This window comes from Micromonospora sp. NPDC005220 (genome assembly GCF_040607895.1).
Lineage (GTDB): Bacteria > Actinomycetota > Actinomycetes > Mycobacteriales > Micromonosporaceae > Micromonospora.
The window spans coordinates 1-56,464 of the sequence record NZ_JBEXHP010000015.1; the positions used below are offsets into that span (position 1 = coordinate 1).

At 71.7% G+C, this 56,464-nt stretch carries 51 protein-coding genes, 5 pseudogenes and 2 riboswitches (1 of these 58 cut by a window edge); of the genes and pseudogenes, 29 read left to right on the forward strand and 27 right to left on the reverse strand.

Annotated features, from left to right (window positions below):
• Positions 1-127: 127 nt before the first annotated feature.
• On the forward strand, positions 128-1,798 hold the full coding sequence (locus ABZU52_RS09670) for a CDP-glycerol glycerophosphotransferase family protein (RefSeq protein WP_354970631.1): 1,671 nt from the start codon (positions 128-130) through the stop codon (positions 1,796-1,798).
• A gap of 5 nt (positions 1,799-1,803) precedes the next feature.
• On the opposite strand, the gene ABZU52_RS09675 is transcribed toward ABZU52_RS09670, so the two are convergent.
• The 5 genes from ABZU52_RS09675 to ABZU52_RS09695 form a co-directional block, all read right to left on the reverse strand.
• A complete protein-coding gene (locus tag ABZU52_RS09675; protein ID WP_354970632.1) occupies positions 1,804-2,550 on the reverse strand; it encodes an alpha/beta fold hydrolase in 747 nt (248 codons plus the stop codon).
• Between the two features lie 136 nt (positions 2,551-2,686).
• Positions 2,687-3,529, reverse strand: a complete 843-nt coding sequence (locus ABZU52_RS09680; RefSeq protein ID WP_354970633.1) for a C39 family peptidase — start codon at positions 3,527-3,529, stop codon at positions 2,687-2,689.
• A gap of 233 nt (positions 3,530-3,762) precedes the next feature.
• A riboswitch (cyclic di-AMP (ydaO/yuaA leader) is annotated at positions 3,763-3,904 on the reverse strand.
• A 284-nt stretch (positions 3,905-4,188) separates the two neighbouring features.
• Positions 4,189-4,959 carry a hypothetical protein gene (locus ABZU52_RS09685; RefSeq protein WP_354970634.1) on the reverse strand — a complete coding sequence of 257 codons (771 nt, stop codon included), beginning with the start codon at positions 4,957-4,959 and terminating at the stop codon, positions 4,189-4,191.
• Positions 4,960-5,091: 132 nt separating this feature from the next.
• Positions 5,092-5,511, reverse strand: coding sequence for a hypothetical protein (locus ABZU52_RS09690; RefSeq protein ID WP_354970635.1), 420 nt, complete (start codon positions 5,509-5,511; stop codon positions 5,092-5,094).
• 92 nt (positions 5,512-5,603) lie between these two features.
• Positions 5,604-6,857: an acyltransferase gene (locus ABZU52_RS09695; protein ID WP_354970636.1), complete on the reverse strand. Its 1,254-nt coding sequence runs from the start codon at positions 6,855-6,857 to the stop codon at positions 5,604-5,606.
• Between the two features lie 299 nt (positions 6,858-7,156).
• Here ABZU52_RS09695 and ABZU52_RS09700 point away from each other — a divergent pair, with 299 nt between their 5' ends.
• On the forward strand, positions 7,157-8,320 hold the full coding sequence (locus ABZU52_RS09700; protein WP_354970637.1) for a glycosyltransferase: 1,164 nt from the start codon (positions 7,157-7,159) through the stop codon (positions 8,318-8,320).
• Positions 8,321-8,448: 128 nt separating this feature from the next.
• Entirely contained in the window at positions 8,449-9,501 is a 1,053-nt protein-coding gene (pseI, locus tag ABZU52_RS09705; RefSeq protein WP_354970638.1) for a pseudaminic acid synthase, read from the forward strand.
• A gap of 190 nt (positions 9,502-9,691) precedes the next feature.
• Here pseI and ABZU52_RS09710 read toward each other — a convergent pair whose 3' ends face one another.
• The 4 genes from ABZU52_RS09710 to ABZU52_RS09725 all read right to left on the reverse strand — a co-directional run bounded on the left by ABZU52_RS09710 (position 9,692) and on the right by ABZU52_RS09725 (position 12,461).
• The gene (locus tag ABZU52_RS09710; RefSeq protein ID WP_354970639.1) at positions 9,692-10,141 is read right to left on the reverse strand and encodes a hypothetical protein; all 450 of its coding nucleotides are present in this window, start codon (positions 10,139-10,141) and stop codon (positions 9,692-9,694) included.
• Positions 10,142-10,202: 61 nt separating this feature from the next.
• Positions 10,203-10,958: an SDR family NAD(P)-dependent oxidoreductase gene (locus ABZU52_RS09715; protein WP_354970640.1), complete on the reverse strand. Its 756-nt coding sequence runs from the start codon at positions 10,956-10,958 to the stop codon at positions 10,203-10,205.
• Positions 10,951-12,213 (reverse strand): AMP-binding protein, encoded by a 1,263-nt coding sequence (locus ABZU52_RS09720; protein ID WP_354970641.1) that lies wholly within the window; start codon positions 12,211-12,213, stop codon positions 10,951-10,953. The genes ABZU52_RS09715 and ABZU52_RS09720 overlap by 8 nt, the downstream gene beginning before the upstream one ends.
• Positions 12,210-12,461, reverse strand: a complete 252-nt coding sequence (locus ABZU52_RS09725; protein ID WP_354970642.1) for an acyl carrier protein — start codon at positions 12,459-12,461, stop codon at positions 12,210-12,212. The genes ABZU52_RS09720 and ABZU52_RS09725 overlap by 4 nt, the downstream gene beginning before the upstream one ends.
• 73 nt (positions 12,462-12,534) lie before the next feature.
• Between ABZU52_RS09725 and ABZU52_RS09730 the strand changes: the two genes are divergently transcribed.
• Positions 12,535-13,071 (forward strand): GNAT family N-acetyltransferase, encoded by a 537-nt coding sequence (locus ABZU52_RS09730; RefSeq protein WP_354970643.1) that lies wholly within the window; start codon positions 12,535-12,537, stop codon positions 13,069-13,071.
• A gap of 102 nt (positions 13,072-13,173) precedes the next feature.
• Here ABZU52_RS09730 and ABZU52_RS09735 read toward each other — a convergent pair whose 3' ends face one another.
• A complete protein-coding gene (locus ABZU52_RS09735) occupies positions 13,174-14,910 on the reverse strand; it encodes a hypothetical protein (RefSeq protein ID WP_354970644.1) in 1,737 nt (578 codons plus the stop codon).
• Between the two features lie 365 nt (positions 14,911-15,275).
• Between ABZU52_RS09735 and pseB the strand changes: the two genes are divergently transcribed.
• Genes pseB through ABZU52_RS09770 form a run of 7 tightly spaced genes read left to right on the forward strand, consistent with a single transcriptional unit; the run spans position 15,276 to position 22,627 of the window.
• On the forward strand, positions 15,276-16,259 hold the full coding sequence (gene pseB, locus ABZU52_RS09740) for a UDP-N-acetylglucosamine 4,6-dehydratase (inverting) (protein WP_354970645.1): 984 nt from the start codon (positions 15,276-15,278) through the stop codon (positions 16,257-16,259).
• On the forward strand, positions 16,256-17,413 hold the full coding sequence (locus ABZU52_RS09745; RefSeq protein ID WP_354970646.1) for an aminotransferase class I/II-fold pyridoxal phosphate-dependent enzyme: 1,158 nt from the start codon (positions 16,256-16,258) through the stop codon (positions 17,411-17,413). Before pseB ends, ABZU52_RS09745 begins: the two co-directional genes overlap by 4 nt.
• Positions 17,414-17,423: 10 nt before the next feature.
• Positions 17,424-18,272, forward strand: a complete 849-nt coding sequence (locus ABZU52_RS09750) for a hypothetical protein (protein WP_354970647.1) — start codon at positions 17,424-17,426, stop codon at positions 18,270-18,272.
• On the forward strand, positions 18,262-20,088 hold the full coding sequence (locus ABZU52_RS09755) for a class I SAM-dependent methyltransferase (protein WP_354970648.1): 1,827 nt from the start codon (positions 18,262-18,264) through the stop codon (positions 20,086-20,088). The genes ABZU52_RS09750 and ABZU52_RS09755 overlap by 11 nt, the downstream gene beginning before the upstream one ends.
• Before the next feature lie 11 nt (positions 20,089-20,099).
• Positions 20,100-20,858, forward strand: a complete 759-nt coding sequence (locus ABZU52_RS09760; protein ID WP_354970705.1) for a glycosyltransferase family protein — start codon at positions 20,100-20,102, stop codon at positions 20,856-20,858.
• Positions 20,855-21,937: a spore coat protein gene (locus ABZU52_RS09765; RefSeq protein WP_354970706.1), complete on the forward strand. Its 1,083-nt coding sequence runs from the start codon at positions 20,855-20,857 to the stop codon at positions 21,935-21,937. Before ABZU52_RS09760 ends, ABZU52_RS09765 begins: the two co-directional genes overlap by 4 nt.
• A 54-nt stretch (positions 21,938-21,991) precedes the next feature.
• Positions 21,992-22,627 (forward strand): alpha-ketoglutarate-dependent dioxygenase AlkB, encoded by a 636-nt coding sequence (locus ABZU52_RS09770; protein WP_354970649.1) that lies wholly within the window; start codon positions 21,992-21,994, stop codon positions 22,625-22,627.
• 242 nt (positions 22,628-22,869) lie between these two features.
• On the opposite strand, the gene ABZU52_RS09775 is transcribed toward ABZU52_RS09770, so the two are convergent.
• The 6 genes and pseudogenes from ABZU52_RS09775 to ABZU52_RS09800 all read right to left on the reverse strand — a co-directional run.
• Entirely contained in the window at positions 22,870-25,554 is a 2,685-nt protein-coding gene (locus ABZU52_RS09775) for a DNA topoisomerase (ATP-hydrolyzing) (RefSeq protein ID WP_354970707.1), read from the reverse strand.
• A 48-nt stretch (positions 25,555-25,602) separates the two neighbouring features.
• Positions 25,603-26,430 (reverse strand): annotated as a pseudogene (locus tag ABZU52_RS09780) (LAGLIDADG family homing endonuclease); the annotation flags it as partial.
• Positions 26,404-26,658, reverse strand: a pseudogene (locus tag ABZU52_RS09785) (DNA gyrase subunit A); the annotation flags it as partial. The pseudogenes ABZU52_RS09780 and ABZU52_RS09785, both read right to left, overlap by 27 nt.
• Before the next feature lie 32 nt (positions 26,659-26,690).
• A pseudogene (locus ABZU52_RS09790) lies at positions 26,691-27,329 on the reverse strand (toprim domain-containing protein); the annotation flags it as partial.
• A gap of 6 nt (positions 27,330-27,335) precedes the next feature.
• Positions 27,336-28,808, reverse strand: a pseudogene (locus tag ABZU52_RS09795) (DNA topoisomerase); the annotation flags it as partial.
• Positions 28,785-30,297, reverse strand: a pseudogene (locus ABZU52_RS09800) (ATP-binding protein); the annotation flags it as partial. The pseudogenes ABZU52_RS09795 and ABZU52_RS09800, both read right to left, overlap by 24 nt.
• 66 nt (positions 30,298-30,363) lie before the next feature.
• Here ABZU52_RS09800 and ABZU52_RS09805 point away from each other — a divergent pair.
• The 3 genes from ABZU52_RS09805 to ABZU52_RS09815 all read left to right on the forward strand — a co-directional run bounded on the left by ABZU52_RS09805 (position 30,364) and on the right by ABZU52_RS09815 (position 33,599).
• Positions 30,364-31,176, forward strand: a complete 813-nt coding sequence (locus tag ABZU52_RS09805) for a hypothetical protein (protein ID WP_354970650.1) — start codon at positions 30,364-30,366, stop codon at positions 31,174-31,176.
• Positions 31,177-31,351: 175 nt separating this feature from the next.
• Positions 31,352-32,608: a hypothetical protein gene (locus ABZU52_RS09810; protein ID WP_354970651.1), complete on the forward strand. Its 1,257-nt coding sequence runs from the start codon at positions 31,352-31,354 to the stop codon at positions 32,606-32,608.
• Between the two features lie 127 nt (positions 32,609-32,735).
• Positions 32,736-33,599: an alpha/beta fold hydrolase gene (locus ABZU52_RS09815; RefSeq protein WP_354970652.1), complete on the forward strand. Its 864-nt coding sequence runs from the start codon at positions 32,736-32,738 to the stop codon at positions 33,597-33,599.
• 34 nt (positions 33,600-33,633) lie between these two features.
• Here ABZU52_RS09815 and ABZU52_RS09820 read toward each other — a convergent pair whose 3' ends face one another.
• Positions 33,634-33,804, reverse strand: coding sequence for a hypothetical protein (locus tag ABZU52_RS09820; RefSeq protein ID WP_354970653.1), 171 nt, complete (start codon positions 33,802-33,804; stop codon positions 33,634-33,636).
• 197 nt (positions 33,805-34,001) lie between these two features.
• Here ABZU52_RS09820 and ABZU52_RS09825 point away from each other — a divergent pair, with 197 nt between their 5' ends.
• Positions 34,002-34,631 (forward strand): hypothetical protein, encoded by a 630-nt coding sequence (locus ABZU52_RS09825; RefSeq protein WP_354970654.1) that lies wholly within the window; start codon positions 34,002-34,004, stop codon positions 34,629-34,631.
• 199 nt (positions 34,632-34,830) lie between these two features.
• Positions 34,831-35,202 carry a hypothetical protein gene (locus tag ABZU52_RS09830; protein WP_354970655.1) on the forward strand — a complete coding sequence of 124 codons (372 nt, stop codon included), beginning with the start codon at positions 34,831-34,833 and terminating at the stop codon, positions 35,200-35,202.
• A gap of 35 nt (positions 35,203-35,237) precedes the next feature.
• Here the strand turns inward: ABZU52_RS09830 and ABZU52_RS09835 are convergent, their stop codons facing one another.
• From ABZU52_RS09835 to ABZU52_RS09850, 4 genes are all read right to left on the reverse strand, one after another.
• Positions 35,238-36,143 (reverse strand): DUF72 domain-containing protein, encoded by a 906-nt coding sequence (locus ABZU52_RS09835; RefSeq protein WP_354970656.1) that lies wholly within the window; start codon positions 36,141-36,143, stop codon positions 35,238-35,240.
• Between the two features lie 50 nt (positions 36,144-36,193).
• Complete coding sequence (locus tag ABZU52_RS09840) at positions 36,194-38,257, reverse strand: glycogen debranching N-terminal domain-containing protein (protein WP_354970657.1); 2,064 nt, start codon at positions 38,255-38,257, stop codon at positions 36,194-36,196.
• Entirely contained in the window at positions 38,254-38,673 is a 420-nt protein-coding gene (locus ABZU52_RS09845; RefSeq protein WP_354970658.1) for an SCP2 sterol-binding domain-containing protein, read from the reverse strand. The genes ABZU52_RS09840 and ABZU52_RS09845 overlap by 4 nt, the downstream gene beginning before the upstream one ends.
• Positions 38,674-38,768: 95 nt before the next feature.
• The gene (locus ABZU52_RS09850; RefSeq protein WP_354970659.1) at positions 38,769-39,278 is read right to left on the reverse strand and encodes a DUF664 domain-containing protein; all 510 of its coding nucleotides are present in this window, start codon (positions 39,276-39,278) and stop codon (positions 38,769-38,771) included.
• A gap of 78 nt (positions 39,279-39,356) precedes the next feature.
• On the opposite strand from ABZU52_RS09850, the gene ABZU52_RS09855 reads away from it, so the two are divergent.
• A complete protein-coding gene (locus ABZU52_RS09855; RefSeq protein WP_354970660.1) occupies positions 39,357-39,872 on the forward strand; it encodes a 2'-5' RNA ligase family protein in 516 nt (171 codons plus the stop codon).
• A gap of 209 nt (positions 39,873-40,081) precedes the next feature.
• Positions 40,082-40,267 (forward strand): hypothetical protein, encoded by a 186-nt coding sequence (locus ABZU52_RS09860; RefSeq protein ID WP_354970661.1) that lies wholly within the window; start codon positions 40,082-40,084, stop codon positions 40,265-40,267.
• A 15-nt stretch (positions 40,268-40,282) separates the two neighbouring features.
• Here ABZU52_RS09860 and corA read toward each other — a convergent pair whose 3' ends face one another.
• Entirely contained in the window at positions 40,283-41,413 is a 1,131-nt protein-coding gene (corA, locus tag ABZU52_RS09865; protein WP_354970662.1) for a magnesium/cobalt transporter CorA, read from the reverse strand.
• A 153-nt stretch (positions 41,414-41,566) separates the two neighbouring features.
• On the opposite strand from corA, the gene ABZU52_RS09870 reads away from it, so the two are divergent.
• From ABZU52_RS09870 to ABZU52_RS09890, 5 genes are all read left to right on the forward strand, one after another.
• Positions 41,567-43,525, forward strand: coding sequence for an amino acid transporter (locus tag ABZU52_RS09870; protein ID WP_354970663.1), 1,959 nt, complete (start codon positions 41,567-41,569; stop codon positions 43,523-43,525).
• Positions 43,526-43,611: 86 nt separating this feature from the next.
• Positions 43,612-43,723: riboswitch (SAM riboswitch) on the forward strand.
• 32 nt (positions 43,724-43,755) lie between these two features.
• Positions 43,756-43,896 (forward strand): hypothetical protein, encoded by a 141-nt coding sequence (locus tag ABZU52_RS09875; protein WP_354970664.1) that lies wholly within the window; start codon positions 43,756-43,758, stop codon positions 43,894-43,896.
• A gap of 100 nt (positions 43,897-43,996) precedes the next feature.
• Positions 43,997-44,878 carry an ABC transporter substrate-binding protein gene (locus ABZU52_RS09880; RefSeq protein WP_354970665.1) on the forward strand — a complete coding sequence of 294 codons (882 nt, stop codon included), beginning with the start codon at positions 43,997-43,999 and terminating at the stop codon, positions 44,876-44,878.
• A gap of 39 nt (positions 44,879-44,917) precedes the next feature.
• A complete protein-coding gene (locus tag ABZU52_RS09885; RefSeq protein WP_354970666.1) occupies positions 44,918-45,691 on the forward strand; it encodes an amino acid ABC transporter permease in 774 nt (257 codons plus the stop codon).
• A complete protein-coding gene (locus ABZU52_RS09890; protein WP_354970667.1) occupies positions 45,688-46,434 on the forward strand; it encodes an amino acid ABC transporter ATP-binding protein in 747 nt (248 codons plus the stop codon). The genes ABZU52_RS09885 and ABZU52_RS09890 overlap by 4 nt, the downstream gene beginning before the upstream one ends.
• Before the next feature lie 20 nt (positions 46,435-46,454).
• Here the strand turns inward: ABZU52_RS09890 and ABZU52_RS09895 are convergent, their stop codons facing one another.
• Both ABZU52_RS09895 and ABZU52_RS09900 read right to left on the reverse strand, forming a co-directional pair.
• Positions 46,455-48,026, reverse strand: coding sequence for a Na+/H+ antiporter (locus ABZU52_RS09895; RefSeq protein WP_354970668.1), 1,572 nt, complete (start codon positions 48,024-48,026; stop codon positions 46,455-46,457).
• 250 nt (positions 48,027-48,276) lie between these two features.
• Complete coding sequence (locus tag ABZU52_RS09900; protein WP_210816850.1) at positions 48,277-48,495, reverse strand: winged helix-turn-helix domain-containing protein; 219 nt, start codon at positions 48,493-48,495, stop codon at positions 48,277-48,279.
• Positions 48,496-48,701: 206 nt separating this feature from the next.
• On the opposite strand from ABZU52_RS09900, the gene ABZU52_RS09905 reads away from it, so the two are divergent.
• From ABZU52_RS09905 to ABZU52_RS09915, 3 genes are all read left to right on the forward strand, one after another.
• On the forward strand, positions 48,702-48,914 hold the full coding sequence (locus ABZU52_RS09905) for a hypothetical protein (protein WP_354970669.1): 213 nt from the start codon (positions 48,702-48,704) through the stop codon (positions 48,912-48,914).
• Positions 48,915-49,351: 437 nt separating this feature from the next.
• Positions 49,352-49,570 (forward strand): hypothetical protein, encoded by a 219-nt coding sequence (locus tag ABZU52_RS09910; protein ID WP_354970670.1) that lies wholly within the window; start codon positions 49,352-49,354, stop codon positions 49,568-49,570.
• A 480-nt stretch (positions 49,571-50,050) separates the two neighbouring features.
• A complete protein-coding gene (locus ABZU52_RS09915) occupies positions 50,051-50,449 on the forward strand; it encodes a hypothetical protein (protein ID WP_354970671.1) in 399 nt (132 codons plus the stop codon).
• Positions 50,450-50,508: 59 nt separating this feature from the next.
• On the opposite strand, the gene ABZU52_RS09920 is transcribed toward ABZU52_RS09915, so the two are convergent.
• From ABZU52_RS09920 to ABZU52_RS09930, 3 genes are all read right to left on the reverse strand, one after another.
• Positions 50,509-51,276 (reverse strand): TetR/AcrR family transcriptional regulator, encoded by a 768-nt coding sequence (locus ABZU52_RS09920; RefSeq protein ID WP_354970672.1) that lies wholly within the window; start codon positions 51,274-51,276, stop codon positions 50,509-50,511.
• 76 nt (positions 51,277-51,352) lie between these two features.
• The gene (locus tag ABZU52_RS09925; protein WP_354970673.1) at positions 51,353-52,987 is read right to left on the reverse strand and encodes an MFS transporter; all 1,635 of its coding nucleotides are present in this window, start codon (positions 52,985-52,987) and stop codon (positions 51,353-51,355) included.
• A complete protein-coding gene (locus ABZU52_RS09930; protein WP_354970674.1) occupies positions 52,981-53,676 on the reverse strand; it encodes an SDR family oxidoreductase in 696 nt (231 codons plus the stop codon). Before ABZU52_RS09930 ends, ABZU52_RS09925 begins: the two co-directional genes overlap by 7 nt.
• Positions 53,677-53,838: 162 nt before the next feature.
• On the opposite strand from ABZU52_RS09930, the gene ABZU52_RS09935 reads away from it, so the two are divergent.
• From ABZU52_RS09935 to ABZU52_RS09945, 3 genes are all read left to right on the forward strand, one after another.
• Positions 53,839-55,131, forward strand: coding sequence for a sensor domain-containing protein (locus tag ABZU52_RS09935; RefSeq protein ID WP_354970675.1), 1,293 nt, complete (start codon positions 53,839-53,841; stop codon positions 55,129-55,131).
• Complete coding sequence (locus ABZU52_RS09940; protein WP_354970676.1) at positions 55,119-55,784, forward strand: response regulator transcription factor; 666 nt, start codon at positions 55,119-55,121, stop codon at positions 55,782-55,784. The genes ABZU52_RS09935 and ABZU52_RS09940 overlap by 13 nt, the downstream gene beginning before the upstream one ends.
• A gap of 94 nt (positions 55,785-55,878) precedes the next feature.
• Positions 55,879-56,464 carry the 5' portion of a Gfo/Idh/MocA family oxidoreductase gene (locus ABZU52_RS09945; protein WP_354970677.1) on the forward strand. Its footprint extends 476 nt past the window's final position, so 586 of the gene's 1,062 nt are visible here — the first part of the coding sequence; the start codon lies at positions 55,879-55,881; its stop codon lies beyond the right edge, outside the window.

Below are 56,464 nucleotides of genomic sequence, written 5' to 3' on the forward strand. Positions count from 1 at the left end.
TTCTGTCTGTACTTCAGACGGTCGCTCTTCCGAGCGCGCGCAGTCCGGGTCGGGGGGGGTCGGCGCGCCGGCCGGCGCGACGTCCACAAACTGACGCCGACGGCTGCGGAACCACGAACGGAGCGACATGCGCGGCGACCTGGTCCGAAAGCTGGCCGCCCGGTGCCTGACCACCGGGTTGGCCGTGCTGGCCTTTGTCGTGCTGGCGCTCACCGGCGCCACCGGCTGGGGGCTGGCGCTGGCCGTCGCCGCGCTGGCCGCCTCGGCAGCCGAGCAGCGGATCCGGCCCGGCGCCGACCTGGTGGCGGAGACCACGTTGATCGCCGCGGCGATCCTGGTCGGTTACTCCCGGCGGCTCGCTGACGGGCTCGACCTGGCGCTGGTCGCCACCGGGCTGGTCCTGCTGGGGCTGGTGCTGCTGGTAGGACCGCTGCGCACCGCCGGCGGTCTGGAGATCCGGGCGGCCAACCTGCCGGTACGCGCCTGGACGCCGCTGATCGCCGACCGGCTCGGCACCGCTCTGCTCGGGCTGCTCGCCGCGCTGGCGCTCGCCGCCGCACTCGCCCTGCCGGCCGGTGTGGCGCTGGCCGCCAGCCTGCTGGTCGGCGCGGGCGCCGGGGCGGTCGCCCTGGACCTGGCCCGGCGGCGGTTCCGGCCACAGGCCGGCGGCGGGTCGGTGGCCGCCGCGCTGCGCCGGCACCAGCCGGAGTTCCTGCTCTACTTCTCCGCGCCTCCCGGCTCGGAATACCAGGTCACCATGTGGCTGCCGTACCTGGAACGGATCGGCCGGCCGTTCCTGATCGTGCTGCGCGAGCCGGAGTTCCTGGCCCCGATCGCGGCGGCCACCGACGCGCCGGTGGTCTACTGCCCCACCCTGGGGGCGATGGACGAGGCGTTGGTGCCGAGCCTGCGGGCGGCGTTCTACGTCAACCACGGGGCGAAGAACAGCCACTGCATCCGCTTCACCCAGCTCACCCACGTCCAGCTGCACCACGGCGACAGCGACAAGGCGCCGAGCGCCAACCCGGTGTCCGGGATCTTCGACCGGATCTTCGTGGCCGGGCCGGCGGCGATCGACAGGTACGCCCGCGCCGGGGTGCACATCCCGGCGGAGAAGTTCGTGGTGGTGGGCCGCCCACAGGTCGAGTCGATCGAGGTACGCCCGGAGCCCGCGCGAGGGTTGGCGCACCCGACGGTGCTGTACACCCCCACCTGGACCGGGCACCACGCCGACGCCGACTACTGCTCGCTGCCGGTGGCCGAAGGGCTGCTGCGCCGCCTGCTGGAGCGCGGCGCGACGGTGATCCTGCGGGCCCACCCGTACACCGCGCAGAACCCGGCGTCGGCCCGCCAGCTGGGCCGGCTGACCGAGCTGCTCGTCGCCGACCGGGCCCGCACCGGCCGCCAGCACGTGGTCGGCGCGGCGGCTCGGCAGCTGAGCCTGACCGAGTGCGTCAACTCCGCCGACGCGCTGATCTCCGACGTGTCCGGCGTGATCTCGGACTTCCTCTACTCCGGAAAGCCGTACGCGGTGACCGACATGGGCGACGAGGGCGACCGGTTCGTGGAGCGGTTCCCGCTGGCCGGGTCGGGTTACCTGCTGCGCCGGGACATGTCCAACGTGGACGAGGTGCTGACCGCGCTACTGGACACCGACCCGCTGGCCGAGGCCCGCTGGGCCACCCGCCGCCGCTACCTGGGTGACTTCCCGGTCGAGTCGTACGCCGAGGCGTTCCTGACCGCCGCCCGCCGGGAGCTGGCACCGGCTGAGACACTTACCGCGTCCGCACCGGCATAGTCCGCTCAGCGGTACGGGTCGAGCAGCGCCAGCACCGCCGCCGGGTCCTCCACGTGCGCGTTGTGCCCGAGGCCGGGCAGCGTGGCGACAGGTACGCCGTACTCCTTCAGTTGTTCGTCGGTGACCATCGGGTCGTTCTCCCCGCGCGCCAGCACCACCGGCACGTCGGTCGCCGCCAGCAGCGCGGCCAGGTCCGGTTCGCCGACGGCGAAGGCTGTCGGGTCCATGGCGAGGCGCCACCGGCCGTCCACCTGGCGCAGCCCGGCGTTCACCACCGGGTGGTCCGGTGCAACCAGGCCGACCAGTCCGGAGACCCGCAGGTAGCGGCGAGCCGCCTCGGTGCGGCTGGCGAACCAGCTCACCGGGCGGGCGGCGACCTCGGCGGCACGGCTCAGCTCCGCGGCTGTCCACTGTGCCTTGATCCCCAGCCCGACCACCGCGTCCACCGGCATCCCGGCGTCGCGGGCGGCCAGTGCCAGGCCGACGACCCCACCCAGCGAGTGCCCGAGCACGACCAGCCGGTCGTCGGGACCGAGGGCCTGGGTGAGCCGCTGGGCGAAACCCGCGAAAGAGTACGACGGAAGGGGCGGCGCCCAGCCGTGACCGGCGAGGTCCGGTGCCAGCCAGCGCCCGGGCCAGTGCTGTTCGAGGTACGGCGCCCAGGGCAACCACACGTCCCCGGTCGCCCCCATGCCGTGCAACAGCAGCAGAACCGGCCTTCGACCAGCGTGTCCACCCGATTTCTCCACCACGGCCGCAGTCTCCCACGGTTCACGGCCGGGTACGAGAGTCGTCGATGACCGGCGCAGCCCGGCCGCCGCGTACAGAGACGCCGCGGGCGCCGGCCCCTTGTGGGGGACGGCGCCCGCGGCGGTCAGGGTGCCCGGGTCAGGCGGAGTAGCCCCGGCTGGTGATCCAGTTGGCCAGGTCGATCGTGGTGATCCAGTACGACGGGTCGGCCGGGTTCGCCGAGTCGGCGATCCGCACGGTGCGACCGTTGTCCTTGTAGCCCACGACGGCGATGTAGTGACCGCCGCCGTAGGAGTGCCAACCGCCGTCGGTGTCGGTGGCGTCCCCGACGACGTTTGCCACCACGCCCCGGCCGTCGGTGATGGCCTTCACGACGTCGGCCTGGAGGCGGTCCATCTGTGCCGGGCTGGGCGCACCGGGGAACATCCGGGTCTGGTACGGGGAGCCCTTCACCTCGGCGTTGAGCACCCGGGTGGTGTCCTCGGCCGAGTTGGTGCCCATCTCGGTGGTGCCCAGTTCGGCGCCGAGCTCCTCCTGGGTGCGGTCGATGCCGGCGGCGCTGAGCGCGTTGCGGGTGGCCGCCGGGCCGCAGTTGTAGTAGGTGTTCTGCGCCTCGTAGTCGTAGTCGAGCACCTTCGTCGCGGGCGGCTTCGGCGGCGTCGGCTTACGGGTCAGGTCCGGGTTGCTGCTGGCCTTGGCGGCGGGGGACGCGGCGCTGCTGGCTGGGGCGGCGGTGGTCGGCGCGGCGCTGGCCGAGGGGGACGCGTCCCGAACCTCGCTGCGGGCGACGTCGCTGCGCATCTCGGCGACAGTGGTCGCGGTGCGCTGGCCGGCCGGGGCGTCGTCGGCCGTGGTGAGCAGGGCGCCGGTGGTGGTGGCGATCGCGAGGGCTGCGGCGGACGCGGCAACGATCTGGTACGGGCGCTCGGTGGCGAGGCGGCGGAGCTGACGCTTCAGGGTGTGCTTCACGGGGTCCTCCACGGATCGGGGGGAGAGCGGCACACCGGGGCCGGACCGGTATCCGGGCAGGCGCCAGCACGCGGACTGTGGTCCGCGGATGGTGAACCGCTCAGGGGAACGCCCGGCGGGGCCGGGCGGGAAAGGCGATGACCCGGGGGGTCAGCTCACCGTCACTGGACGAATGAGCGGGTGCATCGCCGCGCCGTGGAGGCGAGGGAACAACCGAGGGGTGGAAAGGTGCTGCACGAGGAGTTGACTCCTTCCGACACCGCCTACCGGGTTAGCTGACGGATTCGGGCGGGAAGATCGCCCTACCGCGGGCCGTGGCTCGCGGATTCACCCCGGACTTACTGATGGGTCCCCGGTTCGTTGATCACGATTAAGCGGGTCGATGCGGCGTCGCCTCTTGCGATCGGTTACCGCATCGGACAGGACGACAGTACTGGCGGCTCCGCGCCCTGCCAAGCCAGGTTCACCTGCGTAAACCCTAATCGGCGCGACAATTTCTGCGCGTATTGCCGATGATGTGACTCGATGGGACAACCGGTTACGCCGACGCCTGCGGGCGACAACCGGACAGGCGACAAAAGACGCGACCACAATCGCGGGAACAATGAGGCTGATCGCGTCGGACGTCCGATTCCGCAAACGCGTGACCGGGCTCACATAACAGATCGGGCTCAACCCGCCCGGGCCGGGCGCCACAGCGCCACCACGGCGGGACGCAACGCCCCGGCCATCGCCCGGCGCGCGGGCACCGGGGTCGGGCGCAGCCGGGCCGCCGCCGCGTACGCCTCCTCGTCGAGGGTACGAGCCGACTCGGCGGCCAACTCCGCGTCCCGCCAGGCGGCCCGCTCACGGGCGACGGCCACCTGGTAGTCGGCCAGCCGCGCATCCCGGATCACCCGGCTGATCAGCACCTCCTGCTCGACCGGGTGGCGCCGGGGATCCCAGCCGCGCCGATGCCCGAACACGTCGCCGAGCTGCGCCATGGTCAGGTCGCCCCGCCAGTACGCCGCCATCGCCGCCCGGTGCAGATAGCGTTCCCGGGCGGCGTACTCGGCCGGGGTGTGCGGGGTGTGCGGGGTCGGCAACGCCCCGGCGCCCGCGAAGCGACGCGCGGCGGTGTCCGCCTCGTCGTACCCGGCCCAGGCCCGCTCCAACTGCTCCTGGGCGGTCAGCCAGGCGGCGCGTCGCCGCTTGGCTGTCGTCGCCGCGCCGGCGGCGGCGACGGCGACCTCCTCGGCGTAGCGGCGCCTGTCGGCGGCCTCGGCGGCGGCCGACTCCCGAGCGGTGGGCGCGGCCGGTGGCGGATCGTCGGTGGGCCGGGCCCGTTCGGGGCGGGCGGCCAGCACGGTGAGCAGGCCCAGGGTCAACAGGAACAGCGTCGACCAGATGGCGGCGGCCCGCGGCACCTCGGTCACGAACTGGTAGAAGACAACGGTCTCCATGGTCGGCACCTCGGGGAGAGAGCAGTGCGATGGGGAGCCGCGCCGACCGGCGGGCCACGGCGGGCCACGGGTCGGCGGGTGAGGACGTGGGTGGGTCGACAGGGCGCGGCGACGGGACGGCGTCCCGGTGGCTCAGCGCCGGGGTGGGGCCCGGGAGGCCCGACCGCTCGCACGGTCGACGCGGGGCAACCGGTCGGACTCGGCCGCGCGGACCGGCAGAACGACGTCGGCGATGGTGCCCTGATCGCCGGGGAGCGTCACCGGCGCGTCGACCGACCAGGTCGGAACCGAATCGTCGGCGGCCTCCGGCGGTATCGCCGGGGCCGAGCACGCCACAGCCTGCGCTTCGGCGTGCCGGCAGGATGCCGGCAGCGGCCCGACAGCGACGGAGGCCGGCACCGCGCTCGACGTTGGCACCGGGCTGGTCGGCACGGCGGCCGTGGCCGGCCCTGCGCCGAGCGCCAGGGCCGCGACGACGGCGAGGCTGGTCAGCACCCGCGTCGCCCAGCGCGCCACCCACCACAGCGGACAGGTGAACGCGACCGGAAGCACGTCCCCACGCTACCGTCGCGCCGGCCCGGGCGCACCGATCACGGGCGTGTCGAATCACGCCGCGCCGACCCCGCTGACCAGCGTGGACGATGTCAGCGCGAGTCGACGTACGTTGATCTGCCGTCGGCCTGACCGACCTCGTCCGCAGTCCCGCCGGCCTTGCCTCGGGCGCCGCTCGTAGGCTGTCCCGCCTCGTCGTCGCCGACGGCCCGCGGGCCAGCCGCGCGTTGCCGGGGAACGGGCGCCGGCCGGGCCGGACGGCGCGGCGCGAGCCGGCGCATCATCGGGGTCTCGACGAAGCGGTGCAGCAGCCCCGCGAGGATCAGGTTCGCCACCAGGAAGCCGAGCACCACGGCCGGGCCACGCCAGCCCGCGAAGCCGGTCCCCCAGGCTCCGCTCCAGCGCAGCACGCTCGTCATCACCAGCACGTGCACCAGGTAGAAGGCGAACGACACCTCACCGAGCCAGATCAACGGGCGGGACCGCCACGGCGAACGGCGACCCCGCACGTCCGCGTCCGCGGCGGCGGTGATCACCAACAGGTACGCGACGGCGAGCAGCGTGGTCCACAGCTCGGCCCGGATCCACTGCGCGGCCGCCACCCAGGTGACCAGGAAGATCCCGCTGGCCACGGTCAGACCGGGACCGCGCCAGAGCCCTCGGCGCATCAACTCGGCCGCCACCGCACCCAACCAGAACTCCAGCGACCGCACCGGCGGGAAGATCTGGGTGAACCACCAGCGACTCACCTCCGGCACCAACTCCTGCGCCGGCCAGAGCGCGAGGATCAGCAGCGGCAGTACGACGATCAGCGCCCAGAGCAGCTTCGGCCGGGCCCGGCGCAGCAGCGGCAGCGCCAGCGGTAGACAGAGGTAGAAGAAGAACTCGCAGGAGAGCGACCAGCTGACGGTGTTGATGCTGTAGAACCAGCCCGGCCGCGGGTCCCATGCCTGGAGCAGCAACAGGTTCTCCAGCGCGGCCGCCGGCAGCACCGGGTCGGCGAACCACCAGGCCACCACCAGCGTCGCCGCCCACAGCACCAGGTGGTTCGGGTAGATCTTGGCGATTCGTCGCCGCCAGAAGGTACGCCGGGAGTCGCCCGCGCGGGCCGACCAGACCAGCACGAAACCGCTGAGGATGAAGAAGAACTGCACCCCGGAGAGGCCGAGGGTGAACAGCGCGTCGACCACGGCCTTGTAGTCCGGCTCGGCGATGATCCGCATGGTGCCGGCGTGGAAGCCGAAGACCAGCAGGGCGGCGATCCAGCGCAGCCCGGTCAGCGAGGGCAGCCGGGGCGGGGCGGACGCGGGGCGGACGGCCGGCACCGCGGCGGCGCTCGCCGTCATGCCGGGATCCCGACGCTCGGCAGGGTCACCAGCACGGTCGTCTCCTCCTCGGCGCGGCGTCGGACGGCGCGACGGCGACGCCCACGACGGCCCGGCAGGGCCGCACCGAGGCACCCTACCGGGTCACTCCTGGGTGAACCGGACGCGTCCCACCCGCCCCACCAGCCCGCGGTGCCCCGGCCGGGGAATCGCCAGCCGGCCGGCGTTTACCTTCCGCTGGGCGGGAGTTCAGAGATTCCACCATCGGCGGCAACGTCAGGTTCCGGGGCCGGCCACCCGGGTCGTCGAAGGTGGCGGACGTGGTCAATGAGCCGACGCACGCACCGCTGCTGAGCATCGTCGTGCCCGTGTACGGCGTCGAGGCGTACCTGTACCAGTGCCTCGAGTCGATCCGGGCCGACATCCCGGCGGGCGAGTCGGACGCGGTCGAGCTGATCGCCGTCGACGACGCCTCCCCGGACGGCTGCGGCGACATGCTGCGCGCGTACGCGGTCGGCCGCGACGGCGTCCGCGTCGTGCACCTGGACAGCAACGTGGGTCTGGGGCTGGCCCGCAACGCCGGGCTCGACGTGGCCGCCGGCCGGTACGTCTGGTTCGTCGACAGTGACGACTGGTTGCCGCCGGGCACGATCGCGGCGGTGCTGGACCGGCTGCGCCAGCACCAGCCCGACGTGCTGATGCTCGACCACCTGCGGGTGCGCGAGGACGGCCGGCGGGAGGTCGACGCGAGCAGCCCGCTGCTGCGCGGGATTCCCGGCGTCACCCGGCTGGCCGACCGGCCGCAGCTGCTGCGGGTGCAGCACACCGCCTGGAACAAGGTGGTCCGCCGGGGCTTCATGGACGAGCTGGAGCTGCGGTTCTTCCCCGGCTGGTACGAGGACATCCCGTTCAGCCACCCCCTGCTGATCGGGGCCGAGAAGATCTCCGTGCTGGACCGGGTCTGCTACCTGTACCGCCAGGGCCGCCAGGGCGCTATCACCTCCACCCGCAGCGGCCGGCACTTCGACGCCTTCGCCCAGTACGAGCGGCTGATGGACTGGGTCGCCCGGAAGCACCCGGACGAGCGGCTGCGGGCCGAACTGTTCGAGCTGATGATCAACCACTATCTGGTGGTGGTGGGCAACGACGGCCGACTGCACCCACACCTGCGACGCGACTTCTTCCACCGGGCCGCCGCGCACTACCGTCGGTACCTGCCCACCGGCGGCTACCCGCTCCCGCCGGGCGTGACCGGGCTCAAGCACCGCCTCGTCAGCCGGGGCGACTGGTTGGCGTACTCGGCGCTGCGCCAGGCCCACCGGGTGGCTGGTCGCCTGCGTCGGCCCGGCCCGGTGGGTGACGCCGACAGCGGGTCGCTCCCCGCCGACGAGGACCCGGGGCGAGGGGCGGGCGCCGCGCCGACCCGCGACGGTGGACTCGCGCCGGAGCGGCGTGACGCGCTGGCCGCTGGCCGGCTGCCGTGATCGGCCGCACCGCACGCCGAGAGCCGGGGCGGCTCCCGGCGCCCTCGTTTTCCAGGTCGTCCGCCCGCCGGGTGGATGACGACAGCACCACCGCACGCCTGTGCGGGCGTACCTGAGCAGAGGTCGGAATGACGGCGACAATCAAGATCGGACCGCACGCGGTCGGTGCCGGGGAACGACCGTTCGTGGTCGCCGAGATGTCCGGCAACCACAACGGCGATCTGTTCCGGGCGCTGGCCATCGTCGACGCGGTGGCCGAGAGCGGAGCGCACGCGCTCAAGCTCCAGACGTACCGGCCGGACACGATCACCATCGACGTCGACACCCCGGCGTTCCGGATCTCCAGCGGGCACGAGCTGTGGGGCGGGGAAAACCTGTACCGCCTCTACGAGCGCGCGCACACCCCGTACGAGTGGCACGCCCCGATCTTCGAGCGGGCCCGCGAGCGGGGCCTGACCGTCTTCTCGTCGCCGTTCGACGCGACCGCCGTGGAGCTGCTGGAGTCGCTGGACGCGCCCGCGTACAAGATCGCCTCGTCGGAGCTGGTCGACCTGCCGCTGATCCGGCTGGTGGCCAGCACCGGCAAGCCGATGGTGATCTCCACCGGAATGGCGACGGTCGCCGAGATCGACGCCGCGGTGCGCACCGCCCGCGACGGCGGCGCGGCGGGCATCGTCCTGCTGGCCTGCACCGCGTCCTACCCGGCGCCGCCGGCCGACAGCAACCTGCGCCGGCTGCCGGTGCTGGCCGGTGCGTTCGACGTGCCGGTCGGGCTCTCCGACCACACGCCCGGCATCGGAGTGGCGGTCGCCTCGGTGGCGCTCGGCGCCTGCTTCATCGAGAAGCACGTGACGCTGGACCGGGCCGACGGCGGCGTGGACTCGGACTTCTCGCTGAACCCGGCGGAGCTGACCGCCCTGGTCGCCGAGTCCGGCCGGGCATACGCGGCTCTGGGCGGCACCGCGATCGGCCCCACCCCGGCCGAGAAGGAGGGGCTGCGGTTCCGCCGCTCGCTCTTTGTGGTCGAGGACGTCCGGGCCGGCGACCCGGTGACCGCGCGGAACGTCCGCTCGATCCGGCCGGCCGGCGGGCTGGCCCCGGTGGAGATCGACCGGGTGCTGGGCCGCACCTTCGCCACCGACGTCCCCCGCGGCACCCCCCTGACCTGGAACCAGATCTAACCGGCAGCCGGGGTCCGCGGGGCAACTTCTGCCCGCGCCCCGGCCCACCCTTGTCGATCATGCACTTGTGGTGGGCGTTTAGACCCCCAGTGTCTGCTTTGTTAGGCACCACAACTCCATGATCGACCGGTGCGGGGCGCGGAGGGCGCGGGGCGCGGAGGGCGCGGGGCGCGGAGGGGCTGGGGCGGCTCTACAGGGAACAGTCGCCGACTGCGGCGCCACGGGCGTCGGGGGCGAAGCCGACGGTGACCACCAGGTCGGCCACCGCGAGGGTCCGCCAGACCGCCGATCCGTCGGCCGGATTGCTCAGGCCGTGGCGGCGCCACCAGACCGCCACGGGCACGTCGGCCAGCTTGCAGCAGCACTCGGCGCGGGTCCACCGGGCCCAGAAGTCCCGCACGCCGAACCGGCGGGCCAGCGCCGGGGGCACCGGAGCGTTCGCGCGTTCCGCGTCGATGGCCACCCGCCAGCCGGGTGCCGGTGGGCCGTACCAGCCGACGCACCGTCCGTCGTCGAGGTGGCTGCGGGTGACCGCATCGGCCAGGTCGGCCGGTGACCCGATGCGCAGGTGCCGCTCGGCGGCGGCCAGCAACGCCGGCACCGGACGGGGTACGGCGGCGGCGCCCGCCCCCGGCGACACAGCCGCCCGGGCACCGTCTACCGGCCACGCCGGTTCCGCCGGGAGGAGACCCGGCCGCAGGTCAGATGGCGGCGGCACCGTCCACCACGATGACCTGGCCGTTGATGTTCGTGTGCTCACGCAACAGCATCCGCACCACCGGGGTGACCTCCTCCGGCTCGGTCAGGTGACCGGTCGGGGTGCGGCGCACGATCTGGTCGAGCTGCGTCGGACCGAGCACGGCGGACATCTCCGAGGCGAAGAAGCCGGGCGCGACCGAGTTGACCAGCATCCGGCCGCCCAACTCCCGGGCCAGCGAGCGGGTGGCGGCGTCCATCCCGCCCTTGGTGGCCGAGTACGCGACGAGGCCGGGGAAACCGCGCTGCCCGCAGATCGAGGTGATGTTGACGATCCGCCCGCGCAGCCCCTTGGCCAGCATCCGGCGGATCACCAGCCGGGTCAGTTGGAGCGGGGCCGTCAGGTTGGTCTCGATGATCCGGGCGATGTCGTCGGTGGCGGTGTGCGCGTGCAGGGAGTCCTGCCCCATGGCGGCGTTGTTGACGATGCCGTCGATCGGGCCGAGGCGTTGCTCCACCGCACGGACGAAGCTCTGCGCGGCGGGCAGGTCGGTGACGTCCACCGAGCCGACATGGACCCGGTCGGGGTGCTCGGCGGCGAGCTTCTCCAGCTCCGGGGTGATGGTGCGGGCGAACGCGGCCACCCGTACGCCCGCGTCGAGCAGGTCGGTGACGATGGCCAGGCCCAGGCCACGGGAACCGCCGGAGACGAGGACCACGGAACTGGGCGGAACGAGCTGGGTGTCGGCGGGCTCAGACATCGCTCTTCAGGGTCTCCTTGACAGGAATGTCGGTCAGCACGCGGATGCGGCGCGGCACCGCGTGCTCGGGAAGCCGGTCGGCGCACCAGCGGACCAGCGCGGCCTCGTCCGGCACACCGGTGTCGGGGGCGGGGGCGAGGACCACTTCGGCGACTACCATCCGTCCGAGCACCGGAGCGCGGCGGCCGGTCACCCGGGCCCAGGCCACCGCCGGGTGACCGGCCAGCACGTTGCGGACCATGCCGGCGGAGACCTTGCTGCCGCCGACGTTGATCTCGTCGGAGTCCAGTCGGCCGGTGATCAGCACCCGGCCGTCGAGCACCTGCACCCGGTCGCCGGTACGGATCGGGCCGGCGAGACCGGCGCCGTGGTACGGGGAGGTGACCACCAACTCGTCATCGCGGACGGACAGCGTCGGCCGGCCCGGAGTTCGCCGGTCCAGCCAGTCGACCGGGAACCCGGCCCGGCCGTCGTGCACCACAATGGACGCCCCCACCTCGGAGGACGCGTAGATCCAGGAGATCCGGGCGGTCGGGAAGACCTCCCGCAGCTGGTCCAGGATCGCCTGGTCCACCGGCTCGCCGCCGAGGGTGAGCTGGCGCAGCGGCACCCGAGAGAGGGCGTCGGCGTCACGGTAGAGGGTGCGTCGCCAGAAGGTCGGGGTGCCCGACGCCGCGTCGACCCCGTGGGCTGCCGCGACCGTGGGCCAGTCGTCCAACTCGTCGGGCTCGACCACCACCAGGTGCTGACCGGGCTGGGTCAGCGACAGGGTGACCACCTGCCACCAGGCGTACGTGCCCGGGGCGTACGGGCAGAGCCAGGTCCGGTCGGGTTGGTCGGCCCGTACGGTGGTCAGCGTGTCGAGGGTGTGCCCGACCCGCTTCGGTCGCCCGGTCGAGCCGGAGGTCAGCAGCCACAGCCGGCCGGGCTCGGCGGCTCGTGGCCGGGCCGGGGCACTGCGGTGCACGCCGTCGCCGTCGAGGACGCTGACGGTGAACCCGGCCTCCAGCAGCTCGGTCCGCATCGCCGTGTCGACCCGACTCGCGGTGCTGAGCAGCAGCTCGGTGCCGTGCACGGCGTGCTGCCGCGCCGCGGCGAGCGCGTGTACGGCGGAGTGGGCGAGCACCGCCGCCGAGTCGGGCAGTGTGGGCGTCGGCAGCGAACGCCAGGTCAGCGCGGCGCCACCGACGACGAGCCGGTTGTCCACACCGGCCGGTTCCGGGTGCGCGAGGTGGCGTGACGTCGCGACGGTCACTGGTGTTGCAGCTCGACGAGGAAGTCGAGGACGTCCCCGACGGTGGCGATGCGACGCAGCCCGGGGGCGTCGAAGTTGAGCTCCTCCCCCGTCTCGTCCTCCACCCGCAGGGCCAGCTCGGAGAAGTCGAGCGACCGAAAGCCGATCTCCCGCAACGGGGCCGCGTCGTCCGCGGGCAGCTCCCTGTCCTGGTTCTTCAGCACCTGAGCCATGAGGTCGCGGATCTGCGCGCGACTCAATTCGTTCATGCGCCGCAGTCTACAACCCAACGAATGGATATCTGGTTTCCCGGTAGGCCCGGGTAAGGTGCCGAGACCCGACGTGAACGGCGAGGAAAGCGAGACGCAGGTGCTGCGCGAAGCGACGGCGGACGACGTTCATCTGATGTTGTCCTGGCGTAATCAGGAAACCAATCGGCAGGTCAGCAAGACCAGTCACGAGATCACCGCCGAGGAGCACGCCCGGTGGTGGTCGGCGGTCCGCGACGACCCGTCCCGGCGGGTGCTGGTGTACGTCCACGACGACCACCCCTGCGGTGTGGTCACCTTCTTCGACCTGCGGCTGGACGGCCCTCGCAGCGGCGCGTGGGGCTTCTATCTGGACGCCGACGGGCTGGCCGGTCGGGGCGAGACACTGCCGGCCTGGCTGGGTGTCATGCGGGAGGCCGTCGAGTACGCCTTCGACGGGCTGCACCTGGATCGCCTGGACGGGGAGGTGCTCGGCCACAATACCGTCGTACGGCAGATGAACCGACGTTTCCGATTCGTCGAGGGCACCCCGCGACAGGAGCTGTCCGACGGCCGGGAAATCACCGTCATCCCGATTTCCCTGGCTCGGGCGGACCGTCGTCAGCGCTGATTGTCAGACACTTTTCCGTAATGGACCGGAACCATTAACCGACCGTGCTCCCGGTGGACATCCGCCGTTCACGAATAGCGGTGTCCGCCGGGACGTGCCGGGTCAGGCGCGCCGCCAGGCCGCCCAGTGCTGCTCCGGGTTGCCACCGAGCCGGACGAAGCCGTACGCCGTGCCGTCCCAGTCGTCGGCCTGCCCGGGCGCCCAGCGGGCGAACACGACCTGCGCCGCGGCCGGCGGCTGCTGGTCGCCGAACCACCGGACGTCGGTCCAGGTCACCTGGTGGCTGAGGTTGAACCGGAGGACGTAGTGCACGCCGGTCGAGGCCCACACCCGCTCGCCGGGGCGTACGCCGACGTCGGCCACCCGGGGCGTCGGTGTGGCGCTCGCGACGAACGGCCGCACGATCCGTTGCTCGATGACCTGCATGGTGACGAGGTTGACCACCACGAGGGCACCGAGGACCGGCAGCCGCAGGCGGGGCACCCGGACCGCGGCGACGAGCAGTACGCAGCCGGCGATGCCGACCAACGTCCCGGTCACCGGCCGCAGTTCCCGCCACCCCCCGGTCAACACCATCAACTCCGGCGCGCTGAAACCGCCGTAGCGCAGCTCGTGGCCCTGACTGGCCACGTAGGCGAGCCGGACGGCGATGACCGCGCCGCCGGCGACCAGCAGGGCCACCGCGACGGCCGCCCGGCGCAGCACCACCCGGCGGCCGGCGGTGAACAGCACCCCCAGCCCGACCAACAGCCAGAACGGCGCCAGCATCTGCACGTAGCGGCCGTAGATCGCGTCCAGCGGCTTGCCGGTGATGCCGGACAGGATCACCGACGCGCCGCCGGCCACTCCGACGGTCACCACCAGCGCCACGCCCATCGTCCAGCGGGCCGCGTCGCCGTGCCGTGGCCGCCACAGCTCGCGCACGGCGCCGGCCCAGGCCACCCCGGCCATCCCGAACGTGATCACCACGAGGTACCAGAGCTGGGTGGTGACCGCCGCGCTCACCCGGGCCACGTCCTGCGCGGAGGCGAGCGCCGCTACCGTGCTGCCGCTGGGGGTGCTACCGAGCAGGTAGACCTTGCCGCCGAGGTGGCGGATGGTGGCCTCGTTGACGAGCGCCATGGCGAGCACCGGCAGCAGCGCCGCGAGCACCGCGGGCGGGCTGATCCGGCGGCGGACGACGAGCAGCAGGACCAGCCCGGCGTGCACGGCCACGATCACCAGGCCCCGGGAGTGCAGCAGATGGAACCCGCCGACCAGCAGGCCGACGGTGGCGGCGGCGAGCGGGCCGGGTCGGGCGATCCAGCGGTGCACCGCGAGCAGCCAGGCGACCACCAGCGGCGCCATCACCGCGTCGATCATGGCGACGCCCGCGTAGAAGGCGGTGGCCGGCAGGGTCGCCGCCACGACCGCGCCGAGCAGCGCGTACGAGCGGCGCAGCTGGAACAGGCGGCGACCGAACAGGTACGCCAGTGGCAGCAGCGCCGAGTTCACCATCGCGTTGATCAGCTGGACGATCCGGTAGCTGTCGGTGAAGTCCCGGTCCCCGAGGAACGCCGGCGAGATCAGCATCGGGTAGCCGACCCGGCGCAGCAGTTGGTTCTCGCTGCTGAAGCCCCCCGGGCCGCCGGCGAGCGCGCGGGCGGTGTTCAGGTAACTGTCCTCGTCGGTGTGCGCGATCGGCAGCACGATGTGCCGGGACAACCACATCCGCCAGGCCACGCTGAGCACCCAACCGACGACCAGCAGCAGCGGCACCAGCCAACGCCTGGCGGACGGGCCGCCCGGCGTCCCGGCCGCCACCATCGGCCGTTCGATCACGTCACTACCGGGTGCCATCAACGCCTCCAGGATTGCCGGCCGGACCGGGCCCGCGCCGATCCGACGGGCCCGCCGGCCGGCGTCGGTGACGCCCGGGGTGGCCCGCTCGCACGGAGCTGGTGTGGATGTCGGGTGAACGCGGGACCCGGCGGCGCGCAGGGCCGCCGGGTCGTTCGCGCGGTCACTGTAACGGCCCGATCCGGCCAGGTCAGCCCACATCCGGGACGGTCGGAAGTGTTCGCCTACCCGGTGTCCGGCATTCACGGGAGCAGAGGTTGCGGTTCACCCGCGAGCGCCGAGGAGTTAACCCGCCATGGCTAGCGTGTGGCCCCGGTCGGCTGGCCCAGGGCCGCTCGTTCATCCACGAACACGGGAGCACCACATTGAGTGAGTTGAATGGATCGTCCATTCTGATCACCGGGGGAACTGGTTCCTTCGGCAGGACGTTCCTCCGGCACATCCTCAACGAGGCCGACCCCGCCCGAGTGGTGGTGTTCTCCCGCGACGAGCTCAAGCAGTACGAGCTTCGCCAGCAACTCGGCGACGACCCGCGGCTGCGCTGGTTCATCGGCGACATCCGGGACCGGCACCGCCTCACCCGGGCCATGCACGGCGTGGACCACGTGGTGCACGCCGCCGCGCTGAAGCAGGTGGACACCGCGGAGTACAACCCCTCGGAGTACATCGCCACCAACATCACCGGCTCGCAGCACGTCGTCGACGCGGCGATCGAGGCCGGCGTCAAGAAGGTCATCGCGCTCTCCACCGACAAGGCGTCCAGCCCGATCAACCTGTACGGCGCGACGAAGCTGGTCGGCGACAAGCTGTTCGTGTCGGCCAACCACTACGCCGCCCAGCACCCCACCCGGTTCGCGGTGGTGCGCTACGGCAACGTGGTGGGCAGCCGCGGCTCGGTCGTCCCGCTGTTCCGCCGGCTGGCCGCCGAGGGCAAGAGCCTGCCGATCACCGACAAGCGGATGACCCGCTTCTGGATCACGCTGGACCAGGCCGTGCAGTTCGTCATGGACTCGTTCGACCAGATGCAGGGTGGCGAGCTGTTCGTGCCGCGTATCCCGAGCATGCGCATCCTCGACCTGGTCGAGGCCGTGGCCCCGGACGCCACCACCCACGAGGTCGGGATCCGGCCGGGCGAAAAGCTGCACGAGGAGATGATCGCGCCCGACGACAGCCGGCGGACGCTACGCGCCGACGGCCGGTTCATCGTCCAGCCGACAATCGCCACCTGGGGCTACCAGCCGCCGGCCGACTGCGACCCGGTGCCGGACGGCTTCGCCTACCAGTCGGACACCAACGACGAGTGGCTCACCGTCGAGCAGTTGCGCGACATGCTCGGCATCAACGGATGACGGGGATGCTCCCGTACGGCCGGCAGTCGATCAGCGAGGACGACATCGCGGCCGTCGCCGACGTGCTGCGCGGCGACTGGCTCACCACCGGTCCGCAGGTCGACGCCTTCGAGGCCGACCTCGCCCGGTGGACCGGCGGGGTCGGCGTCGCCGCCGTCTCCAACGGCACCGCGGCCCTGCACGTGGCGTACGCGGCGGCCGGGGTGGGACCGGGCGACGAGGTGGTCGTCCCGCCGATGACGTTCGTGGCGACCGCGAGCAGCGCGGTCGCCCTCGGCGCGAAGATCGTGTTCGCCGACGTCGACGACGAGACGTTCTGCCTCGACCCGGCGGCGGCCGCCGCCGCGGTCACCTCCCGGACGACTGTCGTCGCCGCCGTCGACTACGCCGGCCACCCCGCCGACTACGACGCGCTGCGCAAGTCGGTCGAGGGCAGCGACGCGCTGCTGCTCGCCGACGCGGCGCACTCGATCGGCGGGACGTACCACGGTCGGCCGGTCGGTTCGCTCGCCGACCTGACCACGTTCTCGTTCTTCCCCACCAAGAACCTGACCACCGCCGAGGGCGGCGCCGTCGCGGCGCTGGACCCGGAGATCCTGAGGCGGGCCCGCCGGTTCCGTGGCGTCGGCGTGATCCGCGACCCCGACGACCTGCGGTTCCCGGACGAGGGCGGCTGGCACCAGGAGGTGCACGAGTTCGGGCTGAACTACCGCCTCCCGGACGTGCTCTGCGCCCTGGGCCGCAGCCAACTGCGTCGGCTCGGCGAGTTCACCGCCCGCCGCAGGGCCCTGGTCGCCCGCTACGACGAGGCGCTGGCCGACCTGGACGGTGTGCTGCTGCCGACCCGCAAGTCGTGGGCCGACCCGGCCTGGCACCTCTACCCGATCCGGGTGCTCGACGGTCGTCGCCGCGAGGTGTACGACCGGATGCGCGCCACCGGCATCGGGGTCCAGGTCAACTACATCCCGGTGCACTGGCACCCGGCCTTCGCCGACCTGGGATACCGGCGCGGGTCCTGCCCGGTGGCCGAGTCGTTCTACTCCCAGCAGCTGTCGCTGCCGCTCTACCCGGGGCTCAGCGACGCCGACCAGGATCGCGTCATCGACGCGCTGACCGCCGCGGTACGGGTCGGCTCGGCGCGTTCCGCCGCCTGATGGGAACCTGATGCACCACGCCAACCACTTCTACGGCCACGCGCACGTGCTGGCCCGGTACGCCGGCCTCGGCGACCGGCACCCACCACGGATCAACGGGTACGTGCAGCACGGCTGGAACATCGGCGACGGCCTCGCCCCCGGGCACCCGTACGCCGAACGCACCCCCAGCCTGCTCTGGTCCGAGCAGACCCGCCGCCGGGCCTGGTCGGTGGGGCGACGCAACGTGGTCGTCATCGGCGCGCCGTTCAGCTACCTGCTGGCCCTGCGACCCGAGGAACCGCCGGCCGACGAGCGGGAGGGCACCATCTGGTACCCGTTCCACGGCTGGGAGGGCCAGCACGTCAAGGGCGACCACCGCAAACTGATCGCCCTCATCCAGGCCACCGAGCCCGGCCCGGTCACGGTCTGCCTCTACTGGCACGAGTACCGGATGCGCAACGTGCGCCGGCTCTACGAGCGCGCCGGGTTCCGGGTGATCTGCCACGGCTACCGGGGGCACTGGTGGAAGGACACCGACCCGGAGTTCCTCGACCGGCAGCTCACCGAGCTGCGCCGGCACCGCCGGGTAGCATCCAACCGTCTGACCAGCGCGATCTTCTACGGCATCGCGGCGGGGTGCGAACCGGCGGTCTACGGCGACCCGATGATCCTGTCCAACGAGGACCCGACCTTCGGCGGCACCGCCCGGATCCGGCGGCAGTGGCCGCAGCTGCACGGCACCACTGTCGACCTGCCGACCGCGGTCGAGATCGCCCGCGCCGAGCTGGGCACCGACCACCGCTGCACGCCGGCCGAGCTGCGCGAGCTGCTCGGTTGGGCGAACCTCCAGGAGGAAGAGGAAGACCGTGACGACTGAGACGGCACCCGCCGGCCGGATCACCCTGCCGGGCGGCGAGATGCTGGCCTGGTCGGACCTGCCGCAGGAACGGCTGGCCAACGGTGGGCCGCTCGCCGCGCTGGCCGCCCGGCTGGTGCCGCCCGGCGCCCGGGTCCTGGTGGCCGGTCCACACGACCCGGCGCTGCTCGACCAGCTCACCCACGCCGAGGTGACCTGCCTGCTGCGCAGCCACCCGGACGCGGTGGCGCTGGCGCACCGGGCCGCCCGTGTGGTGGTGGGCGGTCCGGCCGGGCTGCCCGCCGACGAGACGTACGACGTGGTGATCGCGGCCGCCGGGCTGGACCCGGTGGAGTCCGTGGAGGGCACCCGGCTCGGCTGGGACGGCGTGCTGGCCCGACTCGTCGCCGCGGTGCGACCGGGTGGCGCGTTGCTGCTGCGCCTGGACAACCCGCTGGGCCTGCACCGGCTGGTCGACACCACCCCCTGGTACGCCCTGCGCGACGACTCCGCCTGGATGATCGGCGGGGTGCTGGACCGCGCCCACCCGGCCAACCGGGACCAGCTGCGCGAACGGCTCGGCGCGGTGGGGCTGCGGCCGGTCGCGTGCTGGGCCGCGTACCCCGATGTCAGCACCCCGACGGCGCTGCTGGACGCCGACCACCTCGACCGGGACGCGGGCTCCGGCCTGTTCGACGCGGTGCTGCACGGCACCTGCGCCGGGGGTTTCGCCACCGTCACAGTGCTCCAGGACCCGGCCCGGCTGGCGGTGGACGCGCTGCACGCCGGGCGTGCCGCCGACCTCGCACCGGCCTGGTTGACGCTCGCCCACCGGCCCGCCGACGCCGCCGACCCGACCCCGCCGGCCGTCGCCCGGGACCTGCCGGTGGCGCTGACGCAGACCGGTCGCCCCGGCATCGGTGTGCTGGAGGTGCTGCACGGACCCTCCGGTTGGCGCTGGGGGCTCACCCCGGCCGCCGACGAGAAGACGCCGAGCGTCGCGCCGTTCGCCAGCCGCGAGGCCGCCTACCGGGACGCGGACGCGCTGTCCGGACCGGTGCCGTCCGGCCGGCTGCTGCGTACCCTGCTGCTCGACGCGGCCCTGCGCCGCGACCTGGCCACCCTGCGCGCGCTGCTGCACGGGTACGCGGGTTGGCTCGCCGACCAGGCCGACGCGGACGGCCGGATCGCCGGCGCGGCGGCCCTGGCCGGCACCGACAACGTGGTGGTCGACGGCGAGCGGTACGCGGTGCTCGACCCGAGCTGGCGGGCCACCGCCGCGCTGCCTGGCGACGTGGTGCTGGCCCGCGGGCTGTGGCGCTTCGCCGCGGGCCTGCTCACCGGCGGGTACGCCCATCCGTGGTCGTCCACTCTCGACGTCGCGGGCCTGACCGTGGTGCTCGGCGGACTCGCCGGCCACGACCTCGACCGCGCGACCGTCAGCGAGGCGGTGGAGGCCGAGGCTGCCGTCACCGCGGCGCTGCACGGGCTGGACGCCGGCGGCACTGTCGACCTCGCCACCGAGCTGCACGCCGTCGCGCCGACCGACCCGCCGGTCGACGGGCAGAGCTACCAGCAACTGCGCGAGGCGTGGCTGCGCCAGCGCGAGGAACTCACCCGGCTGGCCGCGCTGACCGCGTGGACCGAGGAGCTGCTCACCTCGCGGGAACGGGCGCTACGCCGGGCCGAGACGACGATCGGCCTGCTCAGCGGGTCGCTCAGCTACCGGGTGGGCCGGCTCGCCATCACCCCGGCCCGGCTGGCCAAACGGGGCGCCCGCGCCGCCAAACGCCGGGCCACCGCGGTGCTCGCACCGAAGCAGGAGGAGCAGCAGTGACCGGCGTACCGATGCCCGGGGTGTCCGCGCACGACGCGGGGCCACGGATCGTCGGCATCGTGCAGGCGCGCATGGGTTCGTCCCGGCTGCCCGGCAAGGTGCTCCGCCCGCTCGCCGGCCGTTCCGTGCTGGGCCGGGTGGTCCGCGCCGCCCGGGACAGCGGCGTCCTGGCCGACCTGGTGGTCGCCACCAGCACCGACGCAGTCGACGACGCGGTGGCCGCCGAGTGCGCCCGACTCGACGTGCCGTGCCACCGCGGGCCGGTCGACGACGTGCTGGACCGCTTCGTGGGCGCCCTCGCGGCGCACCCGGGAGACGCCGTCATGCGGTTCACCGCCGACTGCCCGCTGCTCGACCCGGAGATCATCACACTGGTCGCGTCGGTGTACCGGGCGGTCCCCGGGCTGGACTACGCGAGCACGTCGATCGCCCGGACCCTGCCCCGAGGACTGGACGTCGAGATCATCCGAGCGGAGACGCTCCGCACCCTGGGCCGGCTCGCCACCGACCACCACCGGGTGCACGTCACCTCGTACGCGTACACCCATCCGGAGCTGTTCCGGGTGCTCGGGGTGACACTCACCCCGGACCGCTCCGCGCTGCGGCTGACCCTCGACACCGAGCAGGACTGGGCGCTGGTCAGCGCGATCATCGATCACTTCGGTGACGTCAGCGTGCCACTGGCCAAGCTCGCCGACTGGCTCGACGGTCAGCCCCGGCTGCGCGCGCTCAACGCCGACGTACGACAGAAGCAGCTGGAGGAGTCCTGAGCACCCTGAAGGTCGGGTTGCGCTGCGACGCCGGGCCCCAGCGCGGCGTCGGCCACCTCGTCCGCTGCCTGGCGCTCGCCGAGGAGTTCCTCTCCCGGGGCGCCGACGTCACCGTGTTCGGCACCATCGAACGGCTCGACTGGGCCACCGCGGAGCTGGCCGCGCGCGGCATCCCACTGCTCCCCGGCCCGGACTCGGCGGCCGAACTGGTCGAGGCAGCCCGCCGACACCAGCTGGACGTGCTGGTCCTCGACTCCTACGACCTGGACCCGACCGGGGCCGGCGCCCTGCGCGCCGCCGGCGTGTACACCCTCGCCATCATCGACGGCGACAGCCGAGGCCAGGCCGCGGACCTCTACCTCGACCAGAACTTCGGAGCGGAACTGGCGGGGCCGGGGTCGGGTCTTGGGGCGAGGCTGCCCGGTCGGCTGCTCGCCGGGAGTGGGTACGCGCTCCTGCGCGACACCGTGATCAGCGCTCGGCCGCCGGTCGTCCCGCCCGCCACGGCGGTCAGCCGACCCCGGGTGCTGGCGTTCTTCGGCGGCACCGACGCGGTCGGCGCGGCCCCGGTCCTGACCCGGGTGCTGGTGGCCACCGGTCACCCGATGGACCTCACTGTCATCGTCGGGCGACCCGAGATCGAGGCGGAGGTCGAGGATGTCGCCCCCGGCCGGGGGCAGATCATCCGGCCGGTCCCGCCCACCACCTCGCTGCCGGCACTGATCACCGGAGCGGACCTGGTGGTGAGCGCCGCCGGCACCTCCACCTGGGAACTCTGCTGCCTCGGCGCACCGAGCGCCCTGGTCTGCGTGGTCGACAACCAACGTGAGTCGTACACCCGGGTGGTGCGGCACGGCCTGGCCGCCGGCCTCGGCGAGCTGCCGGAGCTGACCGCCGGCGGGGTTGCCGGGCGAGCCGCCCGCGCGACGGCGGCGCGGACCCTGCACGGTCTGCTCAGCTCGCCGCAGCGGCGCGCGGCACTCGCCGCCCGCGCCTGGTCCACCGTCGACGGGCAGGGCCGGGCGCGGGTGGTGGACGCGGTGTTCGACGCCGTACGCACCGCCGCCGTCACCGGCTGACCGGCACGGCTCGCTGCTAGCACGGGTGTACGAAAGTGCTGCTAGGGTGGCTGCATGACGCAGGCCGCCTACCAGCCGTCGATGCTCGACCTGGCCGACGCCGGGCCGACCCTGGGGCCGCTGCCCGGCCAGATCCGCCGGCACCAGCTCAGCCGGGGCGCCTGGGTCGACCACCTCCCCGGCTGGGTGCGCGGCTCCGACACGGTCCTCGACACCCTGCTCACCGAGGTGCCGTGGCGTGCCGAACGGCGCACCATGTATGACGCCGAGGTCGACGTGCCCCGCCTGCTCTGCTGGTACGACGGCGCGAGGCAACTCCCCCACCCCGTGCTCACCGCCGCGCGGGCCGCGCTGACCGGGCACTACGCGCCCGAGTTGGGCGAGCCCTTCGTCACCGCCGGCATGTGCCTCTACCGCTCCGGGCGCGACAGCGTGGCCTGGCACGGCGACACCATCGGCCGCTCGGCGCACACCGACACCATCGTCGCGATCGTCTCCTTCGGAGCACCCCGACCGCTGCTGCTGCGCCCGCGCGGCGGAGGCGAGAGCATGCGCTTCCCGGTGGGGCACGGCGACCTGATCGTCATGGGCGGCTCCTGCCAACGCACCTGGGAACACGCCATCCCCAAGACCACCCGCCCGGTGGGCCCCCGGGTGAGCGTCCAGTTCCGCCCCCACAACGTCGCCTGACAAGGCCCGAGCCGGACGGCCTCGTCGCCGAGTTCCACTCCGAGGATCCGGGTGCCGGCGCAGCTCACGCCTCGACCGGACCCGGATGGCGGCGCTCACTCCGCCCCGGCGGGCGCTTCAGACGCCAAGATCCGGGCAGCTTCAGGGAAAGTGCTGCCTCCGACGTGCCGCAGGCAGCAACTTCCCCGAAGTTGCTCGGATCTTGGAGCCGGGCCGTGAGGGCCGGCGGGCCCGCCCGGGGGTCAGTCGCGTTCGATCAGGTGGCCGACCACCGTTGGGCCGAGCATCACCGCGAAGCCGCTGCCGTCGCGGCGCGGATCCGCCGCGGGCAGCTCCACCGGGTCGCCGGTGGCGGTCGCGCCGACCGGTCGCGGGCCCACCCAGGCAACGGCCACGTCCGTCTCACCCTTGAGGAAGCGGTGCGCGCGCACGCCGCCGGTCGCCCGGCCCTTCGCCGGGTACGCCTTGAACGGCGTCACCTTGACCGTCGCGCCGGTGGAGGTGACGACCATCGGCTCGCCATGCCCCGGGTCGTCGGTGCGCACCGCGCCGAAGAACGCCACCCGCGCCCCGGCCGGCAGGTTGATGCCGGCCATACCGCCGCCCTTGAGGCCCTGCGGACGGACCAGCCCGGCGGGGAAGCGCAACAGCGACGCCTCCGAGGTGACGAAGGTCAGCGTCTCGGTGCCGTCGGTCAGCCAGGTCGCCCCGACCACCTCGTCACCGTCGCGCAGACCGATCACCTCGAACTCGTCGGAGCGGACCGGCCACTCCGGCGCGCAGATCTTCACCGCGCCCTGCCGGGTGCCCAGCGCCAACCCCGGTGAGCCCTCCGCCTGGCCGCCGAGCGGGGCCAGGCCGACGACGGTCTCCCCCGCCGCCAACGGCACCAGCTCGGCCGCGGACATACCGCCACGCAGTGACACAGTGCCCGCCTGCTCCGGCAACACCGGCAGCGGCAGGACATCGACCTTGAACGCCCGGCCGGCGCTGGTCAACAGCAGCACCCGACCACGGGCGGTGGAGTGCACGATGGCGCGTACCGTGTCGTGCTTGACCCGGCCGTTGCGGCGGCGCCCCTCGGAGCTCTCCTCCGACTCGGCCGCGGTCCGGGCGACCAGCCCGGTCGCGGAGAGGATCACCTGGCACGGGTCGTCGGCGACCTCCAGCGGGCCGGCCGGCGCGGACGCGGCCAACACCTCCTTCAGGTCACCGTCGACAAGCGTCGTACGACGTTCGGTGCCGAACTGCTTGACCACTGCCGACAACTCGTCGGAGACCACCTTCTTGAGCACCCGCTCGTCATCGAGGATCTTGCTCAGCTCGGCGATCTCGGCGCGCAGCCGCTCCTGCTCGGTCTCCAGCTCGATCCGGTCGAACTTGGTCAGCCGGCGCAACGGAGTGTCCAGGATGTACGTGGCCTGGATGTCGGAGAGACCGAACCGGCTCATCAGCCCGTCCTTCGCGGCCTGCGCGTCGTCGCTGCCCCGGATCAGCCGGACCACCTCGTCGATGTCCAGCAGAGCGATCAGCAGGCCGTCGACCAGGTGCAGCCGCTCCTGACGCTTGCGCCGACGGTACGAGGTGCGCCGGGTGACCACCTCGTACCGGTGGGCCAGGAAGACCTCCAGCAGCGCCTTGAGGCCCAGCGTGCGCGGTTGCCCGTCGACCAGGACCAGGTTGTTGACGCCGAACGACTGCTCCAGCGGGGTCAGCCGGTACAGGTCGGCGAGCAGTGCCTGCGGGTTGACCCCGACCTTGCACTCGACGACGAGCCGAGTGCCGCTCTCCCGGTCGGTGAGGTCCTTGACGTCGGCGATGCCGGTCAGCCGCTTGGTCTTGGTGACCTCGTTGGTGATCGCCGCGATGACCTTCTCCGCGCCGACGCCATAGGGCAGCTCGACCACGGTGATCGCCTGACGGCCCCGGCTGCCCTCGATCGGCCCGATCTCCACCTTGCCGCGCATCCGCACCACGCCGCGCCCGGTCTCGTACGCCCGGCGCACCTCGTCGAGGCCGAGCAGCACGCCACCGGTGGGCAGGTCGGGGCCGGGGACGAACTCCATGAGTTTGTCCAGAGTGGCGTCCGGGTGGTTGATCAGCCAGCGGGCCGCCGAGACGACCTCCGCCAGGTTGTGCGGGATCATGTTGGTGGCCATCCCGACCGCGATCCCGGACGCGCCGTTGACCAGCAGGTTGGGGAAGGCCGCCGGCAGCACGGTCGGCTGGGTCAGCGACCCGTCGTAGTTGGGCTCGACGTCGACGGTGTCCTCGCCCAGCTCACCGACGAGCAGCATGGCCTCGCGGGACATCCGCGCTTCCGTGTAGCGGCTGGCGGCCGGACCATCGTCTGGAGATCCAAAATTTCCATGCCCATCGATGAGTGGCACGTTGAGGGAGAAGTCCTGCGCGAGGCGGACCATGGCGTCGTAGATCGCCGTGTCGCCGTGCGGATGGTACTTTCCCATGCAGTTGTGAACGACATAGCCCTCGGCGACGAACGCGTGCTCATCACTGCCGACCTGGATGTCGTACGTGACGTCGGGCGAAACCGCCTCAACCGACGTGACCCGCAGGAACGAACTGCCGACCAACGCGTCGAGCCGAGCAGCGAGCGGTGAGCCAAGGCGGTGGAGTTTGTGGATCCAGCCGTCTCGTACCGCACGCTCCAACTGGAACGACCGATCCGCGAGCGGAACGCCATTGCGGTCCTTGCCATACCGCACTTTCGGGCCACCTCGCGCCGAGAGCGAGTCACGGAACGCCTGTCCGTCCTGGTCCCGGAACCACCCGCCGCCCTGGTGCGCTGCCGTGAACTCCGCGATGACCGGACCGTACGGCAACCGGTCGTTGCCCTGCTTGCCGCTGTACTCGTAGCCGATCTCGGCAACCCGCTGCAAGCCCTCGTGCTTGTATCCGGTCCGCACCCATGGCAGCAACAACCGGGCAAGGTCAGTGGCGTCCCGACCGCTGACCGAGAGACCAAAGAGCGGGTTACCCGCGGAGGAGCGACCGCTCGTCCAGTGGTGCCCGTGCAGCCCCAGGTCGGCGAGCATGGCGTAGATCTGCCGCACCAGCACCTCGCTCGTGCTGACGAAGACGATCTCCCTGAACCGCTTACGGACGTAGCCGTCCCCGTCGAAGAAGCCGGCGAGGAACGGCACCCACGCCGACCGGTTCGCGATGATGTCGCCCGGCACGTGCTTGTCCCGGCTGAGCGGACGTGTGGCCTCCAGCAACCCCTCGTGCCGGCTGAAGGTCAGAATGTGCTGGTCGCGATGGAGGGGGTTGCGCGCCTCGCGCTTACCTCGGGAGACGTTCACTCCACTGGCGATGGCCCAGCCGTGAGCGACATCCAGCGGCTCGACGTCGCACATGTGGATCCGGACCCGGCCGTCCGCTTCACGAGACCGATGAGCAGGGAAGCCCTCAGCCACCAGCAGCCCGCGCACATAGTCGTAGACGTCACCGGCGGGCGTCGACACCGCATGGCGGCGGCTCCCGTACGCCAACGCCAACTGCCCCGCGAGATCCTGAGCCTCCACCCATCGAAGTGAGAGGTCATCGGCGACCACGCGGAAGCGCTGGCCCGGGGTGACGAGCATCGTGTGCCCATTGCTCCAGGTGACGCGTACGAGGTCGGAAGTCGGGTTCCGGTACACGGCATTCACCGGCACGGAGGCTCCGTCGCCGTCCAGCACGAGATCCCCGACCTCGATCTCCTCGATGGCCCGCAATCCGTCGGGCGTAGAGACGAGGGTGCCGGCAACGAAGCAGTCGCCCACAATGCGGGCAGACTTCACGTGCCCGCGGTCGGGGCGGTAGCCCTGCTCGTACATCGACCAGAGGATGCGCCGGTGCACGGGCTTGAGGCCGTCGCGGGCATCGGGCAGGGCACGGGAGTGGATGACCGAGAACGCGTACTCCAGGTAAGAGTCGGAGACCTCGGTGACCAGCGGGTTGTCGAAGACCCGCGCGCCGGCCTGGTCGAACGAGGAGAGATCGACCTTGTTTTCCTTACGGCGTGCCATGACTCAGCTCTCCACTCGAACAAGACAGGTGATCATGCGTCGATCGCTTCCCGGTCGACCCGGTCGGCGGAGTCGATGAGCCAGTTGCGACGCGGCTCGACCTTCTCGCCCATCAGCAGTTCGAGGATGCGTTCGGCGGCGTCGACGTCGTCGAGGGTGATCCGGCGGACGGCACGGGTGGCCGGGTTCATCGTGGTGTCCCACAACTCGTCGGCGTCCATCTCACCGAGACCCTTGAACCGTGGGATGGGGGTGACGATCTGCTTGCCGGACTTCTCCAGCTTGCGGACCGTCGTCTCCATCTCGACCTGGGTGTAGGTGTAGACGGTCTGCGGATTGCGCCCCTTGGTGGTGATCTTGTGCAGGGGCGGCATCGCGGCGTAGAGCCGCCCGGCCTCGATCAGCGGCCGCATGTACCGGGCGAACAGGGTGATCAGCAGCGTTCGGATGTGGGCGCCGTCCACGTCGGCGTCGGCCATGATCAGCACGCGCCCGTAGCGCAGCGCGGAGAGGTCGAAGGTGCGCCCCGAGCCGGCGCCGAGAACCTGCACGATGGCCGCGCACTCGGCATTGTCCAGAACCTGCTGGAGGTTGGCCTTCTGCACGTTGAGGATCTTGCCGCGGATCGGCAGCAGCGCCTGGTATTCGGAGGTCCGCGCCACCCGGGCGCTGTTGTGGACGAACACGCCAGCTTCGAGGGCGAAGTTCTGGTACCCGTCAACCGTCAGGTCGTAGACATCGGCTGTCTCGTCGAGCACCTCCACCGACACCACTTGGTGATTGACAAGCGACGCGGCGTCACGAAGTCGGCCGTAATCTCCGTCGTACAGGGCTAGAAGCCGCGCGAAGCGGAGGCCGGTGCGAGCGGTACGCATCCGCTCGGCTTCGTAAGCGGCTGACAATTCCTCATCGGGATGCGCCAACAACGGTGCCAGCCGACGGAGCGCTGCTAGACGGCGACCTTCGTTCTGCTGGCCGACGCGTTCCTCACGAGGCACGTTGTCGACGTATCGAGTACGTCCGGCCTGCACCTTCGCCAGGTGACCGGTGCTCGGATCAGTCATCCGCCGCCTCATCCGACGGGAATGTTGATCACCAAATTCTGGATTGTCCCGATGCCAGGCCAACACCGCATTGCGCTGGCGGTCTCGCTCGTCGGGGTCCGCAAACTGCTCTACAGTCTTCCGAGAGCGCCAGGTACGCAATTCGTGGTCCTGCCACTGTTGCACCGAGCGCTCGCGCCACTGTTGGCGACGAGACGGGTCAGCAAAGTATTGGCGAACCCGTTCGGCTGCCGCTGCCCGATGCTCAGGGTGCGCCCAGTACGTGGCCTGCCGCTCACGCATCCGCTCGGCGTAAGCGCCTTGCTCCTCGGCGCCGAGCGCGTTGTACCAGTCCTGGAAGCCCTTCGCGAATCTAGCGCGAAACGCTGGCGACTCATTGAGCGCGAACAGGCGAGCGAGACACGCCTCACGGAAATCAGGATCCCGCCACTGAGCCGTCAGCATGGCTGACCGGAACTCCCGGCCGCCGTTGGCGAACCACTCCCGCCAACCGGCGTGGACATGCTCGCCCATCATTGCGGCGTGGAGTGCGGTGTGATCCGGCCAGGTCATCCGCCGCAGGTTGCGCGGGTCGTTGTTGCGCTTGTTGATGTCGATGTGGTGACGGACATTCCCGTTGGTTGCGCTGTCCTTGCCATGGCGCAGATTCCACGCGTCAGTCAGGTAGTGGGTGTAGACCCATTCGTCCCGGTCGTTCATCCAGACCCGCTCGTAGCCCTGGAGGTTGTGCCCTTCCGCCTTACTGGACAGGCGGCGGTACAGGGGCATCAGGGAGTCGCCCTCGACGAGCGAGTCAGCCCGACGGTAGGAGCCGTCGCGCAGCCGGAACTGATGATCCGGCGTGCAGCGCACCGACTCGCCGTTGTCGAGCGTAACCCGCACTAACGGCGCGTCAGACTTGGTGAGCCGGGGCTCCACCAGGGGGGCGACCACCACCCGGCCGGCCTTGTTGGTCGTGTAACCGAAGTGGCTGATTCCTCGCTGCCAGTCTGCAGCCAAGTCAGCGAAGGATCGACTCTGCCCTGAGGCCAGTGCGACTTTCGTGTCACCGGTAAAGCAACCGAGGGCGCTGTCTCCCTCGACGATGAACAGTTCGCTCCGTTCCACCCCGGTGGCACGGCAGTCGACCAGCTTCGGCGGCATGGACGCGCCCTCCAGCGCGGTCTTGCGCCGGGCGGCGTCCTTCTGCTGTTTCTGGGTGAGTCGCACCCGGGCGGCGTCGACGATCTTCTGGAGCACGGTGCGCGCCTCGGCCTTGGTGCGCCGGTCCTCCAGCCAGGCCTTGACGTGCGCGTCGACCAGCGACTGGAGAACCTTGGTGATGCCGGTGGTGGAGAGCTCGTCCTTGGTCTGCGAGGTGAACTGCGGCTCGGGAATCCGCACGTGCACCACCGCGGTCATCCCCTCCAGGACGTCGTCCAGGGTGGGCGGCTCCTCCTTGGCCTTGAGCAGGCCGCGGGTGTTGCGGATCGCGTCGGCGAGCGCGCGGACGAGGGCCCGCTCGAAGCCCTTGCGGTGGGTGCCGCCGTGCGCGTTGCGGATGGTGTTGGTGAAGCACTCGACGGTGCGCTCGTAACCGGTGCCCCACCGGAACGCCACCTCGACCTCGGCACGCCGCTGCACGTTGGACTGCATGACGCCGTTGGCGTCGGCGGCGTTCTCCCGGTAGGTGCCCTCGCCGTTGACCAGCAGGATGCCGGAGACCGGCCGGTCGCCGGCCGGAGCGAGGAACTCCACCATGTCGCTGAGCCCGTTGGGGTAGTGGAACCGCTCCTCGGCGGGCGCCTCGCCGGTCAGGTCGCGGAGCAGGTACGTCACGCCGGGGACCAGGAACGCGGTGTTGCGCAGCTTCATCCGGACGGCGTCGACGTCGAGCGCCGCGCCGGTCTCGAAGTAGCGGGCGTCGTGCCACCAGCGGATCGAGGTGCCGGTGCGCTGGCCGCGCTTCATCGCGCCGGTCACCTGGAGCCCGGGGCCGGCGGTGAAGGGGGCGTCCGGACCGTCGCCGTCGAAGATGCCCGGCACACCGTGCCGGAACGACATCGCGTGGGTCTTGCCGGCCCGGCGAACTGTCACGTCGAAGCGGCGGGACAGCGCGTTGACCGCGGACGCGCCGACGCCGTGCAGACCGCCGGAGGTCTTGTAGCCGGAGCCGCCGAACTTGCCGCCCGCGTGCAGCCGGGTCAGCACCAGCTCGACGCCGGAGATGCCGGACTTGGCGTGCACGTCGGTGGGGATGCCCCGGCCGTCGTCGTCGACCTGCACCGAGCCGTCGGCGTGCAGGATCACCTCGACGTGGCTCGCGTGACCGGCGACACCCTCGTCGGTGGAGTTGTCGAGGATCTCGTTGACGAGGTGACCCACGCCACGGCTATCGGTGGAACCGATGTACATGCCGGGCCGCTTGCGGACAGCGTCCAGCCCCTCAAGGTGGGTGAGGTCATCGGCCCCGTACAGGGTGTCAGGCTCTGCGGTCAACTGGTCGTACTCCCCGGTCTCGGCGGTGTGCTGCCGGTCACCGGCGACATCAGCCGGCGTGGCGCGCCGCAGCGAGCCTAGCCCGAGGCTAGGACAACTCCCGGAGGCCCCGCACGACCCGCCGCGCGCGGCCCTCCGGACGTGAGCCAACGAACACCAGTGGGTGATCACGGGAACACGTGAAGACATCGTCACCGGTACGCTCGCGCATGATCGCGGCCGGTTGCGCGCGGGGTTGCGCCGATTCCACGCCGGCCCGGGTCGAGAAGATCAGGAGGCGGTCGAGGTAGACGAGACGATCGGTAACGCTGCGCGACGATCCCTCGGCACCCGGGCCCGGTGGTGGCTGCTGGTGGGCACCCTGGTGGCGGGGCTGCTGGCCGCCGTGGCGCTGGTCGCGGCGGTGGCTCCCGCCGACCGGACGTTCGCCGAGCTTTCCGGCACGGTCCAGAGCCTGATGTCGGTCGCGACGCCGCTCTTCGGCATCCTGCTGGTACGCGACATGCGACGGGCGCCTGCCCGCGTTCCGGTAGTGCCCACCGTGCTGGCGGTGGGGCTGCCGGCTGTCGTCATCGGCGTCGCCGGTGTGCTGATCTGCGCCGCCACGCTGGCCCTCACCCCGGCCGACGTCGCCGACGAGCCGTGGCGGTTCGCCGGAACGATCGCGCTGGGCAGTGTGCTGGTGCAGATCGTCGCCGGCCTGGTGGGCACCGGGCTGGGCCTGTTGCTGCGCTCGGCGGTGGTGGCGTTCCTGGCCACGATCATTCTGCCGCTGGTGCTGTTCGCGCTGCTGGGAGGCGTGGAGTCCGCGCAGCCGTGGCTCACCCCGTTCGGCAGCGCGCGCAACCTGCTCTCCGGCGAGATGAGCGCACTGCGGTGGGTGCAGTGGCTCTGCGTACTGCTGATCTGGGGTGTCGGTCTGAACGCCGTCGGCGCGGCCGTGCGGAACCGACGCGGCGGCCCGACCGCGCGGTAGCCCCGCGCGCCGCGAGGTACCAACACGCACCAGCCTCGACGCGCTACGGCGCGGTGCCTACGTGCGCGTGTCTTTCATCGAACGAATCTGTTACGGGCCATTGACGCCCGTCGCACAGGGGTGATCTGATCGCGCTCTCAGAGAATCTTTCATCTTTCGATGAATGGGAGCCCCCATGCCCAGGTTCCGGCGTACCGCGCTCGCCGCGGGACTAACGATCGCCATGGCCGCGTTGTCGACCGCCGTCGCGCTGCCCGCACCCGCGTCCGCCGCGTTGCCCACCGCCGCGGTGGCGCTCGGGGACAGCTTCATCAGTGGCGAGGGCGCCGGGGCGTACACCCCGGTGGTTGACGCCAACGGCGTCAGCCAGGGCTTCCCCGGTTGGACGGCGGCGAACAACAACGCGTACTTCTGCCACCGTTCGGCGAACGCCTCGCTCAACCAGGCCAACCTGCCGGGCATCCAGAACCGCTTCAACCTGGCCTGCTCCGGTGGCCAGCCACACGACATCGCCAACGCCTCCCAGGCGCGGACCAACGGCCGGACGGTGGCCTCGCAGCTGAGCCAGCTGCGCGCCGTCGCGCAGACCCAGGACATCGACCTGGTGCTGATCGGCCTCGGTTCCAACAACAGCTCGTTCACCTTCGGCAGCGTCGCGGAGAAGTGCGCCAACCGGTTCATCGCCGACGCCTGGACCGGCTGGTGGGAGTTCTGGGCGTACCTGAACGGGCCGGTGGAGCAGAAGCCGTGCAGCGACGCCGACCTGGCCACCGCCGCGCAGCTCAGCGCCGCCACCGCGGAGACCACCGCGGCCGTACGCCAGATCCTGACCACCCTCGACGAGGTGGACGCGGACGGGCAGCACCGGGTGGTGTTCCAGGACTACACGAACCCGCTGCCGCTGGACCTGAACCAGCAGTTCCACGAGGAGGACAGCCGGGACGACACCCGGGACAAGTTCCGGGACCTGGGCGCCGAGCGGTACGCGGCCGGTTGCCCGATCCACCGGGCCAGTCTGGCGCCGGGCCACCGCTTCTCCCAGGGTCTGGGCGGCATCGTGAAGTCCACCAGGGACACTCTGGCCGCCGAGTTCCCCGCTGACGACCTGGTGTACCTGAACGTGCAGCAGGCCTTCAACGGCGCCCGGCTCTGCGAGCAGACCAGCAGCCCGAGCGGCGCGCTGGCCACGCCGATCCGGCTTCAGGACGGCGCTACCGGCACCTTCGTCACCAGCCTCGCCGGCAAGGACAAGATCGCCATCCAGCGGATCGCGAACACCTGCGTCAGCTACTTCCAGACCTGCCAGGAGTCGTGGCACCCGAACGCCACCGGGCACCAGGTGCTCGGCCAGTGCCTGAGCGGCGCGGCCTCCACCAGCGCCCGTTCGGTGGCCTGCGTCCGGGCCAGCAACGGGTCGATCACGGTCTCCTGACCGCAGCGTCCTTCGGAGGGCCCCGCCGGACGGCGGGGCCCTCCGTCGCGCGCGGCCTGTCCGCCCGTCGCGACGACCCGGCCGCCTGCTGCTACCCGCCGGTAACGTCAGGCCGTAGGCTGGCCCGGTGAACGGGGATCCGGAGTACGCGCAGGAGTTCGTCGACGTCGACGGTGGCCGGCTCAGTGTGCAGGTATACCCGGAACCGGTCGGAGTGACGGGTGCGCCGGTGGTGGTGATCTGGCCCGCGATGGGGGTCCGGGCCCGGTACTACCGGCCCTTCGCCGCCGCGCTGCGCGCCGCCGGGCTGGCCGTCGTGGTGGCCGACCTGCGCGGCACCGGGGCGAGCACGCCCGCGCCGAGCCGGGCGGACCGGCACGGCTACGCCGAACTGGCCGACGACGTGGGCGCCGTCCTGGCCGCCCTCAAGCCACGGCTGGACGGACGGACCCGACTGCTTCTCGGGCACTCGCTCGGCGGGCAGGCCGCGCTGCTGCACCTCGCCCTGCACGGCAGTGACGAGGTGGACGGGTTGGCGCTGATCGCGGTCGGCATCCCGTACTGGCGGAGCTACCCGGGTCTGCGCGGCCTCGGCGTGCTGCCCTACACCCAGGGAATCGCCGCCACGGCGGCGCTGCTCGGGGTCTGGCCGGGCTGGGGCTTCGGCGGTCGGCAGGCGCGCGGCGTGATCCGGGACTGGGCGTACACCGCGCGGACCGGTCGGTTCCCCCGGCTCGACGGCGCGGACACCGAGGCGGCGGTGCACGCGGTACGGACGCCGGTGCTGGCCGTCAGTGTGGACGATGACCAGTACACCCCGCACGAGACCATGGATCACCTCTGCGCCAAGCTCGGCGCCGCGGCGGTGACCCGGGAGCGGTACACAGTGGCGCAGGCCGGGGCGACGTTGGACCATTTCACCTGGGTCCGCGCGAGTGACCCGCTGGCGCGGCGGATCGCCGGTTTCGCCGGCGACCTGCCGCCCCGCTGAGCCGTACCCGGCCGGTCGGCGGACGACCGTCGGCTCACTCGTCCTGGTCCAGCGGCACCAGTTCGCCGTCCCGTTCCACCTGGATCTCGGCGTGCTCCCTCCGGGGCGCGACCTCGGCGGTGTTCCGGTGTGGGTCGTTGTCGGGGTGCATGAGCACCGCGTCTGTTTTGGGGGTCTTCTCCCGGCTCTCGTCCGGCTGCGACATCGCGTTCCCCTCTCGTCGGCGTCGCTCGGCATCTACCCGCCACCGGGCGAACGACTCCTGCTCGGGCCCGGCCGGCCCGCCGACGCCAGGGATGTCCCGTAGCTGCCCTCCACGGCACGGAACGGCCCACTCGGGGCGGGGTTAACCGCCCGACCGGCGGGTAAGCCGCACCGCCCGACACGGCGGAAGGGGATCACATGTCCGAACGGCATACCGCACTGCGCTCGATGCACGATCTGGGCCTGGCGGCCTGGTTTGGCGGCTCCCTCATGGGTGCCCTGGGCGTCAACGGCGCGGCGGCGAAAATCAGCGACTCGACCCAGCGACTCCCGGTCGCCTCGGCCGGCTGGTCCAAGTGGACACCGGTCAACGCGGCCGCGATCGGCGCCCACCTGGCCGGTGCGGTCGGCGAACTGGTGACCGAGAGCCCACGGGTGGCGGCCCAGTCCGGCGTCGGCCGGGCCAGCGCCATCAAGACCGCGTTGACCATCGGCGCCCTGGCGGTCACCGGCTACAGCCGGTTGGTAGGCATGCGGTTGGAGAAGGCGGGAAACCCGCCGGTGAGCGGTGCCACCGAGCCGAACCCCCAGACCCCGGCCAGCGTGGCCTCGTCGCAGCGGCAGATGAAGCTGCTCCAGTGGGCCATTCCGGCGCTGACCGGCACCCTGGTCGTGGTCACCGCGTACATGGGTGAACAGCAGAAGCCGGGCCAGGTGTTCCGCGGCATGCTCGGACGCGCCGGCGGAATGAAGGGCGCCTCGAAGACCATGATCAAGGTGGCGGGAATGAGCAACGGCAAGCGGCCGATGGCGATGGCCGGGCGCTGAACGTCGGGCCGGCCGGCGTCCCGCCGCCACCTCGACGGCGGGGCGCTGGCCGGCCCTGCGCGCGCACCGGGACGACGACGGATCCCGCGCACGCAGCGGCGTGCCGGCGACTCGTCGTACGACGAGGTCGGGCGGGCGGTCCGGACCCGAGGACGGCACATCGTCCGCCGGTAGCGGCGGACCGACGAGCGGGGTGGCCATGACGGCGCACAAGGGACGCGGCGGGAACAACGACCGGCTCGAGCCGGAGGCGACCAAGCCGTGGGGCACCAGCGACGGCTTCGACGCCGACGCGCCCTGGGGCACTGACGACGACTCACCGATGGACGAGGGCAGCGAGGAGACAGCGGTGCCCGAGGGGCGGCGCGGAGAGCGGCGCGCCGGTGCCCCGGCGGGCCGGTCGGACCCGGCGGGACGACACGGCTTCGGCCCGGTCGAGCCGACCCGTACGACGACGGCCGGCCCGGGTGCCCCACCCGATCCCGCCCCCAGCGAACGGCCCTTCCCCGACGACGCGGACATCGGCGAGTCGACCCAGGACGCACTTCGCACCCGGGGCCGGCGGTCCTGAACGGACCCGCGCCCGACGGGTGGCACGTGCGGCGGTCAGCTGCTCGCCGGGACGCTGTGATCGGCGACCATCGTCTCGGCGAGCAGCTGCGCCAGCCGGGTGGCATCGCGCTGGGCCTGGCCGGCGCAACAGTTGTTGAACAGCACGTGCAGCTGGTCGGGGAGACCGGCGAACTCGGCCAGCAGTCTGGCCCAGTGCCGAAGCTCGTCCTCGGCGTACGCGTACCGGAACTTGTCCTGTTTGTCGCCCTCGCCCCAGGCGTCGCTGTGACCGTGGAACCGGACGATCGCCGGCTCCGCCGTCATGGTCAGGATCGGCGGCACCGACGACGGATGCCCCTGTGGCATGTCGGCGCAGACCAGCGACAGCTCGTGGGCGCGTAGCAGCTCCAGCGTGTCCGCCGCGGCGTCATCGTCGAACCAGGAACCGTGCCGCAGCTCCACACCGACCCGCCACGGCCGGCAACGCTGCGCCAGCTCGACGATCCGGCGTTCGGCCGCGGAGCTGCGCACCAGCCATGGCGGGAACTGCAACATCACCACACCGAGCTTGCCGGCCGCCGCGATCGGGTCGAGGGCCGCGCGGAACCGGGCCCACAGCTCGTCGTACGCCCGTTCCGGCAGGTCACGGCGGCGGATCCGGCTCGGGCCGGCGGCCGGACGCAGGTCCCGGGGCAGCACGGCGACCGGCGTCGGATGGCCGGTGAAGAGGCTGAACGCCTTGACGTCGAAGGTGAAGTCGTCAGGTGTGGCGTCCACCCAGCCCTGGGTCGTCTCCGGCACCGGGATGGCGTAGTAGGACGTGTCCACCTCGACCAACGGGAACCGGCTGGCATAGAAGCCCAGCCGACGGGCCGGCGTGCTGGCCGAGCGTGGGTACCACCCGGAGCGCAGCAGGGACTGGTCCGCCCAGGACGACGTGCCCACCTTGATCACAGCCATGTCGTTCAGTGGACCGCCACCGGCGCGGATCGGCAACCGCTGGGCGGGCCTCAGCGGAGTCGCGTGCGTTGCCGAGCCTCGGTGGTCCGGTCCCTGGCGTAGGCGTCGGCGTGGCCCCAGCGGCCCGGGACGTCCAGCAGCTCCAGCCGGCCGAACCCCTCGGGCACGGCCGGGTTCACCAACAGGTTGTCGCCGGTGGGTCGCAACCCCAGCATGGTGCTCAACAGCATCAGCAGCGCCCCCGACGACCACGACTGCGGGCGGCCGGCCCCCGGCAACTGGACCGGATACTTCGTCAGGCTGCGCTCGTGCCCGGCGATCGCCTCCGGCACCGCCCCAACGAGAGTCTGCGCCATGTCGAAGATGCCGCCCGCGATCGTGGCGGCCTGCGTGTCACAGCCGTAACGGCGCAGCCCGGCGGCGATCAGTGCGTTGTCCGCCGGCCACACGGCGCCCAGGTGGACGCCCACCGGGTTGTACGGGCGCTGCCCGGTGGCGAAGGTTCGCACCCCCCAACCACTGAACAACCGCGGTCCGACCAGGTGCTCGGCAACCGTCTGCGCGCGGTCGTCCGGGACGATACCGCTCCACAGCAGGTGCCCCATGTTGGAGGCCAGCGCGTCGGCCGGCTCACCGTACGGGTCGAGCGCCAACGCGTAGTAATCCCGGTGCGGCAGCCAGAAGTCCCGGTTGAAGCGGTCCTTCAGCGCGGCGGCTTCCCGCTCCAGCCGGTCGGCGTGCCCTGGGTCGCCCCAGAACTCCCGGGCCAGCCGGGCCCCGCGCCTCTTCGCGTCGTACGCGTAGCCCTGCAACTCGCAGGTGGCGCGGGGAAAGGCGGGTTGCCGGTCGCCGGCGCTGGTGATCCCATCCGGAGAGTCCTTCCAGCACTGGTTGATCGCGCCGTCCCGCTCGTTGCGACGCTGGTAGCGCAGGTAGCCGTCCCCGGTCAGGTCGCCGTACTCGTCGATCCAGTCCAGCGCCATCCGGGCCGGGTGGCGCAACTCGCGTACCAGGTCCGCGTCACCGGTCCACCGCTCGTACTCGTCGAGAAGGACGACGAAGAGCGGGCTGGTGTCCGCCGAGCCGTAGTACAGCGCGTTCGTCCGGTCGCCGAACGCGCTGGACTCGCCGTAACGGAGGTGGGCCAGGATCTTGCCCGGTTCCTCGTCCAGATCGTCGTCGAGCTGGCCGCCCTGCATGAAGGCCAGCATCCGCAGCGTCGCGAGGGCCAGTTGGGGAGTGAACGCCAGCGTCTGCAGAGACGTGATGATGCTGTGCCGTCCGCACAACCACATCTGCCACGGCAGACCAGCGATCGGCACTCGGGCGTCGTACGCCAGCGGCCGGTACCGCAGCGCCGCCAGGTCGGCCAGGCTGCCCCGGTACATCTCCTCCAGGCCGGCGCGTTCGGCCACCAGATGCGGCGCCCGGTCCATCCAGTCCGCCAGGCTCTCACGCATCCCGGTACGCACGGCCCGCTGGTGGGACTCCAGGGCGGCGCGGACGTCCTGCCCGTCCGCACCGCCCATGGTCATGGCGACGTGCAGGTCGGTCTCCCACTTCCCCTCCGGGGCGAGCCGGATCCGGAACGTCATTCCTCCCTCGTCCACCTCGACCGGTTCGGTGCTCCGCACGGTGGTCTGGCGGACGAACCGCTGCCGTTGGTAGCGGAGCACGAGCCGGTGGTTCGCCGAGTCCGCGGTGACCTCGACGGCCCGCTGGCGGAGGTGGCCGAACTCGGCGATGTCGGTGAAGTCACTGCCCATCTCCACTCGAATCGTGAAGTCGGCAGGCTGTGACGAGTGGTTGAGCACCGTGATCCGCTCGTGCAGACAGTCGTGGATCGAGCGGTGGCGGATGATCGACACGTCGGCGTCGACGTAGTGGCTGGCCGCGCCGGGGACCAGGACGAACCGGGTCTCGAAGTACGTCATGTCGTCGCGGGAGAGCGCGTTGATCCGTTCGCCGTCGATCCTGAGCACCCAGTGCGACAGGAAGCGGGTGTCGTACGCGAAGAGCCCGACCGGTGCCCGCGGGTCGGCCTCGATGTCGCCCTGGGCGTCGCTGATCGCGAACACGTTGCCGGCGATCACGTGCAGTAGTTCCTGCCTCACGACCGTTCCCCCCGGGCGCCCGCCGCGCTTCGACCCGAGGCCCGAGCGGCCATGGCGGCTCGGCCCAACTCCCGCGGATGACGGGCGCCGCTCGGCCCCTTGAAGATCCGCCGCAGCAACATCAGCAGTTGCATGTTGCCCTGCACGGTCAGCTCGTTGCGCAGCAGAGCCACGCCGGGATGCAGCTGACCGTTGACCATCCGGTCGAACACCCACCGGTCCGCGCCGACGACCAGATCGGCCTCATCGGCCGACCGCGCCACCTGGACCTGCTGGTCGGAGATGGTCAGGTACCAGTGATCGGTGCTGCCGTTGTCGCGGACATCCAGCCGCAGCGTTCCTGCGGTGGTCTCCGGCAGGTCGGACCGCCGACCGGTGTCCAACTGTTGCAGGTACTGCTCCGCCGTCGCGCCCATCAGGCCCCCTCCCCACGGCTTTCCGCAGGATCACCCGGGCCGGGGTGAGCGCGGTTCACCCGAAACGGGTGAGGTGCCGCGAGTGGCGGGCTTCCTCAGCCGGCTTCGATCAGGCCCCGCACATAGGCGGCTTGGCCGACGTGTTGCAGGTCGTCCTCGGCGATGCTGACCAAGCGGACGCCGAGGGTGACCGGCGGATCCCACGCCTCGTCGACCACCCGGTCCAGGTCCGCTGGGCCGAGGCCGGCCAGGAGCGATCCGGTACGCGCCGCGACCGCCTCGTAGTAGTCGATCAACGCTTGCGCGCTCTCCGGCCGCACGGCCGCGACCTCTGCGGCCGAATGACCGTAGCCCGTGTCGTCGGGGCTGGCGGCGAGCCCGAACCGCCCGGCCCAGTCGCCGCTCACCCAGACCTGGTCGGCGTCGAGCAGGTCGGCGATGTGGTGATCCTGCACCCGGGTGAGGTGCCAGACCAGCCAGCCGATCGAGTTGGCGCCAGGCCCGGGTTGGTGGCGCAGTTGCTCCGGGCTGAGGCCGTCGACCGCCGCGCGGACGAGGTCGGGCAGTCGGTCGTACGCCTCGGTCAGCAGGTCACTCACGTTCACGGGTACGCCCTCCTGGTTGGGTTCCGATCAGGTACCGCCGGAGACGGGCGGGCAAACCTCGGCCACTACGGTGATCGAATGGTCGCCGCGGTGGAGTTGTACCTGGACCCGGACGCCACCCGCCGGATCCGGGTGCTCTGGGACGCGCTGGAGGCCGAGGGCGTGCAGAGCATGCGTTCGCTGCTGGAGCAGCGCCACCGCCCGCACGTCTCGCTCACGGTGGCGCCCCGCTTCGACCCGGAGCAGGTCGCCGAGGCACTACAGGGGACGGTGGTGGCCGCCCCGCTTCGGCTCGACTTCCAGCACGCCGGCCAGTTCGTCGGTCGGGTGCTCTGGCTCGGCCCGGCGCCCACCCCGGAGTTGCTGGCACACCACCGGCTGGTGCACGACCGGCTCGCCGCCGCCGGCATCCCCCTCGCCGAGCACTACCAGCCGGGGCGCTGGGTGCCGCACTGCACGCTCTCCATGCGGGTGCCGAACGTGCTGATGGCCGCCGCGGTGCGCCGCTGCCTGGAGGTGTTGCCGCTGGCCGCGACAGTGGTCGGCGCGGCGCTCACCGACCACGCGCGCGGCATCGCCCACCCGCTGCCTTGACCGTGCCTCGACCACCGATGCGTAATGTCCGGTTTGGCGGGCGTCAGTCGAAAACCTGAAAACAACCGGTGCGGATGTGGCCAGGCGTGGGAAGGTTCGAGTGGCTGTCGTACCGGTGGTGGGCTGCTGGCAGGCGGTTCGCCCGGCCGGTGGCGCGGGGTCTGCCCCGCGCCGCCCCACGACGGCTTCGACGAGGAGAGGCAGGGCCCATGCAGGCTCAGCGCAGGCCACCGCGCACGGAGCGGAGCCAGACCCGGGAAGACCGGACCGGCGGCGGGATGACCGGGGCGGCAACGCCATTGACGATCTGGGCGGCCGCCGTACTACTTGGCCGGATCGGTGCCGGCGACGACGACGTCGAGGACGAACGGCACATCCTGCGCGGCATCGAGTGAGGTGCGGCCGAGGGTTCAGAGCCAGCCGCGCCGCTTGAAGATCGCGTAGAGGGTGCCGCAGACCAGCAGCATCAACAGCAGCGCGAAAAGGTAGCCGAAGCGCCAGTTCAGCTCCGGCATGTGGACGAAGTTCATTCCGTACACGGTGCCGATGAGCGTGGGTGCGAAGAGGATCGCCGCCCAGGACGAGACCTTCTTCAGCTCCTCGTTCTGGGCGAAGCTGGCCGCGGTGAGGCTGCGCATCTCCTCGTTCTGCTGCTGCGAGACGAGGGTGGCGTTGACGGTGAGGATGTTCTGCAACAGGTGCCGGAAACCGTCCACCCGCTCCACCACCTGGGTCAGGTGGTCGGTCACGTCGCGCAGGTAGCGGCGCAACTCCTCGTCGGTGCTGGCACTGCCGGCGCCGTCGGCCAGCGCGTCGAGCACGCTGAGCAGGGGGCGGGCGGCCCGCTGGAACTGGATGACCTCGCGGCTGAGGCCGTAGATGCGCCGGCTGGCGTTCGGGTCGCCGCCGAACACCTGGGTCTCGATCTCGTCGATGTCGTTCTCCAGCCCGGCCACCACCGGCGCGTACCCGTCGACGACCTGGTCGAGGATCGCGTACAGGACCGCCTCCGGGCCCCGGGCGAGCATCTGCGCCTCGGTCTCCATCCGCCGGCGCACAGCGGCCAGGTCCGGTGCCTCGCCGTGCCGGACGGTGACCACGAATCCCGGCCCGATGAACAGGTGCAGCTCGGAGAACTCGACCTCCTCCCGGAGGTCGTCGTAGCGGGCGGCGCGCAGCACCACGAACAGGGTGTGCCCGTACCGTTCCAGCTTGGGCCGCTGGTGGGCGTTGATCGCGTCCTCGACCGCCAGGTCGTGCAGCCGGAACTCGTGGGCCAGCGAGGTGATCTGGTCGGTGTCCGGCCGGTACAACCCGATCCAGGCCATCGCGTCGTCCTGCTCCTGGAGGCAGCGGTACGTCTCGGCGAGGCCGGACGGAGAGGCGAACCGGTGCCCTCGGATGTAGACCGCGCTGTCGACCAGACCGCCGTGCGACGGGGTGGGCGGCTCCGTGGGCGGCGGCACGCCGACCCTCTTCTCGTACTCGTCGAGTTGGCGGCCGAAGCCACCACCGGGACGGACGCGACGGCCGCCGACCATGCCCTGTCCCCTCCCTCGGCGCCGTCCGGTCCAGCCCGGGGCGCTGCTTCCCCCCTGTCCTGGGCCCGAAACCCGCCGTGGGGTCGGCCGGTTCCGCGCACCGGGGGACGGGGGCGCACCGACGGGCGGATACTCACGGTGACCGTGGGCGGGATGACGGGGGACGCGCCGGTGAAGGTCGACAGACGCGCCGGCCGGTTGCGGGGGTGGCTGCTCGACGCCGGCTCGGACCAGGCCGTGCAGCACCCGGGGCCGCACGGGCGTCCGCCGGAGCGCCAGCACCACCCGTGGTGGAAGGTGATGTGCCTGACCGGTGTCGACTACTTCTCGACGCTGGGTTACCAGCCGGGCATTGCGGCGCTGGCCGCCGGGGCGCTCTCGCCGGTGGCGACCCTGGTGCTGGTGCTGGTGACCCTGCTGGGCGCGCTGCCGGTCTACCGGCGGGTGGCGGTGGAGAGCCCGCACGGTGAGGGCTCCATCGCGATGCTGGTACGTCTGCTCAGCTACTGGCCGGGCAAGTTGCTGGTGCTGGTGCTGCTGGGTTTCGCGGCCACCGACTTCATCATCACCATCACCCTCTCGGCCGCCGACGCGACGGCGCACATCGACGAGAACCCGTTCTGGCCGAGCGGGCTCAAGGGTCACGAGGTGCTGCTCACGCTGCTGCTCGTGTCGCTGCTGGGCGCGGTGTTCCTCAAGGGATTCGGCGAGGCCATCGGGATCGCCGTCGTCCTGGTCGTGATCTACCTGACGCTGAACGCGGTGGTGGTGGCCGACTCGCTGTGGCGGGTGGTGACGCACCCGAGCGCGGTCCGGGACTGGACCACCATGCTGACCACCGGGCACGGCGATCCGTGGCGGGTGGTCGGGCTGTCGCTGCTGGTCTTTCCGAAACTGGCGCTGGGGCTGTCCGGCTTCGAGACCGGGGTCGCCGTGATGCCGAGCGTACGGGGTGACCCGCAGGATTCGGAGGCACGACCGCTGGGCCGGATCCGGGGCGCCCGCCGGCTGCTCACCACCGCGGCGCTGATCATGAGCGTCTTCCTGATCACCAGCAGCGTGACGACCACCGTGCTGATCCCGCCGGAGGCATTCAAGCCGGGCGGGCCGGCGAACGGCCGGGCGCTGGCCTACCTGGCGCACGCGCACCTCGGCGGGGTGTTCGGGACCATCTACGACCTGTCCACCATCGGGATCCTCTGGTTCGCGGGGGCATCGGCGATGGCTGGTCTGCTCAACCTCGTACCGCGCTACCTTCCCCGGTACGGCATGGCGCCGACCTGGGCGCGAGCCGTCCGGCCGCTGGTGCTGGTCTTCACCGCCGTGGCGTTCCTGATCACGATCACCTTCAAGGCCAGCGTGGACGCGCAGGGCGGCGCGTACGCGACAGGCGTTCTGGTTTTGATCACCTCGGCCGCGACGGCGGTGACGCTCGCGGCGGTGCGGCGTCGTCAGCGCGGCCGGACCATCGCGTTCGGAACCATCGCGGTGATCTTCGTCTACACGACGCTGGCGAACGTGGTGGAACGCCCGGACGGTGTCAAGATCGCGGCCTGTTTCATCGGTGGGATGATCCTGGTGTCGGTGCTGTCCCGGCTCATGCGGGCCTACGAGTTGCGCGTCGACCACGTCGAGCTGGACCCGGCCGCGGCCCGGATGATCGACGAACGAGCGGGGCGGCGGATCCGCCTCGTCGCGCACGAACCCCACCGGCGCGACGAGGCGGAGTACCACTCCAAGCTGGCCCAGACCATGGCGGACAACGACTTTCCCGACGACAACGACATCGTCTTCGTCGAGGTCGAGGTCACCGACCCGTCCGACTTCGAGACCGAACTGCTGGTCCGCGGCAGCGTGGTCGACGGCCGCTTCCCGGTGCTCAGCCTGGCCAGTTCGTCGGTGCCCTCCGCGCTCGCCGCCCTGCTGCTGGAGATCCGCGACCGCAGCCGTCGACGCCCGCACATCTACTTCGAGTGGTCCGAGGGCGGTCCGACTCGCAACTTTCTGCGGTACCTGGCGTTCGGACAGGGCGCCATCGCCTCGGTGACCCGGGAGATCCTGCGCCGCCGGGAACCCGACCCGCACCGTCGACCGCACGTGCACGCGGGCTGACCTGGGAGCGGGCGGCCCGTCGCGGACGGTGAGCGTGGTCATAACGACTGGACGACCCACCCGTTCCTGCTGCTAGCCTCGGCGCAGGTCATGAGCGCCAGCGCGAAGCCCCGGCTCGCTGGCCGGCAACCCTCCTCCGCGGTGGGGTGCCCCGGGTGAAGACCAGGCACCGGCACGACGTCGGTGCAAGCGTGGCCTGGCACCCAGGTCAGCACAGACCCGGGAGAACCATGCGCATCCTCAGCACCGCCCCACCGACCGACGTCGTGGACGTCCGCGTCGGTTGGCCCTCGCCCGCACTGACCCGGCGACGGCACGTGGACATGATGCGAATGTGCAGCGCCGCGTGTTGTCGCGGCATCGCGCTCTAGCACTTCCCTTCCCGAACCCCTTTCCACCGGTACGCCCATCGGGCGCCCCGTCGGCGGCGCACGCCCGTGCGCGCCGGGACACCACCCTTCGGAGACACCCGTGCGATTCCTTCCTGCCCTGACCCGGGCCGCAGCCCTGGGCGCGGCCACCATCCTGGCCGCCACCGCCCTCACCGCCTGCGGCGACGACAGCTCGTCCGACGCCACCGCCAACCCGTACGGGCTGGCGCAGCCGGGCGTGCTGCGCGCCGGCACGCTGACCGACGCCCCGCCGAACGTGTACCTCAAGGACGGCAAGTTCACCGGCTTCGACAACGACCTGCTGACCGCCGTGGCCGGCAAGCTCGGGCTCACTGTCGAGTTCGTCGGCACCGATTTCTCCGCGCTGCTCAGCCAGGTCAACAACCGCAAGTTCGACGTCGGCAGCTCCTCGATCACCATCACCGAGGCACGCAAGAAGACAGTCGACTTCGGCAACGGCTACGACTTCGGTTACTTCGGTCTGGACGTCCCGGCCGGCTCGCCGATCACCAGCTTCGACCAGCTCGCCGGCAAGCGGGTCGTGGTGGTGCAGGGCACCGTCCAGGACGACTACGCCACCGGCAAGCAGCTCAACCCGGTGCGGGTGCCCGACTACAACGGTGCGATCAACCAGCTCAAGGCGGGCACCGCCGACGCGTGGATCGCCCCGGCGGAGATCGGCGAGAAGTCGGCCACCGACAGCAACGGCAAGATCACCGTGGCCGCCAAGCAGCTCAGCCCGGCGCCGACCGCGTACGCCGTGGCCAAGGGGAGCGACAAGCTGCGCGAGGCGCTGAACAAGGGCCTCGACGAGGTGATCGCGGACGGCACCTGGAGCCGGTTGCAGGCGCAGTACTACCCGGGTCGGCCGATCCCGGCGGACTTCAAGCCGGGTAGCGGCACCGTGCCGGTGCCCGCCGGGTCCGCCGCGCCGTCGGCGTCCGCGTCGAGCGCGTCCTGAACCGGTGACGAACGAGCGGGGCGGTAGGAGAGGCGACCGATGGATCCGTTGAGCACCCTCTGGGAGACGTTCTTCGACCTCGACGCGATGCGCGAGGCGCTGCCCGAGATGCTGACCGTCGGGTTGCCGAACACGCTGATCCTGGCGGTCTCCGCCGCCCTGCTCGGCTCGGTGCTGGGCCTGCTGCTGGCCGTCGCCGGGATCTCCCGCAGCCGCTGGTTGCGGTGGCCGGCGCGGGTCTACACCGACGTGTTCCGGGGGCTGCCGGCCGCGGCGACGATCCTGCTGATCGGCGTCGGGCTGGCGCCGCTGGGCATGCAGGTCTGGGGGCCGGATCCCTATCCGCTGGGCATTCTGGCGCTGTCGCTGATCGCCGCCGCGTACATCGGGGAGATCTTCCGCTCCGGCATCCAGTCGGTGGAGGCCGCCCAGTTGGAGGGTGCCCGCGCCCTCGGCTTCTCCTGGGCCGACGCCATGCGGCTGGTGATCATCCCGCAGGGCATCCGGCGGGTGCTGCCCGCCTGGGTGAACCAGCTCATCGCGCTGATCAAGGACTCCAGCCTGGTCTACTTCCTCGGCCTGGTGGCCAGCCAGCGGGAGCTGTTCCGGATCGGGCAGGACTACGCGGCCACCACCGGCAACGAGTCCGCGCTGCTACTGGCGGGGCTCTTCTACCTGGCGTTGACAGTCCCGCTGACGCACGTCGTCAACTGGATCGACCGGCGGCTGCGGCACGGGCGACCGGCCACCGCACCGGACGACGAGGACGACGAGCCGCTGTTGCCCGCCGCCACCCAGGGAGACCGGCGATGACCACCACCGACACGACCACCTCGGTCAGCCTCGACGTCCGCGACGTGCACCTCGCGTTCGGACCCAACCGGGTGCTGCGCGGCGTCGACCTCTCGGTGCCGCGTGGCGCGACGGCCTGCGTCATCGGCCCGTCCGGGTCGGGTAAATCCACCCTGCTGCGCACCATCAACCGGCTGATCGAACCGGACCGCGGCGACGTGCTGCTGGACGGGCGCAGCGTGCTGGGCGACGACCCGGACGCGCTGCGGCAGCGGGTGGGCATGGTGTTCCAGCAGTTCAACCTCTTTCCGCACATGAGCGTGCTGCGCAACGTCACGCTGGCGCTGCGCCGGCTGCGCAAGCTTGATGCGGACGCGGCGGACGCGGTCGCCCGCGCCCAACTGGAGCTGGTGGGGCTGGCCGGCAAGGCGAATTCCCGCCCGGCGCAGCTCTCCGGTGGTCAGCAGCAGCGGGTGGCGATCGCCCGCGCGTTGGCGCTGCGGCCCGAGGTGATGCTCTTCGACGAGGCGACCTCGGCGCTCGACCCCGAGCTGGTCAAGGGCGTCCTCGGGGTGATGGCCGACCTGTCCGCCGCCGGGATGACCATGGTGGTGGTGACCCACGAGATGGGCTTCGCCCGGCAGGTCGCCGACACCGTCGCCTTCATGGACCGGGGCGTGGTGCTGGAGGCCGGACCGCCCGAGGCGATCTTCGAGCGGGCCGCGCATCCGCGGCTTCGCCGGTTCCTCGACCAGGTGCTCTGAGCCGGGCCGTTCGAAGACGGTCACTCGTTGGGCCCGCGCCCCAGCAGCCGGATCTCCTCGTTGTCCAGCGCGGCCTGGAGTTCCTGCAGCACCAGGTCGTCGATCTCCTGGTTGTCGCGCAGTCGGGTGACCTCCCGCCTCTTGCGGGCGAGGACGCCGAGGCGCAGTCGGCGATCCAGCTGGCGCTCCTCGGCGGTGTTCCCGCCGCTCTCGTTGAGGTCCTCCAGATGCCGCTGGTACTCGGCCTTCAGCCGACGCACCGAGTCACCCTCGACACCGACCTCGGCGGCGACCTGGGGAAGAGCGGCCAAGCCCGCCTCGGTGGCCCGCCGCCGAGCATGCCGGGTCTCGTCCACGCGTTCCGGGTCGCCGCTCAGCCCGGACCAGCGCACCACCAACGGCAGGGTGGTGCCCTGGAGGAGCATGATCAGCACGATCACCAGCGCGGTGACGAAGATGATCAGATCGCGTTCGACCACCGGCCGACCGGCGGCTGTCATCGTCGGAACGGCGAGGGCAGCGGCGAGCGACACCGCACCCCGGAAACCGGACCAGCCCGCGACGGTCGCCACCCGCCAGCTCCACGGTCCCTGGCTCGGGTCCATGATGCGGCGCCGCAGGTTCGCGGCCTGCGCGGTCAGGTAGACGAAGAGCAGCCGGGTGCCGGTAACGACCACTGTGACCACCAGCACGATCACCAGAGCCCGTTCGGGAGAGGTGCTGGTGATGCCCCGGACCGCGCGGGGGATCTGTGTGCCGAGCAGGACGAACAATCCGCCGTTGATCAGGAAGGTGGTCAGGTCCCAGAACGCGTACGCCAGCACCCGGGAGCGGGCGCGGATCACCCGTGGGCCGGCGTAGGCCAGCACCAGGCCGGCTACCACCACCGCCAGCACACCGCTGGCGTGCACCGTGTCGGCGAGCAGAAAGGCGCCGAACGGCGTCAGCACGCTGAGCGCGCCCTCGCGCAGTGGATCGTCGAGCCGCTTGCGGATCAGCACCACGGCGGCCCCCACCAGCAGACCGGCGACCACGCCGCCGACACTGGCGCCGACGAACTCCTCGCCGATGGCCAGCACACCCGGCTTGGCGCTCTGGGTGAGCAGACCCACGGCCACCGCGAAGACCACCAGCGCGGTGCCGTCGTTGATCAAACTCTCCGCGTGCAGAGTGGTGAGAAGCTTGCGGGGCAGCCTCTTGGCCAGCCCGGTGACCGCGGCGGCGTCGGTCGGCGCGAGGACCGCGCCGAGCACCCATGCGGCGGCGGGGTGAACCCCGAACGCCTGCGCGGCGAACGACACCGTGACCATGGTGAGCACCACCAGCACCACGGCGAGCAGCCCGATCACCGGCAGGTTGGCCCGGATCTCCCGCAGGCTGATGGTGAGGCTCTCCCGGTACAGGATCGCCGGCAGGAAGATCAGCAGGACCAGGTCGGGTTCCAGGGTGACCTTGGACAGCGGCGGCGTGAGCCCGAGCAGCACCCCGAACGCGATGAGCAGGACCGGGGGCGCGACCCGGTACCGACCACCGAGAGTGGTGCCGATGAGGACGGTGGCGCCGAGCACCACGATCAGGATGAGCGCCTCCACGCTTACCCCCTCGGACCGATGGCCGACGGTGGACCCGCCGGTGGTTCCATCTGACCGCACCGGCCGGCTCGTTCCGGCGGAAACCGGCAAGTCGCCAGGTAGCCCGAGCAGGGGGCGTCTCGTCTGGCACGAGAACGGGCACCGGGATAGAGCGTGCGCTGGGAGAGAAGAGCTACGGGCCGCTTCTCCGCACAGGTCGTGGTTCTGCCGTACGTCTTGACCAGCTAACAGACGCGTTTAGCGGCCGGCACTAGTCGCGTGCCGTGACGTAGACCCCTCGGCCGGGCTGGCCGTACACCAAGCCCCGAGCCTTCAATTGGATCATGACGAAGCGGATGACCGTCTCACTCACTTCGTAGAGCGCGCAGAGCTGAGATGTGCTGGGCAGCTTATCGCCAGGCTTCAACACGCCCGACTCGATCTGTCTCGTGATGTCGTCTGCGATCTGTTGATACAGCGGCTCAGCCATCGGTCGTCCTCCCTGCAGTCCAGAGAACACGCAGGGGGATTCATCAGGCGACACGGGGTATCGTCGGTACACCCAGAGTACCCAGTAACGTAGGTTGGAGGTGTGCGGATGGTGAGCTTCAACGGGTACCTAGCGGCCGTAGCCATGACCCTGGCGCACAGACACAAGATCCCGATCAACCGGGGCCACTGGCCAGGTGAAAGCCGATGACCACACACGCACCGGTCCGGCCACTCTGGCTGTGCGAGGGATGCGACCGGCCGTGGCCCTGTGTCACACGCCGCGCGGAACTGCTGACCGAACACGAGCGGGTGCCGCTGGCGTACTACGTGAGCCTGTGCCTGATCTCTGCCGGACAGGACATGAGCTGGGCGCCACCGGATGTGCTCCGACGCAGGTTCATCGGTTGGTTGCCGTGAAGGCCGGAGACGTCGTGTTCATCGGCCCGGACTGCTCGGTGCAGTTCACGGGGAACCGGGCGCTGATGATGCGGCTGGGGTCCATCGGCGAGGTCGACCCGTACAACGGGTGGGTGTGGGTTTCGGGGTACGTCCTCGACGCGCGAGGGCTGGCCACGGCCAGGCGTGAGCTGTACGTGATCAAAGCCGGGCTACGCGTCGCCTCGGCACCAACAGTGGTCAGCAAACCGGGGCGCAGGGGGCGTCACCCGACACGTACGGGCCAAGGCCGTGTTTCACAGGTCCCGGTCATAGCCACTCGCTGATGGCAACAGTGCGAACGGTGGCCAGGTGGCGCATGGCGAGCTTGTCGTACCCGGTGTTCGGCTTGGCGACTGTTCGTAGATCTTGGACAGTTTCCGTTCGCACGGAACGGAAACTGTCCAAGATCTCGCAGTATGTGGCCCCTGGAGCGGTGCGGCGGCCAGGCGGTCGGGTGGCGCGCCGCCTCGGCGTTGTGGAACCTGACCATGAGGAGCATCAGGCATGGCAACCAGCGTCGGCAGCTTCGCGGCATGGCGTACCTGGACCACCAGACGGTCAGCTGCGGACACTTCATGGCGGAGGAGGCACCGGCCGAGGTGCCCCGGGCGCTGCGCGCGCTGCTCGCCCGTTGATTGATCGGCGACCCGGCCACACCACTGTCACCCTCGGTAAAATATCCGACACTTCTTGTCATTGGGTGGGCGTGCGGCCGGGTCGCCGCACCACACCCGTCGCGGCGCCCAAAAACCCGCCAGCGACGGGCGCTGACCTGCGGGAATGCGCCGTTTCACCAGGTGGACGACACCCGGTAATCGGTGATACACAGGCAGTTACCGGCAGCCAACGACGTCGCGGCGCTTCATCTTCTCGCCTAACGACCGTCCACAGACAACGTGCCTACTGGGCTTCGCCGCCCGGACCGCAGCTCGACAGTCGCGACCCACCGAACGGCACTGGCCCATCGGCCGCTGCCGGACGCCGGTCCTCGACCAAGGAGTTGCCGTGGGAAGCCTTCGGATCCGGTCCCGCCACCAACCGTACGAGGTCGCCGTCCTGGCCGCAGCGCCGCTCTGCGGCGTTCTGAGCTACGAAAAGCTGCCGGCAGGTATCACGTGAATATCGCACCGGCGCCAGCCGCACCGGACTGGGTGCAGGTGGCGCTCAGCGTGCTCGGCATCCTCGGCGGTGGCACCGGTCTGGCGGCGATCGCCACCGTCGTGGTGCAGCGGGGCAAGTTCAAGGCCGACGCCGCGGACACCCTCACCGAGGCCGCCCTCACCCTCGTGCAGCCGTTGCAGACCCGGATCACCCAGTTGGAGGTCGAGGCGCTCAGCGCCCGGTCCGAGCTGGGCACGCTGCGCGAGCAGGTCAACCAGTTGCAGTTCGTGGTGCGGGTGCTCACTCGGACGCTGGACCGCTGGCGGGCCGCGATCCGCGCCCCCGACGCCACGCTGCGGAAGGTCCGCGCCACGGTGGCGGAGTCCGACCGGATTCCCGAGATGGATCGTTGATTGGGCCGGTGTCCCCGCACCGCCCGCCCCACCGCGTAGCTCGGCGGTGCGGGTCGCGGCTACCGGTTGGCCGCCCGCTCGGCGACCACCACCGAGATCCCGTCGAGGACGCGTTGCAGACCGAACTCGAACGCGTACTCCGGGCCGTACGCGGCGGCGTGCTGCTGGCCGGCTGCGGTGCCGACCCGGGAGGCGGTCGGGTAGGCGCCGGCCGTCATGAACGTCTCCAGCCAGGGCGCGTGCGACTGCCACCACTGGCCGTCGGTCATGCCGGTCTCGCGCTCCAGGTCGACCACCTCGGAGGCGGCCCGTGCGGCGCTCTTCACGTGCCCGAGCACGAGGGTGAGCACCGCGTCGATCTCGACGTCGGTGAGCCCGATGTCGACGATCGCGCTGAGCTCGTAGTCGTACTTGGCCATCAGGTGCGGGCCGAGCACCGGTCGGGTCGTCTCGGCCCGCAGCATCCAGGGATGCCGCTGGTAGAGCGCCAGGTTGTCGCGGGCGATCCGCTCCAACCGGGTACGCCAGTCGCCCTCGACGGCGGGGCGCGGCATCTCGCCGTACGCGGTGTCGATCATGACGGCGACGAGTTCGGCCTTGCCCGGCACGTAGGTGTAGACCGACATGGTGCCGACCCCCAGCGCCTCAGCGACCCGGCGCATGGTCAGCGCGTCGAGCCCCTCGGCGTCGGCGATGTCGATCGCGGCCCGGACGATCCGGTCGACGCTGAGCGCCGGACCGGCGCTGCGGCTGGTCGGCTCCCGGGTACGCCAGAGAAGGGCCAGGCTGCGGGCCGGGTCCGCGGTCGCCTTACGCTCACTCGCCATGGTGCGGCCATCCTAACAACGCGGCCGTACGCCGTACGCCCGCGCGGCCGGCCCCTCCCGCCGCTCGCGCGGTTCCTCACAGCGCCTCGCGCTCGTCGGACAGCCTCGGGCCGGCGGCGGCGGGCACCAGGTGTCGGACCTCCGGCTCGCCGTCGGTCAGGTCCCGGGCCCGTTGCTCGGCGGCGCGGTCCTCACCGGTCAACCGGCCGCCGTGCTGGCGCAGGTGCTCATCCCAGGACGGCACCAGATACACCTCGACGAACCGGTCCACCGTCTCGGCCGGGCGGAACAGCCCCCAGCGCATCGCGCCGGTCCGCTGCCGCGCCCCCCGCACCAGGTCCATCGCCTCCAGGAACCGTTGGATTCGCTCCGGCCGGACGGTGTACTCGACCGTCACCAGCACCGGCCCCACCCCCGGGTCCGGTTCGTGCGCCAGGTGCAGTTGCGGCCAGTAGGCCGCCGGTTCCCGGTCCACCGACCGCAGGTCCGGCAACGGCCAGATCCGGCTCGTCACGGTGCCGACAAGCATCAGCGCCGCCGCCGCCAGGTACGCGAGGACCAGCCCGGCCGTGTCGGCCACCAACCCCCAGACGAGCGCGCCGACCGCCTGCCCACCGGCGAAGCACACCTGGTAGACGGCCAGGCCCCGGGCCCGTACCCAGCTGGGCAGGAAGAGTTGCATCTCGGCGTTGACGTTGGCCAGCACCGTCACCCAGGCCATCCCGGCGGGCAGCAGGGCGAGGAGCACCAGCGGCACCACCCGCACGGTGCCGACCACGGTCAGCGCCACGGTGAACAGCGCCCCGGCGATCAGCAGGAGCTGGTTGGCCGACAGCCGGGTGCGGATCACGGCCAGCAGCACACCACCGGCGATGGCGCCCACGCCGAGGGCGGCCAGCAGCATTCCGTACCCGCCGGAGCCCAGCCCGAGCCGCCGACTCGCGACCAACGGCAGCAACGCCCACAGCGCGCTGGCCGGGACCACGAAGACCAGCGCACGGCGCAACAAGCGGCGTACGGTCGGCGAGTGGCGTGCGTAGCGGCTGCCGGCGCGCAACGCGGCGGTGAACCGCTCGGGCACCTCCACCGCGCGGGCGTTGCCGGGCCGCCAGCGCCACAGCGCGTACGCGAAGATCGCGAAGGCGACGGCGTTGATGCCGAAGACCGGTGCGACGCCGGTACGGGCGATCAGCACGCCGGCCACCGCGGGCCCGACCGCCCTCGCCACGTTCACGCTTATCGAACCGAGCGCGGACGCCGACCGCAGCTGGTCCTGCGGCACCAGCTCCGGGATCACCGCCGCCCAGGCCGGCAGGGTGAGCGCCTGTCCGACCCCGAACGCGAAGGTGAGCGTGAGCAGCAGCGCCGGTGGCATCCGGTTGGTCAGCGTGAGCAGGGTCAACGCCACCGCCACCGCCACCAGGAACAGCTGCACGGCGATCAGCAAATGCCGGCGGTCGAAGCTGTCGGCCAGCACGCCGGCGGGCAACGCCAGCAGTAGCACCGGCAGCAGACTGGCGGTCTGCACCAACGCGACAAGGGTGGAGGCGTTGGAGTGGTGGATCAGCAGCCACTGCGCGCCGACGGTCTGCATCCAGGTGCCGATGTTGGCCGCGAGCAGGGCCAGCCACAGGTTGCGGTAGACCCCCGTCCGCAGCGGAGCCCAGGCCGAGGCCGGACGCTCGGGGGGCCCGGCTGCGGCCGTCACCACCGCCCGTCCGCGCGCAGCACGCGCTCACCGGAGACGTAAAGTTCGTCGGGTTCGAGCAGCAGCAGCCGGACGACCTCGGTGGCGACCTGTTCGGGCATGGCGTACACCTGGTCCAGGAACTCGGCGCCAACCCGTTCCTGTAGCCGCGTCGACATCGGCCCGGGATGCAGTTGCATCACCTTGACCCGGTTGCTGTGCTGCACCTCGGCCAGCGAATCGACAAGGCTGTTGCCGTAGCTCTTGGTGGCCCGGTAGACGGGGATCCCGGGCCGGGGGGCCGCCAGCGCCAGCGCGCCGATGTACACGACGTTGCCGTGGCCCTGCCGGTGCAGGTGCTGCACCGCCTCCCGCAGCAGGTAGGTGAGGCCCAGAACGTTGATCTCCACGGCCCGGCGGATGTGCTCCACCGACAGCTCCGTCAGGTCGCCGCCCGCCCACATTGAGGCGCAGGCCGCCACCCCGTCGATCGTGCCGTACCGCTCGACCACCCCGGCGAACCCGTCGCGGACCTGTTCGTAGGAGGAGATGTCGCAGACCGCCCCGTCGCAACCCAGCTCCTCGGTCACGGCGGCGACCTCGGCCGGCACGTTGCCGAACACCACGACGTGATGCTCGTCGACCAGCAGTCGGGCCACCGCGAGGCCGAGACCGCTGGTCCCGCCGACCACCACGAAGGTTCTGGCACCCATGTCTCTCCAGCCGCCGTCAGCACAGGCCACGCGGGTCGCGTGACGGCACGTCCTTCCCGTTTCCGGACCCCGCACACCCGTTCGGCCGGTAGTGCTGGGCATACCCGAAGAGTGGATTTGGACGGCTGGGGCGTCCGGTCGCCCCCGATTAGCGTCTGCTGCATGACTCCGGAACACCCTTCGCACCTGGCCGAGGCGCTGCGCCACCGCCGCTGGCTGCTCTCCGCCTGGCCCTGGCGCGCGCTGGCCTACCTGGTGACCACCGTGCCGATCGCCGGCGTGCTCGGCGTCGGCCTGCTCGTCATCGGCGGACCCATGCTGCCTGCCGTCAACGCGCTCCGGCGGCAGGACCGACCGCCGAGCATCGCGCTGATGCTGTTCCTGATTACCGGCAGCGTCATCCTGGTGGCGTTGGCCCCGATCCTGAGCTTCGCGGTCGCCGCCGTCGAGCGGTGGCGGGTCGGGCTCGTCGACAACCGTCCGCTGCCCTCGTCGCCGTGGCCGGGCCTGGCCGCCCGCTACCGCAGCCCCGGGACCTGGCGGGAGGTGGCATATCTGTTCTGGCTTGGCGGGTTCGTGCCGGTCGCGTACTGGGTGTTCCTGGTGCTGGTGCTGCTCGACCTCGGGATGATCACCAGCCCCTGGTTGGCCGGCGACGCCAACGAGCCGGTGGTGATCTGGCAGCCGATCGACAGCACCGGCGAGGCCGTCCCGTACGCGATCGTGGGGGTGCTGCTGATCCCGGTGCTCTGCTACGCCGTCGGTCTGCTCGCCGCCGTTCAGGCGGCGGTGGCCCGCTGGCTGCTGGCCCACCCGGTGGACGCGGCGGCGCTGCGCGAGGTCACCCGCTCCCGCACCCGGCTGGTCGGCGCGTACGAGGCCGAACGCCGACGGATCGAACGCGACCTGCACGACGGCGCGCAGCCCCGGCTGACCAGCCTCAGCCTCCAGCTGGGGCTGGCCCGGCTGGACGTACCCGAGGACTCCCCCGCCTCCCGCCCCCTCGCCGTGGCGCACGACCAGGCCCGAGGTCTGATGGTGATGCTGCGGCAGTTGGTGCACGGCATCCGCCCGCAGAGCCTCACCGACCTCGGCCTGGCCGGCGCGGTACGCGAGCTGGCCGACGCCGCCACCATCCCGGTCACCGTGCACGCCGACCTGCCCGGTGAGCTGCCGGAGATCGTGGAGACCACCGCCTACTTCGTGGTCTCCGAGGCGCTGGGCAACGTGGCCCGGCACGCCCGCGCGACCCGCGCCGACGTACGCCTCACCCGGGCCGGCGCGGACCTCGTCGTCGAGGTGACCGACGACGGCCACGGCGGCGCCGACCCGACCCGGGGCACCGGCCTGACCGGGCTCGCCGACCGGGTGGCCGCGGTGGGCGGCCGGCTGCTGCTGTCCAGCCCGTCCGGCGGCCCTACAGTGGTCCGGGTGGAGCTGCCATGTCGTCGGTGACCCGGGTGGTGCTCGCCGAGGACGAGGTGCTGCTGCGCGAGGGCCTGGTCGCGCTGCTGACCCGCTTCGACTTCGCGGTCTGCGCGGCTGTCGGCTCCGCGCCCGAGTTGCTGACGGCGGTCCGTGAACACCAACCGGACCTGGTGTTGACCGACATCCGGATGCCGCCGGGCCGCCGCGACGACGGGCTGCGCGCGGCCGTCGCGCTGCGCGGCGAGCGACCCCACCTCCCGGTCGTGGTGCTCAGCCAGTACGTGCAGACCGGGTACGCGGCGGCGCTGCTGGACAGCGGCGACGGCCAACGGGTGGGCTACCTGCTCAAGGACCGGGTCGCCGAGGTCACCGAGTTCGTCGACACGCTGCGCCGGGTCGCCGGCGGCGGCACCGCCATCGACCCGGACGTGGTCCGGCAGCTTCTGCACCGCCCCCGCGACCCGCTCGCCGCGCTGTCCGCCCGGGAACGGGAGGTGTTGGCGCTGCTCGCCGAGGGGCGCTCCAACGCCTCGATCGCCGGCCGGCTGCACGTCAGCGAGGCGGCGGTCGGCAAGCACGTCGGCAACATCCTGCTGAAGCTCGACCTGCCGCCCAGCGACGACACCAACCGCCGGGTGCTCGCGGTCCTCACCTACCTGCGCGCCGACCCGGTGAGCTGACGGGCCGAGATCGGGCCCGTCAGCGCCGGGCGTAGATTCACCTCAGCGGTACCGCGCCAGGTCAGGGCGCGGACCAGGGAGACGGGGGCACGGCATGGCGGAGGCGCTGCGGGTTGGTCTGCTGGGGTACGGGCTGGCGGGCCGGGTGTTTCACGCGCCGCTGATCGCCGCGACCCCCGGGCTGCGGCTCGACGCCATCGTGACCCGCGATCCGCAGCGGCGCGAGCAGGCGCGACAGCACTTCCCGGACGCCCGCCTGGTCGACGACGCCGACGAGCTGTGGCGTACCCCGGACGCCCTGGACCTGGTCGTGGTGGCGACGCCGAACCGGCACCACGTGCCGATGGCGCGCGCGGCGCTCGCCGCCGGCCTGCCGGTCGTCGTCGACAAGCCCCTCGCCCCGACGGCCGCGGAAGGCCGCACGCTCGTCGACGAGGCGACCGAGCGTGGGGTGCCGCTGACGGTCTTCCAGAACCGGCGCTGGGACGGCGACTTCCTGACCGTCCGCCGCCTGGTGGAGCAGGGCGAGTTGGGGCGGGTGCTGCGCTTCGAGTCCCGGTTCGAGCGGTTCCGTCCCACGATCAAGCCGGGCTGGCGGGAGCTCGCCGGTCCGGAGGAGGCCGGCGGTGCCCTCTTCGACCTCGGCGCCCACCTCGTCGACCAGGCGGTGCAGCTGTTCG

Excerpts from the sequence above, each read along its gene's own strand:
- ABZU52_RS09670 (WP_354970631.1), top strand. The coding sequence starts at position 128 with ATGCGCGGCGACCTGGTCCGAAAGCTGGCCGCCCGGTGCCTGACCACC.
- ABZU52_RS09685 (WP_354970634.1), bottom strand. The coding sequence starts at position 4,959 with ATGGAGACCGTTGTCTTCTACCAGTTCGTGACCGAGGTGCCGCGGGCC.
- ABZU52_RS09695 (WP_354970636.1), bottom strand. The coding sequence starts at position 6,857 with ATGACGGCGAGCGCCGCCGCGGTGCCGGCCGTCCGCCCCGCGTCCGCC.
- pseI (WP_354970638.1), top strand. The coding sequence starts at position 8,449 with ATGACGGCGACAATCAAGATCGGACCGCACGCGGTCGGTGCCGGGGAA.
- ABZU52_RS09715 (WP_354970640.1), bottom strand. The coding sequence starts at position 10,958 with ATGTCTGAGCCCGCCGACACCCAGCTCGTTCCGCCCAGTTCCGTGGTC.
- ABZU52_RS09725 (WP_354970642.1), bottom strand. The coding sequence starts at position 12,461 with ATGAACGAATTGAGTCGCGCGCAGATCCGCGACCTCATGGCTCAGGTG.
- ABZU52_RS09735 (WP_354970644.1), bottom strand. The coding sequence starts at position 14,910 with ATGGCACCCGGTAGTGACGTGATCGAACGGCCGATGGTGGCGGCCGGG.
- ABZU52_RS09745 (WP_354970646.1), top strand. The coding sequence starts at position 16,256 with ATGACGGGGATGCTCCCGTACGGCCGGCAGTCGATCAGCGAGGACGAC.
- ABZU52_RS09750 (WP_354970647.1), top strand. The coding sequence starts at position 17,424 with ATGCACCACGCCAACCACTTCTACGGCCACGCGCACGTGCTGGCCCGG.
- ABZU52_RS09760 (WP_354970705.1), top strand. The coding sequence starts at position 20,100 with ATGCCCGGGGTGTCCGCGCACGACGCGGGGCCACGGATCGTCGGCATC.
- ABZU52_RS09770 (WP_354970649.1), top strand. The coding sequence starts at position 21,992 with ATGACGCAGGCCGCCTACCAGCCGTCGATGCTCGACCTGGCCGACGCC.
- ABZU52_RS09810 (WP_354970651.1), top strand. The coding sequence starts at position 31,352 with ATGCCCAGGTTCCGGCGTACCGCGCTCGCCGCGGGACTAACGATCGCC.
- ABZU52_RS09820 (WP_354970653.1), bottom strand. The coding sequence starts at position 33,804 with ATGTCGCAGCCGGACGAGAGCCGGGAGAAGACCCCCAAAACAGACGCG.
- ABZU52_RS09825 (WP_354970654.1), top strand. The coding sequence starts at position 34,002 with ATGTCCGAACGGCATACCGCACTGCGCTCGATGCACGATCTGGGCCTG.
- ABZU52_RS09830 (WP_354970655.1), top strand. The coding sequence starts at position 34,831 with ATGACGGCGCACAAGGGACGCGGCGGGAACAACGACCGGCTCGAGCCG.
- ABZU52_RS09835 (WP_354970656.1), bottom strand. The coding sequence starts at position 36,143 with ATGGCTGTGATCAAGGTGGGCACGTCGTCCTGGGCGGACCAGTCCCTG.
- ABZU52_RS09845 (WP_354970658.1), bottom strand. The coding sequence starts at position 38,673 with ATGGGCGCGACGGCGGAGCAGTACCTGCAACAGTTGGACACCGGTCGG.
- ABZU52_RS09855 (WP_354970660.1), top strand. The coding sequence starts at position 39,357 with ATGGTCGCCGCGGTGGAGTTGTACCTGGACCCGGACGCCACCCGCCGG.
- ABZU52_RS09860 (WP_354970661.1), top strand. The coding sequence starts at position 40,082 with ATGCAGGCTCAGCGCAGGCCACCGCGCACGGAGCGGAGCCAGACCCGG.
- corA (WP_354970662.1), bottom strand. The coding sequence starts at position 41,413 with ATGGTCGGCGGCCGTCGCGTCCGTCCCGGTGGTGGCTTCGGCCGCCAA.
- ABZU52_RS09870 (WP_354970663.1), top strand. The coding sequence starts at position 41,567 with ATGACGGGGGACGCGCCGGTGAAGGTCGACAGACGCGCCGGCCGGTTG.
- ABZU52_RS09875 (WP_354970664.1), top strand. The coding sequence starts at position 43,756 with ATGCGCATCCTCAGCACCGCCCCACCGACCGACGTCGTGGACGTCCGC.
- ABZU52_RS09885 (WP_354970666.1), top strand. The coding sequence starts at position 44,918 with ATGGATCCGTTGAGCACCCTCTGGGAGACGTTCTTCGACCTCGACGCG.
- ABZU52_RS09890 (WP_354970667.1), top strand. The coding sequence starts at position 45,688 with ATGACCACCACCGACACGACCACCTCGGTCAGCCTCGACGTCCGCGAC.
- ABZU52_RS09900 (WP_210816850.1), bottom strand. The coding sequence starts at position 48,495 with ATGGCTGAGCCGCTGTATCAACAGATCGCAGACGACATCACGAGACAG.
- ABZU52_RS09905 (WP_354970669.1), top strand. The coding sequence starts at position 48,702 with ATGACCACACACGCACCGGTCCGGCCACTCTGGCTGTGCGAGGGATGC.
- ABZU52_RS09910 (WP_354970670.1), top strand. The coding sequence starts at position 49,352 with ATGTGGCCCCTGGAGCGGTGCGGCGGCCAGGCGGTCGGGTGGCGCGCC.
- ABZU52_RS09920 (WP_354970672.1), bottom strand. The coding sequence starts at position 51,276 with ATGGCGAGTGAGCGTAAGGCGACCGCGGACCCGGCCCGCAGCCTGGCC.
- ABZU52_RS09930 (WP_354970674.1), bottom strand. The coding sequence starts at position 53,676 with ATGGGTGCCAGAACCTTCGTGGTGGTCGGCGGGACCAGCGGTCTCGGC.
- ABZU52_RS09935 (WP_354970675.1), top strand. The coding sequence starts at position 53,839 with ATGACTCCGGAACACCCTTCGCACCTGGCCGAGGCGCTGCGCCACCGC.
- ABZU52_RS09940 (WP_354970676.1), top strand. The coding sequence starts at position 55,119 with ATGTCGTCGGTGACCCGGGTGGTGCTCGCCGAGGACGAGGTGCTGCTG.